The organism is Pseudomonas sp. FSL W7-0098, from assembly GCF_005930585.1.
GTDB classification, from domain to species: Bacteria; Pseudomonadota; Gammaproteobacteria; order Pseudomonadales; family Pseudomonadaceae; genus Aquipseudomonas; species Aquipseudomonas bubulae.
In genome coordinates this window covers 394,974-452,644 of the sequence record NZ_RXHW01000003.1, presented here as the reverse complement: position 1 = coordinate 452,644, position 57,671 = coordinate 394,974, and the positions used below count along the sequence as shown (strand labels likewise).

The 57,671-nt window shown below is 55.3% G+C and carries 42 protein-coding genes, 1 tRNA gene and 4 pseudogenes (1 of these 47 only partly in view); 26 read left to right on the top strand and 21 right to left on the bottom strand.

Going from position 1 to position 57,671, the window contains the following annotated elements:
- Positions 1 to 125 precede the first annotated feature (125 nt).
- Positions 126 to 359: pseudogene (locus FHL07_RS07840) on the bottom strand (LysR family transcriptional regulator); the annotation flags it as partial.
- Positions 360 to 577: 218 nt separating this feature from the next.
- Complete coding sequence (locus FHL07_RS07835; RefSeq protein ID WP_138738327.1) at positions 578 to 1,666, bottom strand: hypothetical protein; 1,089 nt, start codon at positions 1,664 to 1,666, stop codon at positions 578 to 580.
- A 101-nt stretch (positions 1,667 to 1,767) separates the two neighbouring features.
- Between FHL07_RS07835 and FHL07_RS07830 the strand changes: the two genes are divergently transcribed.
- Positions 1,768 to 2,262 (top strand): hypothetical protein, encoded by a 495-nt coding sequence (locus FHL07_RS07830; protein WP_138738326.1) that lies wholly within the window; start codon positions 1,768 to 1,770, stop codon positions 2,260 to 2,262.
- Between the two features lie 293 nt (positions 2,263 to 2,555).
- Here FHL07_RS07830 and FHL07_RS07825 read toward each other — a convergent pair whose 3' ends face one another.
- From FHL07_RS07825 to FHL07_RS07760, 13 genes and pseudogenes are all read right to left on the bottom strand, one after another.
- Positions 2,556 to 4,538 carry a UvrD-helicase domain-containing protein gene (locus FHL07_RS07825; RefSeq protein WP_138738325.1) on the bottom strand — a complete coding sequence of 661 codons (1,983 nt, stop codon included), beginning with the start codon at positions 4,536 to 4,538 and terminating at the stop codon, positions 2,556 to 2,558.
- A complete protein-coding gene (locus FHL07_RS07820) occupies positions 4,535 to 6,604 on the bottom strand; it encodes an ATP-dependent nuclease (RefSeq protein WP_138738324.1) in 2,070 nt (689 codons plus the stop codon). Before FHL07_RS07820 ends, FHL07_RS07825 begins: the two co-directional genes overlap by 4 nt.
- Positions 6,605 to 7,008: 404 nt before the next feature.
- On the bottom strand, positions 7,009 to 7,854 hold the full coding sequence (locus FHL07_RS07815; protein ID WP_238705520.1) for an IS3 family transposase: 846 nt from the start codon (positions 7,852 to 7,854) through the stop codon (positions 7,009 to 7,011).
- The gene (locus tag FHL07_RS23825; RefSeq protein ID WP_238705519.1) at positions 7,851 to 8,153 is read right to left on the bottom strand and encodes a transposase; all 303 of its coding nucleotides are present in this window, start codon (positions 8,151 to 8,153) and stop codon (positions 7,851 to 7,853) included. Before FHL07_RS23825 ends, FHL07_RS07815 begins: the two co-directional genes overlap by 4 nt.
- Before the next feature lie 683 nt (positions 8,154 to 8,836).
- Positions 8,837 to 9,355 (bottom strand): GNAT family N-acetyltransferase, encoded by a 519-nt coding sequence (locus FHL07_RS07800; RefSeq protein WP_138738323.1) that lies wholly within the window; start codon positions 9,353 to 9,355, stop codon positions 8,837 to 8,839.
- A gap of 78 nt (positions 9,356 to 9,433) precedes the next feature.
- Positions 9,434 to 10,432 (bottom strand): annotated as a pseudogene (gene tnpC / locus FHL07_RS07795) (IS66 family transposase); the annotation flags it as partial.
- Positions 10,433 to 10,672: 240 nt separating this feature from the next.
- A complete protein-coding gene (locus FHL07_RS07790) occupies positions 10,673 to 11,626 on the bottom strand; it encodes a plasmid partitioning protein RepB C-terminal domain-containing protein (RefSeq protein WP_138738322.1) in 954 nt (317 codons plus the stop codon).
- 10 nt (positions 11,627 to 11,636) lie between these two features.
- Positions 11,637 to 12,530 carry a plasmid partitioning protein RepB C-terminal domain-containing protein gene (locus FHL07_RS07785; protein WP_138738321.1) on the bottom strand — a complete coding sequence of 298 codons (894 nt, stop codon included), beginning with the start codon at positions 12,528 to 12,530 and terminating at the stop codon, positions 11,637 to 11,639.
- Positions 12,527 to 14,098: a recombinase family protein gene (locus FHL07_RS07780; protein ID WP_274595695.1), complete on the bottom strand. Its 1,572-nt coding sequence runs from the start codon at positions 14,096 to 14,098 to the stop codon at positions 12,527 to 12,529. Before FHL07_RS07780 ends, FHL07_RS07785 begins: the two co-directional genes overlap by 4 nt.
- 838 nt (positions 14,099 to 14,936) lie before the next feature.
- Positions 14,937 to 15,350: a hypothetical protein gene (locus FHL07_RS07775; RefSeq protein WP_178084378.1), complete on the bottom strand. Its 414-nt coding sequence runs from the start codon at positions 15,348 to 15,350 to the stop codon at positions 14,937 to 14,939.
- Positions 15,351 to 15,353: 3 nt separating this feature from the next.
- Complete coding sequence (locus FHL07_RS07770; protein WP_138738319.1) at positions 15,354 to 15,758, bottom strand: DUF6957 family protein; 405 nt, start codon at positions 15,756 to 15,758, stop codon at positions 15,354 to 15,356.
- A gap of 112 nt (positions 15,759 to 15,870) precedes the next feature.
- Complete coding sequence (locus FHL07_RS07765) at positions 15,871 to 16,599, bottom strand: metallophosphoesterase family protein (RefSeq protein ID WP_138738318.1); 729 nt, start codon at positions 16,597 to 16,599, stop codon at positions 15,871 to 15,873.
- Positions 16,596 to 17,105 (bottom strand): hypothetical protein, encoded by a 510-nt coding sequence (locus tag FHL07_RS07760; protein WP_138738317.1) that lies wholly within the window; start codon positions 17,103 to 17,105, stop codon positions 16,596 to 16,598. The genes FHL07_RS07765 and FHL07_RS07760 overlap by 4 nt, the downstream gene beginning before the upstream one ends.
- Positions 17,106 to 17,354: 249 nt before the next feature.
- Between FHL07_RS07760 and FHL07_RS07755 the strand changes: the two genes are divergently transcribed.
- The 3 genes and pseudogenes from FHL07_RS07755 to FHL07_RS07745 all read left to right on the top strand — a co-directional run bounded on the left by FHL07_RS07755 (position 17,355) and on the right by FHL07_RS07745 (position 20,421).
- The gene (locus FHL07_RS07755) at positions 17,355 to 17,849 is read left to right on the top strand and encodes a helix-turn-helix domain-containing protein (RefSeq protein WP_238705518.1); all 495 of its coding nucleotides are present in this window, start codon (positions 17,355 to 17,357) and stop codon (positions 17,847 to 17,849) included.
- 243 nt (positions 17,850 to 18,092) lie between these two features.
- Positions 18,093 to 18,703: pseudogene (locus FHL07_RS07750) on the top strand (IS3 family transposase); the annotation flags it as partial.
- 1,466 nt (positions 18,704 to 20,169) lie between these two features.
- Positions 20,170 to 20,421 (top strand): hypothetical protein, encoded by a 252-nt coding sequence (locus tag FHL07_RS07745; RefSeq protein WP_138738316.1) that lies wholly within the window; start codon positions 20,170 to 20,172, stop codon positions 20,419 to 20,421.
- Positions 20,422 to 20,486: 65 nt separating this feature from the next.
- Here the strand turns inward: FHL07_RS07745 and FHL07_RS07740 are convergent, their stop codons facing one another.
- From FHL07_RS07740 to FHL07_RS07730, 3 genes are all read right to left on the bottom strand, one after another.
- Positions 20,487 to 21,566 (bottom strand): relaxase/mobilization nuclease domain-containing protein, encoded by a 1,080-nt coding sequence (locus tag FHL07_RS07740; protein WP_238705517.1) that lies wholly within the window; start codon positions 21,564 to 21,566, stop codon positions 20,487 to 20,489.
- Positions 21,567 to 21,661: 95 nt separating this feature from the next.
- On the bottom strand, positions 21,662 to 21,955 hold the full coding sequence (locus FHL07_RS07735) for a plasmid mobilization protein (protein ID WP_138738314.1): 294 nt from the start codon (positions 21,953 to 21,955) through the stop codon (positions 21,662 to 21,664).
- A gap of 421 nt (positions 21,956 to 22,376) precedes the next feature.
- Positions 22,377 to 23,750 (bottom strand): tyrosine-type recombinase/integrase, encoded by a 1,374-nt coding sequence (locus tag FHL07_RS07730; protein ID WP_138738313.1) that lies wholly within the window; start codon positions 23,748 to 23,750, stop codon positions 22,377 to 22,379.
- Between the two features lie 80 nt (positions 23,751 to 23,830).
- On the opposite strand from FHL07_RS07730, the gene FHL07_RS07725 reads away from it, so the two are divergent.
- A tRNA-Leu gene (locus FHL07_RS07725) sits at positions 23,831 to 23,915 on the top strand.
- 575 nt (positions 23,916 to 24,490) lie between these two features.
- Here FHL07_RS07725 and FHL07_RS07720 read toward each other — a convergent pair.
- Positions 24,491 to 24,919, bottom strand: coding sequence for a MarR family winged helix-turn-helix transcriptional regulator (locus FHL07_RS07720; protein WP_095020708.1), 429 nt, complete (start codon positions 24,917 to 24,919; stop codon positions 24,491 to 24,493).
- Positions 24,916 to 25,341 carry an SRPBCC family protein gene (locus FHL07_RS07715; protein ID WP_095018644.1) on the bottom strand — a complete coding sequence of 142 codons (426 nt, stop codon included), beginning with the start codon at positions 25,339 to 25,341 and terminating at the stop codon, positions 24,916 to 24,918. The genes FHL07_RS07720 and FHL07_RS07715 overlap by 4 nt, the downstream gene beginning before the upstream one ends.
- Before the next feature lie 2,068 nt (positions 25,342 to 27,409).
- Here FHL07_RS07715 and FHL07_RS23990 point away from each other — a divergent pair.
- The 10 genes and pseudogenes from FHL07_RS23990 to FHL07_RS07645 all read left to right on the top strand — a co-directional run.
- Positions 27,410 to 28,444: pseudogene (locus FHL07_RS23990) on the top strand (ESPR-type extended signal peptide-containing protein); the annotation flags it as partial.
- A gap of 254 nt (positions 28,445 to 28,698) precedes the next feature.
- Entirely contained in the window at positions 28,699 to 31,830 is a 3,132-nt protein-coding gene (locus FHL07_RS07685; protein WP_138738312.1) for a YadA family autotransporter adhesin, read from the top strand.
- A gap of 105 nt (positions 31,831 to 31,935) precedes the next feature.
- Positions 31,936 to 32,826 (top strand): hypothetical protein, encoded by an 891-nt coding sequence (locus tag FHL07_RS07680; protein WP_095002828.1) that lies wholly within the window; start codon positions 31,936 to 31,938, stop codon positions 32,824 to 32,826.
- 553 nt (positions 32,827 to 33,379) lie between these two features.
- Positions 33,380 to 34,243, top strand: coding sequence for a MurR/RpiR family transcriptional regulator (locus FHL07_RS07675; protein WP_095002830.1), 864 nt, complete (start codon positions 33,380 to 33,382; stop codon positions 34,241 to 34,243).
- 38 nt (positions 34,244 to 34,281) lie between these two features.
- Entirely contained in the window at positions 34,282 to 34,833 is a 552-nt protein-coding gene (ddpX, locus tag FHL07_RS07670; protein WP_095002831.1) for a D-alanyl-D-alanine dipeptidase, read from the top strand.
- Positions 34,834 to 34,983: 150 nt separating this feature from the next.
- The gene (locus FHL07_RS07665; RefSeq protein ID WP_095002832.1) at positions 34,984 to 36,564 is read left to right on the top strand and encodes an ABC transporter substrate-binding protein; all 1,581 of its coding nucleotides are present in this window, start codon (positions 34,984 to 34,986) and stop codon (positions 36,562 to 36,564) included.
- A 75-nt stretch (positions 36,565 to 36,639) separates the two neighbouring features.
- Positions 36,640 to 37,656: an ABC transporter permease gene (locus FHL07_RS07660; RefSeq protein WP_138738311.1), complete on the top strand. Its 1,017-nt coding sequence runs from the start codon at positions 36,640 to 36,642 to the stop codon at positions 37,654 to 37,656.
- Between the two features lies 1 nt (position 37,657).
- Entirely contained in the window at positions 37,658 to 38,539 is an 882-nt protein-coding gene (ddpC, locus tag FHL07_RS07655) for a D,D-dipeptide ABC transporter permease (RefSeq protein WP_095026689.1), read from the top strand.
- A gap of 2 nt (positions 38,540 to 38,541) precedes the next feature.
- Positions 38,542 to 39,534, top strand: a complete 993-nt coding sequence (locus tag FHL07_RS07650) for an ABC transporter ATP-binding protein (protein ID WP_095002835.1) — start codon at positions 38,542 to 38,544, stop codon at positions 39,532 to 39,534.
- Complete coding sequence (locus tag FHL07_RS07645) at positions 39,531 to 40,502, top strand: oligopeptide/dipeptide ABC transporter ATP-binding protein (protein WP_095018637.1); 972 nt, start codon at positions 39,531 to 39,533, stop codon at positions 40,500 to 40,502. The genes FHL07_RS07650 and FHL07_RS07645 overlap by 4 nt, the downstream gene beginning before the upstream one ends.
- Before the next feature lie 70 nt (positions 40,503 to 40,572).
- On the opposite strand, the gene FHL07_RS07640 is transcribed toward FHL07_RS07645, so the two are convergent.
- Positions 40,573 to 41,928: an MATE family efflux transporter gene (locus tag FHL07_RS07640; RefSeq protein ID WP_138738310.1), complete on the bottom strand. Its 1,356-nt coding sequence runs from the start codon at positions 41,926 to 41,928 to the stop codon at positions 40,573 to 40,575.
- A 210-nt stretch (positions 41,929 to 42,138) separates the two neighbouring features.
- On the opposite strand from FHL07_RS07640, the gene FHL07_RS07635 reads away from it, so the two are divergent.
- From FHL07_RS07635 to FHL07_RS07585, 11 genes are all read left to right on the top strand, one after another.
- The gene (locus tag FHL07_RS07635; RefSeq protein ID WP_016780653.1) at positions 42,139 to 42,822 is read left to right on the top strand and encodes a response regulator transcription factor; all 684 of its coding nucleotides are present in this window, start codon (positions 42,139 to 42,141) and stop codon (positions 42,820 to 42,822) included.
- Entirely contained in the window at positions 42,800 to 44,188 is a 1,389-nt protein-coding gene (locus FHL07_RS07630; protein WP_095002838.1) for a sensor histidine kinase, read from the top strand. The genes FHL07_RS07635 and FHL07_RS07630 overlap by 23 nt, the downstream gene beginning before the upstream one ends.
- Before the next feature lie 551 nt (positions 44,189 to 44,739).
- Positions 44,740 to 46,563 carry an ABC transporter ATP-binding protein gene (locus FHL07_RS07625; protein WP_095002839.1) on the top strand — a complete coding sequence of 608 codons (1,824 nt, stop codon included), beginning with the start codon at positions 44,740 to 44,742 and terminating at the stop codon, positions 46,561 to 46,563.
- Between the two features lie 669 nt (positions 46,564 to 47,232).
- The gene (locus tag FHL07_RS07620) at positions 47,233 to 48,042 is read left to right on the top strand and encodes an energy transducer TonB (RefSeq protein WP_095020717.1); all 810 of its coding nucleotides are present in this window, start codon (positions 47,233 to 47,235) and stop codon (positions 48,040 to 48,042) included.
- 53 nt (positions 48,043 to 48,095) lie between these two features.
- Positions 48,096 to 48,800 carry a MotA/TolQ/ExbB proton channel family protein gene (locus FHL07_RS07615; RefSeq protein ID WP_095002841.1) on the top strand — a complete coding sequence of 235 codons (705 nt, stop codon included), beginning with the start codon at positions 48,096 to 48,098 and terminating at the stop codon, positions 48,798 to 48,800.
- Positions 48,800 to 49,201 carry an ExbD/TolR family protein gene (locus FHL07_RS07610; RefSeq protein ID WP_016780647.1) on the top strand — a complete coding sequence of 134 codons (402 nt, stop codon included), beginning with the start codon at positions 48,800 to 48,802 and terminating at the stop codon, positions 49,199 to 49,201. Before FHL07_RS07615 ends, FHL07_RS07610 begins: the two co-directional genes overlap by 1 nt.
- A 220-nt stretch (positions 49,202 to 49,421) precedes the next feature.
- Positions 49,422 to 52,148, top strand: a complete 2,727-nt coding sequence (locus FHL07_RS07605; protein WP_138738309.1) for a TonB-dependent receptor — start codon at positions 49,422 to 49,424, stop codon at positions 52,146 to 52,148.
- A gap of 136 nt (positions 52,149 to 52,284) precedes the next feature.
- Positions 52,285 to 54,162, top strand: coding sequence for an extracellular solute-binding protein (locus FHL07_RS07600; RefSeq protein WP_133145037.1), 1,878 nt, complete (start codon positions 52,285 to 52,287; stop codon positions 54,160 to 54,162).
- A gap of 1 nt (position 54,163) precedes the next feature.
- A complete protein-coding gene (locus tag FHL07_RS07595) occupies positions 54,164 to 55,234 on the top strand; it encodes a microcin C ABC transporter permease YejB (RefSeq protein WP_138738308.1) in 1,071 nt (356 codons plus the stop codon).
- Positions 55,234 to 56,256, top strand: a complete 1,023-nt coding sequence (locus FHL07_RS07590) for an ABC transporter permease (protein WP_095002845.1) — start codon at positions 55,234 to 55,236, stop codon at positions 56,254 to 56,256. Before FHL07_RS07595 ends, FHL07_RS07590 begins: the two co-directional genes overlap by 1 nt.
- Before the next feature lie 8 nt (positions 56,257 to 56,264).
- Positions 56,265 to 57,671 carry the 5' portion of an ABC transporter ATP-binding protein gene (locus FHL07_RS07585; protein ID WP_138738307.1) on the top strand. The gene runs 201 nt beyond the window's last position, so only the first 1,407 of its 1,608 coding nucleotides appear in the window; its start codon is at positions 56,265 to 56,267; the stop codon falls past the right edge of the window.

The following is a 57,671-nucleotide window of genomic DNA, read 5'->3' as shown; positions in this document are numbered from 1 at the left end:
GCGCACATGATTCTAAGGTGAGTTGCTCAGAGCAAGCGTGGATGCGACGCTCAATCCAAGTTGGTCGTCCCAGAAGGTTCGCTCGTTCATCTGGGTGATGAATCGATCATTTCGGGCGCTGAGGATCAGTCAGCGTCGAGATGTTTCACCTTTTCGATCGCTTTTTGAAGGCAGTCCATCGCCGGGAATAAGATCTCAGCCATCCTATGAGATTTTGTCGTGGGTTGGCAGTTTGGCATTGAGAACAGCGCATCATCAAATTTGCTTCGCAGATTGGAGAGCGTGTTGCTAACTGCCGGCTGTCTGACGCCCAGAAGTTTGGAAGCCTTCATCACTCCCCTTTCTTGATAGATCAGAAGAAAAGTTAGAAGCCCCGTAAATCATGACCTGCAAATGTTTGTATTCTAGAACCAAGCATTGCTCAAAGCACCGTTATGTACTTATCCCTCGATGCTATTCCTCGCCATCATCTCTCGCTGTGCTCCGAGCGCCAGGGATTTCGTTTTTACGCGCCAGAAAGCAGGCCCGCCAATACGACCTATGCGACAACCAGCCGCAAAGTACCGCATCTTCGAATTCAACGCGGCCGTACTAGCGTCAACTGCTCATCAGATAGCCCTTCCATTAGATGCAACTCAGGAATGTTAGCCTGAGAGAGATCTTCCATCATCAGCGCAGATTTAGCCTGAGCGAACGCCTTGGGAATTGAGTGCCCGAACCCAATACCTGAGTAAAACTGCGAGGAGAAGACACGAGCAGCCTCGTCCCCGATTTCCCGGTTCATGCCGATAGCTGCGATTACCTTTTCAGCACAGCTTTGCGCTTGGTTGAACGAGAAGCAAGTGTTGAAGAACACAAGTTTTACGCTATCAGAGCCGACCGCGATCGCACTGACGATACCTTCCTTAGAAATATGCTTCGGACGCCTCTGGTCATCTTGAAGCACCAACGCGTCTTCTGAGGTTCCATGCCCACTGAAGTGAACAACAGTTGGCTGAAGCTCATTGATAGCCTGAAGGATATCCATCGGCCTGACGGCCCAGCGTGTCTGAAAATTCACCGCATCCCTGTGATCCGAAGCTCTAATCTTCTCGCCAATAGATCGGGCCTCTTCATCAAGTGCAAGCTTGTTTGTTCCGGGATCTGACGCCATGAACAATACGGTGATCTGTTCGGGTAATGCCTTTAGCATTTGGATTTGCAGAGCTGTCTCCACATGCATATCTTCGTGCCTTACAAGCCCGGCTCCTAGCTGCCGCATTTGCCGCTCGTGCGCCTGCTGCGTCCGAAGCTGTTCTACCTTTTTCTTTTTCAGGTCTGCTTCACCCTTTTTCTTAAAGGCATCCTGCTTTTTCTGTTCTTTCACAACCTCTTGGTCAAGCTTCTTCTGAGCAACCGCAAGCTTCTTTTGCTCATCGGCGATCTTGCGATCGACCTTGGCCATCTCGACCAATGCCTTGCTCTGATCAGACTCATGCCCTAGAGCCTCGCGCCCCTTCGCATTGATGACAGAAGCACTCTTCGAACGGCTCGCGACAGCAAGCGCATCCTGTTTTTTCTTCAAAGCAGCTACCGCTTTGAGAGAGAACCGTCCCTTGTCAGCTTGTAGCTTGGCAATATTGTTCTGACAAGTACTAACCTGTTTCCTGTAGGTGTCTAAGCTCATTGACCGCTCCCTGAGTGAAGCTTGATCATAGCAACTCCAGCAGATAGCCCTGCTTCATTTTCTGCGTGACTCTCACGGTTTTTAAACGGATACGTAATTGCATGGATGAGACCATCAGCTACCTGAAAGAGCGCTTCAAAGAAGAACAGGGTCGCTTCGATCATTTCGAAAACAAATGCGCAAAATTCTTAACTGCCGTCTCTATTGTGATTGCGGCAGTTAGCGCATTGGCAGGCCTAAAAAATGGTATTCTGTTCCAGGTGACCTCTCCATTAGGCGTGATGATTTTCCTATCATTCATCGCCGCCGCTATGTGCGTGACCTGCTCGTGGGGCCATGCATTTAGCGCCTTAAGAATCAGTGAATGCCCAAGCCTTCCTTCGAATCGTGGTACAGCTGAGTACCTACGAATTGTTGAACCAGAGCAGCAAAAAATCCACATCTACAACTGCTATATCGACACTCTAGAAGAGTTAAAAAAAGCCATCGACGCCAAATCAAAGCCTTTAGAATTGGCTTATAAGGAGCTGGTATGGGGCGCCGGTTTTTTCATGATACTCGCGATTCTCACAACCATCAGAGAGCTCACCGTATGACCGAAAAAAGAGTACAAAATAACGAAAATAAAACTCCCGCTCCGCCCCCTACCACGGAATATCAACGGAGATCCGAAGAGCCAGTCGTAAATCGGCAGACACCTCCAGACAAGCGTTGATCTGCACTTGCCAGCCTTGCTGCAGGGCTGGCATCAATTCACTATTGATTTCAACTACCTCCGTAGAAAAAACCTCGAGGAAATTTGAGCGACTCAAGAAAAAATGGAAATCCATCAGCGCTGATGTTGCAAACCAAAATGGCTAAACATGCGGCACAGTTTTTCAATCCGAGCCTATATCACGAGGATTGACCATCCGGCCTTCTCTAACGCAGCTCTTTTCTTCACCTCAGTAGTGCCCTCCCCCAATGAGCTTTTGCGCATAGCTATACATAGCATGTGTGTTGGCCGAGTCATCCCGACGTACATAAGCATCATGCTTTTTTTCGCGCTTTCGTTGGGACGCTTCGCTGCTACAGACTTACCCTCAAGCCATGGCAAAAGCTTGTTGACGAAGTGGGTGCGGTTGTAGGTTTCGAGTATCAGCGTGGCAGCATGGGTTTTACCCTTCTCGGCATGAATAGAGGACAATCGAATGTCAACGCTATCTAGGCCGTCTTCAAATCTGTACGTGTTGAGGAGCGCGCCTCCATTGTCGCCTGGATCTAGCGCAACGGGCGCCGGCGTCCATTGAAGATAAGGATGAGCATCTGCTGCAACCGATGCTAAATCAGCTCCCGTCATCTCCTTCACGAGCCTCAAAAGAGCAGGCGCCGCAGTCGACTCCCACACGACCTTCGTCAACTCAGCCGCATCGAATAGGAGGTGCTGGAGACATTCGCGGTAGTGAAAAGCTAGCTCTGTCCGCCCCATCATCAGTTGCTCTAACCACTGGTGATTGCGTGATCTCGCTGGAATCGACGTATTCGGAAATGCCAGTCGCACCAACGTCAGTAAGCAGGACGCAACCATCTCCACGCCGGATGCCGCCGTTGCATCTCGCTCTAGATATCGGCGCGCAATATGAACCCCTTCTGCGAACGTACGTGGCCTGAAGGACGCCTTGTTCACTCCAGACTGGTACAAGCGCCAATAATGCTCAACTGCCTTGGGGTAATGTTTAGGCTTGTCATCCACGAGACGATGAACCGCACCTAGAGCAAAGACATTGGCTTTACGGGCATGTTCTGGAAGATGCTCAATCAGTAAACGCCCATACGCATCAAGCACTTGGCTGACGTCGTTATCTGGAAACACGATGATTGTATTGGGGATAGGTTGGCTGTCGACGTCCCGACGCAGGCCAACCAATCCTCCCGTAATGGGCAGATAGGCGAAGGGGTTGGCAATCGACGCAATCGCCTGGCTGAACCTGAAGCTACTCGCAATTTCCATTAAAGACGTCAGATCAGGAAAAGGCTCTGGAAGCACGATCTTTTCTTCAAAGATTTCTTGGTTTGGATCTCCTACACGGATGACGCAGACATCTGGATCTGGGCGTGGAAACACTCTGCTGAGAATGCTGGCCTGGTCATGCCTTGTGTCCTGCATCTCATCGACCAGAATGCAGGGAAAGCGCACGCGCAACGCTTCTGCCACCGCTGGCTCCTCATCGAGCAACGCGTTGGCTAAGACAAAGACCTCATCGAAGCAAAAGTATCCCGTCTTTGCCGCATAGCTTAAAGCCTTGGACGCGCTTTTATAGGTTGCTGTGTGGGGTGCAAAGTGGAACTTCCGGCCGGCAAGGGGATTGTCAAAGTCGACAGTCTCAATGCGCAGCTTCTCTACGTTCAGATACGCAGATTCGAAGGCCTTCTTCATACCCCCATATGCCCAAGAATTTAGCGCTTTCCTGCGAGCCGTATGCGTGAGCTCATCATCAATCGCAGCTAGAGTAATGCCCTTCGATCGTAGCCATGGCGAAGCGAGGAATCGCCCTGTGAAGCCATGGATCGTATCTATGTAGTGCGGATAACGAAGCAGTCGCTGTCCAATTTCTGAACCACCCAGGCGAAGTTCAATTTCTTCCCTCGCCGCATTCGTGTGCGATAGAACGCAGATCCCCTGAGTTCGGCTTTTCCAGTGCCGGGCAAGTATCGCAAGCTTCGCGACGACAAGTGTGGTCTTCCCACTACCAGGACACGCAGAAACGTCGACTGTGCTCATGGACTTGAGAAAGTCTCGACGTGGCTCGTCTAGTGCTTTCAATTCCATAAGGTCAACGACCCATTCCACATCTTCATCAGTTATCGGATCGATAAGCTGGTTGAGGTTCATTCCTTGTCCTCCTCGACAGCAGTCGGCGAGTCAGGATCGGCCACAACACCGGAATTGATCGCAGGCGCGGCGCTTCCCACAGTGGATATCGCTCCCCCACAGGTCGCGTACTCGATAGCATGTATAACGTACTTGGGCAAAAGCCCACGCAGATTAGTAACATTTAAGGTACCGGCGATGAATCGTTCGTCGATAAGATCGATAAGATGCTGAGCAGCAATGGATTTCGAAGCTCTTTTGAACAACTTATAAATTGCGGAGCAACGAGCTTCCTTTGAAGAATGTGTAGTTTCAATGGCTTTTAATGCGTCATCCGCTGCGCTCAGGAGATCGGCTTTGGTCACTTTGCCCTTATCGATTTTCTCCTCGTTGATTGCGAAATATGCAGCAGCATGTACTTCGCGAGCGAAGCCCGAGTAGGCAAGGTCATACTCAAGAGTCCAATGATCCGCTACATAGGTTCGGACACATTGGCCATCGCTTTCTGTTCGCTTCTTCCTGTGTTCTTCCAGCCCATCCTCTTGGTCAGTAGCAGTGGCTCCGAAATCACAGGTAGCTTTCCAGCGCCTGTCTGTGTTTTTCCATTTAGGATCCGCCGACCCTGTAACTAATCCAAGTATTTCTGGAGCACAATCTGGCATAACATCCATATCGGTGATACACGCCGTTGGAATAGTGATCTCGCCTTTTGAAATGTCTCGGCGCTGCATGATTTTCGAGTAGCGCCTTAGCCCTACTCCCCCAACGTTGATAACAGAAACACCGTGCTTTGTGAGATCCTTTCCAAGCCAATGGGCGAGCGCCGGAAGAAGTATCGCCTCAGCATCACCCTCTACCACGAGGAGCCCTTTCGCAAAGAACAAACCGGCTTTAGTGACGTCAAGGAAGCGGCTCAAAAATCTATAGTCGTCGGCGCCAAGGCAGGTCTGATCTTCCGCGAGAGAAAATGCCTGTCCCCGGTGCATCATCACCAGATTCTGAATCGGAATTTTTGAGCTCAAATTGGGACTATGCGTTGTCAAAATCACTTGGACGGGCCTAAGTCCTTCACCCGGCTTGGCTGCTTTTTCAAGGAAATCCATTAATTGCAATTGTCGCTGCGGATGTAGGTGTGCTTCCGGCTCCTCAACCAGAAGCAGCGGTAAACCATCCGGCTCCTTCCCGAGGAGCAACAGTTCACAGGCCATGAACAACACGTTGTTGGAGCCCAGGCCGTAAACGCCTCGAGACTCTCCTGATGCATGGTCTAACAACCCAAGCTCAAGGCGCTCAAGAACCTGTTTAAGTCGAGCTGACGCAGTACCACCCTCACCGAAACTGATACGGCTTGTCAGTGGCTGTCCAGCGAGTGACAGAGGTGCAAGGTAGTTAACATTGATCGCCTGCTCGGCACTGATGATAGCGCCGTGCTTATTCACCAGGTGCCGCATATAATCTCCCATACCCGCAATGCTGAGTGCTTCTGCATCCGAAGTAGTGGCTGGTGGAGAAACTGTGTCGAAGTCATTGCCTGCATCAATAGTTGGGAAACTACTCAACACTTGCGATAAACGGGAATTTCGCCCTGGTGACATTTCACGCTCAGCGTCCCTCAATGGCTTTAGGTAAGCAGTGGCGAGCAATTGGCGAACGCCTGCGTCCAAAGACGGGCCTTCTCCTTTCCCCCCTGATCGGACACTGATGTCCGCCCATCTGCGCGTGAGATTGGAGCCGTGCACGCGCTTGGCTGACCAATGAATATGCAAACGTCCAATTTTGCTTTTGTAAGTCACATACTCTGCAAAAGCACCTAACTCAGCTTTATTCAAGTCATCCAACGTGCAGACCAATGTGATCGTGTCAGCCTGGACACCGGAATCATTTATATGGAAATCCTCGAGCTGCAGCTTCATATACTCGGCATCACGGGTTTGGAGCACATAACGGATTGCGTCGATGACGGCTGTCTTGCCAGCATCGTTTTCCCCTACCAGCGCTGTCACACCTTTGTTAAAGCTCATTTGCAAGCTATGCCCAGCTTGGCCAAACTGTCGGAAATTTTCGATTTTTAAGGCAGATAGGTACACAGCGTCACTCCCTGATACACATGTCAAGACAGGGATTGGCGTACTGGATATTCACGCCATTAAAAGTCTCATCCCTGAAGATTGATAGCTATATGACATGGTATTACCCAGGAAACCAGCCCTATAAAGATAACCGCCTGTATGGTTAATAACTCCCAGAGAAGGAAGTAAACGCAGGGGCATTGGGGGGAGACTGAAACAATCATTTGTTACATCATGGTCTTGAGAGATCCAAAAGCGTCTTCTACGGTCATTAGCTCCCCTTCCGATTGGAGCACCGCAAATGTCACAGGGCGTCTTCTACGTGAAATTCGAATCCAACATTCACGATTTTGGGGACGGTTTAGTCTTCATCAAGGATGGTGAATGAATTGGTCAAGTAATCTTGGACACCGATTAAGGTTTCACGCCACCAGCTTCTCCCTGGCGACTGGTGATCGATAGTCGTTGTAGCTATGTGGCCTAGTGATGTTGTAGCGCGATATATAGCGCTGCACATCCACCCGGGCCTCATGTTCCGACCCGTAGCCTACTTCTGGCACCCACTCTGATTTCAAACTTCCAAAGAAACGCTCCATCGGAGCATTGTCCCAGCATTCGCCTTTACGGCTCATGCTCTGCCGGAGTCCATGTTTCAGCAGTTCATTTCTGAATTTATGGCTGGTGTACTGGCAACCTTGGTCGAAGTGAAACAGCACGTCTTTTGGGCGACCGCGTAGTTCAATCGCCATCCTCAGGGCTTCGCAGGTCAGCGTGGCATCGGAGATCATCGAAAATGACCAGCCCACGATCCGGCGAGCGAACAAGTCCAGAACTGCCGCGAAATACAACCAGCGCTTGCCGACTTTGATATACGTCACGTCCCCACACCACACCTGATTGACCGCCGTAACATCAAACTCGCGTTTGAGCACATGCGGTGCCACCAAAGCTTCCACGCCGGGTGACTTGTACTTATGGCGCCGGCGTTGACGACTGACAATTCCAGCTTCTCGCATCAAACTGCGGGCCAGGTATCGACCGACGCGATGACCGTTCTCTTGCAACTGCTTCGCCAAAGTTCTTGCCCCCGCAGACGCCCTTGATGCCCTTGATGCCCTGTGATGCTTGACCAGTAAGACTTTGAGCTTCTCCCACGCGGGATTCACTTTGCCTTGGCGCTGGCGCCAGGCGTAAAAGCTGCTGCAATTAACTCCGAACGCACGACAGCAATTGATAACGCCGTACTGCTCGTCCAGCTCATCGATCAACGAGAATGATCTTTGGCGTCCAAAAGCAGGAGAGCACTGGCCTTTTTTAGGATTTCGATATCCAGGTCTTTTTGCCTGAGCAAGGCTTTAAGTTGCTGGATCTCCCGCTGATCCGCGGTAATCGCCTTAGCGCCCACAGGGGTTGAGCCCAAGCGCTCTATACGAACTTGATCGACCCAGCGGCGCAAAGCCGTAGGGCCGATATCCAGACTGGCACAGACCTCGGGAACCGACTGACCCTCGTCCAGCACCATGCTGGCAGCCTTGAGTTTGAACTCACTTGAATAAGATTTACGCATATCCAAACACCTCATATTTGGGCGCCATCATAGCGCCCGATTGAGGTGTCCAAAATCATTAGGCCAGTTCAGAACGTGCTGGACAGCCACATGCCATCGACGCTCTTTGCACTTGTCAGAACTCGCCGACACAAAGAGCACCCCGAGTGAGGAAAACACATAAGGAATTTCGGAATATATCCCAATATGTGAGGCGCTCGTAACACCCAATCCTTTGATGATCGTGGGCAACCAAAAAGTGAAGGTGTAGTTGGCACAGGCAGTGGTGAAGTAAATGAAAGCGAGTAACTAAACCCGAGAGCCGCTCAAGAAACTTTCGAAACGAAGCTCGAGCTTCGACAAGCGACTGACCATATCGCAGAGGATCGAGCTGCGGTAAAACGTTTTGGATGAAGAAATCACTGTGCTCCTCGTCCGAATAAGTATCCGTCAGTTCAACATAGAATTCGTCGCCTGACTCCGACGCCAGCGCTAGGGATATCAGTTTCGATATCCTGATTTAGCTGGGTAAATTCGCAATCTAGGTATATCTTCAACAACCTAATCCTTTACAACGATTGTTAGCGTGGCCTGTCATTGGAGCCCGTGCTCGGCCCAATATTTACAGTATCGATGGATTTTCGTAAGCGTCCGGCTGACACACCTTCCTTTCCTATACGCGTAGAGGTCTGACAGTTTTGTAATTAAGTCACTGGCCATGCCATGGCACACCGACTTTCCGGAGCGAATCCATGTCTGTACTCCTCGCTCAATATCCCCGCCAGCCTCTGATCCAGATCTGTGGTTGCTTTAGTCTGAAAGCCTACGCGGGAGTAAAATGGTGCATTCCATGGCACATTTGTGAATGTCGTAAGCGTTATAAAACTAAGTCTGCTTGAGCGCGCATAGCCCTTCGCAGCCTCAATCAGACGCCGCCCTGTACCTTTTCCTTGCATCGATTGCATCACTGATAATTCATAGATGTGAAGATCACTGCCGTACCGCTCGCTGCTGAGAAATCCTTGTGGCTGATTTTCGGCATCAAGTGCAACCCAACATGTCGATAGCGCAATGAGTTGGCTATGACGTTCGATGGACATCGGAGGCGAATCAGCCAGCCAACTCAACTCATTAATCATGCGAAATGCTTGAGCAGCGGAGATTTCAATGGCGGGCAGCAGTTGTGCATCTTCAGGTAAAGCAAGGCGGATAATCGCAGGCATGTGTTGGTCTTGGTGATGTGATTGAGATAGCGGTCAAACTACAAAAGCCAGCTTTGGATAGTCGTAGATATTATGCGCTTAGACGACCAAGTATAAGCGGCCAGCGAACACCACTTGTCCAGATGAGGCAGGCACCCACTGATGTGGCCGCAGTTGATTGAACCCGCTGGCTCGCTGCGTCGGAAGCCGCTGCAGCACATCCTTGAGATAAGCATACGGATAATGCCCATTGATGCGAGCCGACTGGATCAGACTCATGATCGCCGCTGCCCGCTGCATAGCGACCCAGAAAACAGCCAGTTCGACCGTCCAAGCGCCCATGGCCGGATCAAGTTCTCGATCTGGTTATTGTCGATGGGTACGGCACCATCTTCCAGGTAGCGCGTCGGCGCTACCCAGCGTTTAAGGCTGTGATCCAAGGCCTTTGCCGTAGCCAAGCCCTCGGGCACTAGCTCGCGCTGGGCCAGTATCTATACATACAGTTGCTCCGCAATGGGCACAGCCGTTTCCTGGCGTAATCGCCAACGGTCTTCGCCGCTCATTTCTTTGGCGTGTAGCTCGACTTCGTATAGCCCGCCAATCGAATGGAGTGCCGGCTCCACCAATTGGTTCTATTGGCTACATGCAGATTGAAGAACTTGCTGCGCGCATGGGCCATGTAGCCATTTCGGTGATGCCCAGCTCGAAGCTGGCCTAATAGCCAGCAAAGTCGTCACAGGCCAGCTTGGCGTTTTAGGCGCCCAGGAAGTTATGCGCATATTCGCCTGCACGGCCAGGGCTGAAGTCGTAGACCACGGCCTTGAATACCGAGAACGGCGTGCTGCTATAAGCCCAGACGTAAGCACGGTGGGTTTTCTTCTATCCTAGCGACGGCATTTGTACTGGCGTTTCATCGACATGGACTACGCGCGGGCCCAGCACCGCTTCGCGTAGCGCATCTGTCAGAGGCTGAAGTTGCATGCCGGATTGCTCCTCCCACTGCGCCAGTGTCGAACACGGGATGGCCAGGCCGGCACGACCGAAGATCTTTTCCTGTCGATAGAGAGGCAGGTGGTCGGCGAACTTGGAAACTTGGATTTAATGACCTGGCCTTTCAGTCGAGCGGGATGATGCATTTCACCGAAGCTTCGTGTCCATAGGTAGCTGATATGGCCAGACTCTGACCCAATAAAAATGATGAGCGGACTCATCGCGGAAAAAAATATTGTGGCCTAGTGCCTGCTTAGACATTTAAATATGGAAAGAAAATCTGGCAAGCCAAGATGATCAACTAAATTTGACCTTACAGTCACGACCGCAAATTGGGTCACTGTCAGGTCAAGTCTGAGCTTCTTCATCTGATTCCTCGGTTCCCCACGGCAGCTCCGTCAGCTCCGCGATGGATTGGAACTCTTTAAGGTACTCAGGTTGATGCTTGGCCAGCCATCGGACAACGGTAGCGTTGGCAAGAAGCTTGGTTAGGTAACCTTTGATGACAGTTAGATGCAGTACGTCTGGGCCATAATCGTCTTCCACTATTTTGATCTGCATCTGCAAGGCGGCAAGTTCACGTTCCAAGCGAGCGATTGATTCAGCAGAGACTTGTTGCTCTGGTTGGGTTTTTCTTTGAATAGCGAGTTGATCGGACGGTGTGGCGGCCAAAAGTGCCTTGGCGAGCATGACTGAGAAATTTTTGTTTCCTGCCATCAATTCAGCAGCTTCGATCTGTCTCAGGGGTTTCATTTGTCTTAAAAGGTTGAATACATTGGCTGGGCAACTTGTATCGCGCAAAAGGGCAATAGCCTCCTCGCAGACGCCATTGAGCAGACGAAATTTTTGTTTAATCGTCTGCGGTGATAATCCAAGGGCTTTACCTAGACGTTCCGCCGAGACACCACTTTCCATAGCTCGAACAATCATTTTGTTACTCTGGACAGCAGAAAGCCTATTGGTACGCTTGTTATAGGAGTACGTGTCATCGTCAGTCGCCACTAAGCAATCTACGTCTAATTCTCCCAGATCTTTCAACGCCTCAACCCGCAGATGGCCATCCAGCAAAAAGTAATGCCCGTCGCGCCCGGGGACAGGCGTAACAGCAGGCGGTTCTACCAAACCCACATCCTGGATCGAAGCAAGTATTTGTTGATATTTAAGACTTTCTTTTACTGATGGCCGTGAGACTTTAAGAGGAAGAATATTGGCCACTCTTATTCGAACGCACTCACTCAAAAAAGCACTTTTAGGCACAGTAGCTGGATGATGGCTGGTAGGTTCGGGTGGCTGATTTGACATCGTCGTCCCCTTATTGCTTTAGTCGAACTTGTATAAGTTTCGGCAATGAGTCTAGGCACGCGGTAGAGAGCAGTTGTGCGAAATCCCTGATGGACAACAGTTCTTTGATAGCTTGCGTGGCGAACACCACTCGATCATGAGTGAAGGCTGCTTTTTTCACCATCAGACGCTGGCGTTCGGCCTCTCGTTCAAAAAGACGTCTCAGGTCTACAGGGGTCATTCGTTTCTTCTTACTTTGGCTACCTCCTAACGGGTTTCCACGGACAAGCTTGCCCTTTTTGGCCCGTAACTCTAGAAGATGTCTCAGTTTTGTAATTTTCTTCCCCCTTATTCCTCGTTCGTAAGCGTCAGTGAGTACGTTTTGTATTTCACTCTCCGAACTGCGGGCGATATCCGTGGCCATGCTTAGAGGAATCAAGCCCGTTTCAACTGCAGATAGAAGCTTTTCTTCGCCGCGCTCCAGCAGCCCCGTAATCATGTTTACCCATGAGGACGTGGTGCCAATTATTTGTGAGATTTCCGTGTCTGTTTTACCACGCTCCTTTAGGCGCCCAACTTCGTTCATCAGGTCTATAGGACGATGCTGTCTTCGAGCAACGTTCTCTACCAGGCTCATGACCAGACAATCTTCCTCTACCGCATCGATGACAAACGCCGGAATCTCTGTAGCTTCTAACGAAAGGAACGCTTCAAGGCGACCTTGTCCGCAAACGAGGTCGTAACTGAGCACTCCTTGCAGCACAGTCCTTCGACTGACGGTAATTGGACGTTTAAGGCCTACCGTCTTGATATTCTCGATAAGCTCACAATGAATTTTCTTGTTTCTCGAGCGAGGGTTCAGGATGTGGATTTGCGCGATAGGAATGAGCGTGACGCGATCACGTGATGCAGATGGTACTGTCATTGAAAAGCCTCCTTTAGGGAGCAACGCGCTGCCAGCCCATCAAGTACGTCCAGCGTTGCGAAACAGTAGCTGTCTATCAAGGGGCTGTTTTCTTCGGTCATTTTTTGTGGCCATGTCCCCATGTCTATGCAGGGAACGAGGTAATAGTCCCTCACTTGAAGATTCGCTTCTTCCATACGCACAGCGATAGTGATGTCGGGCGTTAGGCTATTGTCGAATCTAAGTTTCCAGCGAAGAGTTCCAGCAGGTGTAGCCTGGCAACGGGCAATGACTACGGATGCTGTCCATTCATCGTTAACGGTCAGTAGGTCATTTTGATTGTTCAGTTCGACTCCCGCTCCAACGCGCTCGAAATGCTTCACTACGTCTTCAAGAACCTGGGGATGCAATTGTCTAAGTGACCGATTAATTTCAAGGTATCGATAGTCTCGGTCTGGTGTGTAGCCGATGAGAGTATAGGCACGCAAAAGCCCGCCGAAGCGGCTTACATAGGTCGTGCTGGAAGGCATGTTGTCCTGCTCGTCGATGAGCATCCCAGAGAGCGTGCCTGCGCGCTTTAACAGGGTGCGAAGCATCTCTAGGAGCTGTGCGTCGTCTAGGCGCTGTGAGCGCTGCAAGATGATTTCACGTACATCAGCAAATACGCCCAGTGAGACAATGCCCTGAAACGCCCCATCGCAGCGAATCCACTTGTCTGGTTCGTTACGAGTGATGCGTTTACGTAATTTCGAGGATGTCTTGTTATAGACGTTGTTGCCGATGTATTTCTCGTTAGTCAGCACCTGATGCACGCTACCTCGATTCCAAGGGCGCTCAAAATCGGTAAGTACACCTTCAGCGTTCAGCGCATTGGCAATCTCACATTCGTTCATCTGCTCATGTACGAATTGATAGTAGATGCGTTGAATGATCTCAATTTCGGTTTTCGGGCCGGGAATTAATATGACTCTATCAGTCTGGATGCTCTTCTGTTGACCCCGCGATAGCTCTGCTTTGAACTCGTTTCTCTCATCGATCAGAGCACGACGCAGTCCATACCCAGCAGGCCCTCCTTGGTGAAAACCCTTCTCGACTAGACGGCATTGGCCTGCGAAAACTTTTTGGGACAACTCACGGCTGTACTCGCCGGCCATGGATCTCTTGATGCCTTTATATATAGTTGCCAGTGGCGAACCGTCGTTTTCGAAGGGCTCCGCGCAATACACCACATTGATGCCGGAACTGGTACAAAGGTACTCGTAGTGAGCACTCTCATCTGTATTTTGAAAACGTCCCCAACGACTGACGTCATAGACCAGAATGACTTGGAATTGAGTCTTCCCGGCCTGTACATCATCAAGCAGTGTGCGCAATGCATCGCGACCGCCTATATCCAGGCCGCTTTTCCCTTCATCACGATAGGTGGTAACGATTTCCATGCCATGACTCATGGCATAAGCATGGATGGTCGCCGACTGGTTTTCGGTGGAGTAGCGTTGATGATCTGTGGACATGCGAACGTATTCCGCAGCCGGTACCAGGCTATCGGAGGAGTTTTCTGTTGTTGTCCGCGTACGTGGAGAGGGCAAGCAAGCCTCCTCTAGGTCAGGAAAATCCTGGCCTATTTGATTTAGCTTGGGGTTGATTTATGACCTGATGGTGACAAGGAACGACCGTTAGTCAGCCGTCGACGAGAGACTCCGACCGTGACTACCTAATTTTGAGCATTGTCCAACGGAGGCGTGAGTTTTAGCAGAAACTGCTGAACGAGTTCGGTTAATGAGTTTCACCGGCCAGCTGCAATTTGAAGCGCTCCGCACGTCTAACTCTGAGCGATGCAGATCAAAACCGTAATAGCCATCCAGCGCTCATCAACGGCCATGCACTCAAACCGCCACTACGCCAGAGATCAAGTTTTCAATCTTCCGATTTGAGACGTTCATATGATTGAAGCAACTCAAGGAAACTACGTCTCCCACCGCCGCGCTTGAAGCTACCAACGAGATAGTTTCCCTCCCCAGCTTCCAAAATCCAGAAACGCCCTTCTTTCCATATCCTTTGAATTTTTGTCGTGCAAATAATTCCTCCATTGGCTGTTCGATACGCCTCGTCTTCCAGCTGAAGGCTACATCCATGGCCTTGTGGACGCTGGGCATCTGTCGACGATAGCTACCGACCGTGACTACCTAATTTTGAGCATCGTCCATCGGAGGCGTGAGTTTTTGCAGAAACTGCTGAACGACTTTGGCTATTAAACCAAGGCGAGCTATGAATCCATCCGAGGGGAAAATGAGTTTCATTGGATAGCGGCAATTAGAAGCGCTCCGCACGTTGAACTCGGAGCGCTGCTGATCAAAACCGTAATAGCCATCCAGCGCTCATCAGCTGCCATGCAGTCATACCGCCACTACGCCAGAGATCAAGCATTCAATCTTCTGATTCGAGACGATCACACGATCGAAGCAACTCAAGAAAACTACGTCGCCCACCGCCGCGCTTGAAGCTACCAACGAGGTAATTCCCCTCCCCCGTCTCCAAAAGCCAGAAACGCCCTTCTTTCCATGCCTTTTTAATTTTCGTCGTGCAAATTATTCCGCCATTGGCTGTTCGATATGTCCCGTCTTCCTGAAGGTGATCGAAGAACACGCCAAGGCACTTGTCTTCTATGATCACCACATCGCTGATAAAAGCTGTAATGGCTACGGTGTATTTTCGAAGACTTGCCTGTACAAGACGACTCAGTTGAAAGTCACTGAGATACTTACTATGAAATTCGACTTCGATGATTTCTGGCATCCGGCCAAAGCTCCAAAATGACTCAACTGTATTTGCGGCAGTCATTACTTAACCGGCTTTCATAGAGAAAGCGGCACCTATACTGGCCTCTTTTCTAAGCCCCCCCCCACAAAGGAGGTAGACTGTACTCTTGGTTTCAAACATGCAGCCTTCAGTGAAGGATTTGCCGAAGTTACTGCGTACCCACATGCCAGATTGAAAACGACCTTTACTGTCCAGCACGACTTCGTGAGCGAAAAGCGTCGCGGGAAGTAGACCGAGGCTCGTAAGCTTTTCCCTTTCAACCGGCGTCACGGTGAGGTCGATCAAGATCCACTGTTTCACCACACAGAATGCTTTGCCTGGGAATGTCTTTGCAGCCAAAGAGATCAGTTCTTCTTCAGAGTCCTGCCAGCCAGGCGATTCATCTCCAGCTCCGTATAATAACTGCGAGATTTCATTCAAAGTGACCATTCAAAAACCTTAGCTTCACACTAAATATCAACCGTTCGAGCAAACTCACACCCGCTAGTTTTGATCTATCAACTCCGAGCTCATGGAGGACACTGACGAGATCTATTCACCATCAAACCACCACCAAGCACTCAGGATCGAAGCCTGTCCTTTGACCCGGATAACCGCGTGGATTGGAAACGACTCGGCACCCATTCTTGAAGAAGTCTGCTGCAAAATGCGTGTGCCCATGTATCCAAAGATCAGCCTTACTAAGTAACTCTGACCAATCGTTCGCATAGGCTGCAGCCAGATGTCCAGGGTGATCGTCACCCAGGTGATCCAACACTGGTGCATGGTGTGTGACCACCACTGTTTTGCCGTCGAAAGGTCTATTAAGCTCTTGGGTTAGCCATAGGTTAGCTCTCATTGACTTAGCGACTAGGTCGTCTGGACGCAAGCGCCTGTAATCCAAGTCGGCTCGAATCACCAAAAAATCGTTCATCGAATCCCAAGCAATTCTCTTTGCCGCAACCACATCACCCGTAGACGAATAATCCGTCCAGGCAGTTGTGACCAAAAAGCGCGCGCCATCGAGAATGAGCATCTCGTTTTCGAGCACATGCACATGGGGCAATGCAGCTTCTTTCATCTTTCGCAATGTGTGACCTATGTGCCCGCCGTAATATTCGTGATTGCCACACACATAGATCACAGGGCACTGGAATGTGTCGTTCGCCCATGAGACTCCACGCGATTTGATATCAATGTCACCAGCGAGAATGACTACGTCCGCATCGCTTGGACTGGGGTCGAACCGAGCGAATTCGAGGTGCAGATCTGAATAGATTTGGATCTTCATGGATAACCTGCTGCCGTTGTAGTGGCAGAGCGATTTGGGGTCTGACAGCTGGTGTAATGAAAATGCTTCCCGGCGGCAGTCATGGCGTCGTAGATCGTTCGAGTATTTCTGAGCAAGCCTGCGTCGATTTCGCCGGGAGAGCTGCTGTAAACTGCTCCGCTATCGACTTTATGAAGCAGTACGCACTCACCGGTTCTGTCGTAGCCCACGATCGCACTGATCAACTTTTCCATACGCTCTAAAGAACTCCCATTCATGCAAGGGGGAGTCACAATCTGAACCACCTCAATCTTGTGCTCTGGGCTCCGCTGCGAGAGTAGGTGTGTCAGCATCGAAGGGTCTGATGGCATCATTTTTTTGAACCGAGGCCTTGCTCCTTCACAAATGCGAAAGCGCACGTGATACCAGAAATCCTCGGGGTCTCGCTCGATCATCCGCCAAGCCGTGCGGCCAGGCCCAGGGAAGCCCGGTAAGCCGACCATACAAGACTCATCTGAAATAAACATGATGCTGATTTCCTCGTTTGCGGTGCTGTAACTCGAAAGGCGGCGCCCAAGTTCGCAAGCAACCAACCTCAGCGATAATTCCTTTAAATTGACAAATCTGGACTAAACCGCTGCTGACGACGGAGCCCAACCATCGGCGCCAGTGCAGTGCGGTGGTAGCTACTCGCCTTAAATTCACAATTGCGCACTATATTGCATGGATAGGAATTGTTCAATGTGGCCTTATCCTTCCCTTTACGGGAAGCACCCATGCCTTCGCGATCAACGCTGGCGGCGATCCTTCGCTCGATCAGAACCGCTCGAGGTCTGTCTCAAGAGCAACTAGGTGGCGCAGTGGAAGCGCGGCATTTGCACAATGTCGAGCACGCCAAGACCAACATCACACTCGACATGCTCGAGCGCATCAGCGCGCGACTGGAAGTCGACCCCATTGCTTTATTGGCGATGGCATCCATTTACGAGCGTCAAGAATCTCTCACTTCGTTCAATGCCCGTCTGCTGGCAGAGATGAAAAAGCTTGAAGCGCTAGGGGTTCTCTCTGGTTTACCGAGCCATTTCGAAGGCGGTGGTTTAGTAACAGGCAAAGCCGGCAAGCGACCGATGCCGGTAGAGAGAATTCAGGCTGTGCTTGCCTGCAAAGCTGAAGGAATGACGCAGAAGCAGACATCTTTAAAGTTAGGGATGGCTGCTTCAACCGTTCATAAAATTTGGCATTCAGATTCTGGATCCGCCGCCAGTCAATGAGTCTAAGTACCTCGCGGCCTAGCTCTAGCGGTGGCTTCCACAGCCGGCCACTCTTGGGCAGCACTGTTGGGTTCTACTCGATGAGGTCTCACGCATGCTCACCAAGGGGCATCTGTCGGGATGCGACATCCCATCCCCCAAGCCTCCCGCCGCGCATGCACGGAAAACTAGTAACACTGTGCCCAAGGGCGGCTGCCACTTTCGCACCTCCGCGTGTGAATCAGAACCGGCTATCGCTCACTGCTTATGCGTCTTGAAGGGCTGCGTTCTTAGACAGGGTATCGACGTAGTCCTGGAAAGTACGGCGGTAAGCCAGCGGTCGCCGCACCCAATTTGCTGAGGCGCCAGTTCGATGCCAGAGAACCCAACAAAGTTTGGGTCACCGACATCCGTACGTATGAGGGCTGGCTGTATTTGGCTGTGGTGCTGGATCTGTTTTCTCGTCAGGTCGTTGGCTGGTGAATGAAGTCGCAGATGACCGGTGATTTGGCAATTGATGCGTTATTGATGGCGATTTGGAGGCGTAAACCGAAACACGGGGTGATGGTTCACTCCATCCAAGGCAGCCAGTACAGCAGCTCGGATTGGCGCAGTTTTTTAAAAGCGAACAATTTGGTTGCCAGCATGAGTCGCCGAGGCAACTGTCATGACAACGCCGTGGCCGAGAGCTTTTTCCAGCTTCTAAAGCGGGAACGGATCAAGCGGAAAATCTACACCACGCGGGAAGATGCACGTAGTGATATGTTCGATTACATCGAGATGTCTACAACGTAAAACGCCTCCATGGTTTCAACAACCAGCTGTCACCGGTAGAGTTTGAAAAGCGTTACGCAATGAACTTGCAGGGGGTCTAAAGAACCCGGGGCGATTCAAACCGTCAAGATGAGTGCTGATTCAACCCCAGACATAGTCAACCTCATAACTTAATCATGGCGAGTTATCAAAAAGCATTCCGGCAGCGCTTACCCGGGGGTTAAGATTGTGCGCGACATCCTCCACTCGCCATGCATAAATTGAATACTCACGGGGGAGCACGATACCGCTGGCTCTCCTTGCCTGAAATAGAAATACAGGATTCTTCGTCAAAAACCCTATCATTGCATCATGCCTTAATCCTCATTAAGGACTTCATATCAAATCAATATCATGCGAAACGCACCCTGTTACAATTCAATAATCAGCCAATATCACATCTACTGCTCGGTAGATCACTAAAAATCCACAATACTGTCAAATTAGAATTAGAATTATATCATTTTGAGGTCTTGACAACTTTTTTAGCTGTTCTTAAAATACTTAAAAAACAAACCATCCTCTCTCTGAACGTACTTCAATATAAAACTGCATAAATTATAGAAAATCAACTTTCATCTTCATTGTGCTTCTCCTAAAACTTGTACGTGGCCTGGACTTCAGAGAATCGCTTATTCGGCCGCAGGCCGGCTAGCTTATCTTTTGATCTCAAATCAAAGCGGTAATTTTTGGGATAATTACGTCTAGATATTGGTAATCGGCACACCATCAAAATGCCTGGTTTGAGAACAGCCTCACTGGCGAACCTATGTTGAACAGATGTAGCGGTGCCCTCTGCCCCGGGACAATCGATTAGCGTATCAGCTGGTTGCTCCACTCTGCTCTACTGCACGTCAGTTTCAGGCTGAGTTTCAATATCGTTCTCACGGCCATCGGGTCAGCTAGTCCAGTACATCCTGCCATCCATTCCAGATTCAGCCGGACACACTTAATGAAGGCCGCAGTTCAGGATTGATTCGCCACCATCGACCGTTTTTTTCGTCACCGCCTCCTCAGCCTCCCCTCATGATCTGCGGCAAAAACTGGCCTAAATAGCGTCAATCAAATACCCAGACTCTACCACCCTAAACGCTGGGACTAGGAAGGTGACCTGTCTAGACGTTCACGGACAGCGCTGTACCCATAAACATTAGCGCGACCAAAATTGTTGAGGCCGCGGGCACTTGGACGATCGAGCTAGATTTTCGTCGGGAGGCTACGTCGCGGAAAGCGGGCGAAAGCGATCATGAGCTTGTCCAATAAGCGCTTGAATGGGCATGATCCTTGCTTGGGTAGCCTACGCAAAGTGACGATAAAAAGGCTGTATCAAAATAAGCCATGCCAACTCACAGAGCCATGATCAAATCAAGGCAGCTAAAGGTGGCCAGATAAAAGCCGAAGCCCCGAAACGGGTGAAATGGAGCGTAGGTGGTGTCGAGCAACTCTACTGGCCTGCTCAAAAAGTCGAAAAAATCAGTTTACTGCTGTCGACATCAGCGCGCCAACTAACGGTGCTGGCCGGCTCACCATGATCCAAGACATTTTTTTTGAGAGTTTCTACGCTGCGGGATCTGCGGCTCAATGGAAGAAATCGTCTTTCGAACCAGTCGATGTCACGCACTACGACATGATCGAAGCCCCTGCAATCCTGACACCTAGCATCGTCGTACTTAAAGTCGGCGGTCTGGTGCGTGCTGCCAGCTTTGTCTTCAACAAAAAGCTCACCAACGCTTTCCTAGATCTTGGATTGGTTGCGTTTGGATGTAGTCATCGCCGTTAGGCATGCTGAAGACGTATCCAGCGATGCATAGGCCAGGTACGCCATCAATGACCACGAAGCTCGCGTTATGCAGGCTGTGGATCAAACTCATACTCCTGTTGTTTTCGGGCTGGTAGAACCAGGGGTTGGCCGGGGGTGAATTCAATGTAGTACTTTGATGGCCTATTGTTGGCGCCTTTGAAGGTCAGATCGATGCCAAGCAAGGCCTCCAAGGCTTCCAGGATCAATCGGGTGTCCCGGTCGAGGCGCCAGTTTGCGCTTTTGACTTTGATTGGGATTCTTCGCGCGCCGGCCTGGAATACGAGGTAGAAATACCGGAGTCGCTCAGATCTTTGGTGTTCATCTTGATCTCTTCGAGAAATTTCTTCCTGAAGCTCGTGAATGGTTTCGGGATCATAACTGATACCTTCTTGTTTCGTGATTTTCTGCCAAGTCAATCTGGAACGCTTTAGTTGGCGGCCACTGATGTGTTTGCCGTCGTATTCGTATGAGATGCCTTTAGGTTGGCCTTCGTCGTTGAGCGTCAGGTGTATGTAGACCTTCTGCTTTCTCAGCGCAGCTACGAGGTCGAACATGTCGCCATCGATGAGCTTGATGTGCTCGATAGCTCCGGCGATTTTGGCAATCATCCTGTGCTTGATCGGTAGTTCACCGTCACGGATTGATGCTTTGACCTCTGCGTGAGTGAGTGCAGCTCCCCAGGTTTCCGATGGTCTTGGCGCTTTGCGTAGCCCTAAGCGGTCTTCAATCTCTGACACAGAGTCCATGCTGATCGAGCGCTCGTCGCTGTCCTTCACCATCGGAAACCCTTCAGCTAGCGAGATGCGGTTTGCGACGATGTGGACGTGCTCATGATCTTTATCACGGTGCATCACCGCGACGTACTTGCAGGCCTCTGTGAAGTCCAGGTCGGATATGTACTTTCGTACTGCAGTGCGCCACTGTGCAGGTGTTAGGGATTCACCAGGGCGGAGTGACATCATCGCGTGAAAGACGGGCTTGATAGGTCTGTCGGAGTCGATAGACATGCGGCGTAGGATCTCAACCTGGTCGAACTCTCTCACCATTTCCAAGATGGCATCTTCACTCCCTGCTAACAGCGAGGGGAGTGGGTCGGACGAAATGCAGTTGGAGTCGATAGTCATGATTCCGTCGATCTGGTGGTCGTGCTTAGTGCAACCGAAAATGTACCGAATCCTTTTTTTGAAAGAGCCCGAGGACTTAGGAAAGATTTTGCCAATCATGCAACACCCCCAACATTGATATTGGCGATGTGCTTAACCTTTTCTATGAGTTCGATGTTAGTGCGCTCATCGTTTATCATGGATGCTAAGTTCATCAGCTCGCGGGCGATCTGAACCACGTCAGCGCTAACTTTTGGTTTGGTATTGTTATTGACCACGAAGTCGCGAATGAATGCTCCTGCGGACTTATAACCAGCATCGACCATTTTGCTATAAAGGGACTCCAACTCAGACTTGCTGAACCGGATCGTGATCCTAGCGTCTTTCTTTTGCTTCTCAATAACTTTCATCTCGGCTTACCTGTCATTGTTTTTATTGGTTAGCTTTTATCAACGCAACCCCCGAAGTGGAGTGAGTAGTCTGTACTTGTCTGACATAGACACAACTGGCTATCTACTGATACAAGACTACTGTGCCGGTGGAGTTATAGTAGGTGGAAGTATTTTCGAAAATATAGTGATGTATTTTCGGCTGCATGAATGTTCGCTATGGGTGAATGTGAAATCGCAGTATGGTAGTGCGAGTATTGGCTACCTCGCACTATATAAGAGTGATTTCGCTGTAGGTGAGTGCGGATTCACAGTATGGCAGAGCGATTTAGCAACTGAGCGCGCGGAACAATCCAGCGTGTGACTAAGTTGGTCTAGATGGTCTAGATGGTCTAGATGGTCTAGATGGTCTAGATGGTCTAGATGGTCTAGATGGTCATCTTTAGGAGTGTACTACCAGCTGATTCATTGCTTTTTGATCGAGCGGGGCCAAAGTTTCCAGCAATCCTCGGCAAACAACATCTTTTCCAATTTTAGACATTGTATGAATATCGCTTTCCACAAGTGTAATTGCGCTCCTGATTTCCGAGAGATAATCGGTTTTATACCCATCCGTCACATCCACGGATCGTCCCTTACCCCCATGGTTAGATAGAACCTTAGTATAATACTGACCAATACGAGCTTTTTGAGCTGTCGAAATAAAACTAGCCCGCATAATTTTCCGTGGTAGGCTTGTGCCAACCTTTTCCTGAACTCTAATCAGAAAATCCCTGACGCTAGATTCGCTGATTTTTTCTTGAGAAACTCCGGAGAAGACGTATTCGCTGATTGAGTGCTTCATTGCATAAAGGAGTTGGCAATACGCACTGTCACTTAGTACCAAGTGAAATTCCTCTCCGTTTTTTAGGGAGTCAATTTCGTTGAGTTTTGTCCGCGCCGAAAAGATGATTGATCTAGTCTGGTGGTGTATATCCGTCTTGCGAATTTTTGCAATCTCCCCTGGCCGCACTCCGCTAAAAAGCATAAAGAGGACAGCGGCTGAAACGGTTTTAAAAGATGTTGGCACATCTCGCATCGGCTGCTGATCAGCAAGAGCTAGGCACTCTGCAATAAACCTCCCAAGCTCACTAGGATTTATGCGTATCTTTGATCGCTTATTTTCGTGCCAGATTTTTAGCGTAGTCATGATGTCAACTGGGTTGTATTCAACCAGCCTTTTTGAGCCGTTATCGTAAAAGGCTATGGCAAACGAAAAGATCGAGCCGAGCAGGGATAATGTCTTGTTAGCCGTCCGCTCCCGTGGCGCGCCAAGTGTCCCATCCTTTTTTGGCACCGGTTTAGTCACCTTTGCGTGCAGGGCGGTCACATCTTTAGCGGCTATTGTGCGCAAAGGCCTGCCGGACAGATTTGGAGCAATGTGATTTTTAAAAGTCTTGCGATAGTCGTCAATGGTGCATTCAGTGAGCTTCGCTTTTGCGATCAGCATGTCTTCGAATGCGCTCTCGACAGTCACTTCGTCTTGCAAGTCTTTCGTGGTTTTTTCCTCCAGCATCGCCTCCAGGTTCGTGTACACCGACAGGGCTTCGTCGCGAATCATCGGAATTTTTGTAGTGCGTTTGTCAAAAGCACCCAGCTTAATCCTGTGGTCTCGCCCCTTGATTTTGCGCACCACAAAAAAAGTTTTACCGCCTGCTTTGGTGAGCCTGATCGCCAGACCTTTGATTTCCGTGTCGTACACCAAAATGTCGGATTTGCCTTGCGGGCACGTCAGGTCGTCCAGCGCAGACTTAGTAAAATTAATTTTCAAGGCCATAACACGTCGTTTCCCTGGTTAAGTGATTGATTTTGACTTTGTTTTGGGGTTAAATCGTCTCCTGCTTTACCGCCACATCAGCCCCGATGGTGAAATTGGTAGACACACCGGACTTAAAATCCGTCGCAGAAATGTGTGCCGGTTCGACTCCGGCTCGGGGCACCATCTAGCTTCATTTCGCTCAATAAAAAACACCCCTATTTGTCCCCAGCGTCTACCGAGACCTTGGTGTTTTTTGCTATCTGCGATTTGGTATCCAGCACCTTAAAATTGGTAGCCGGCTTGGGAGCTATTTGGGAGCTGGCTTGGGAGCTTTGCTGGTAGCTTTCGCCATTCCAGGCCTGCCCAGCTCAGCTCTCACCCGCTCTTCAATGCAGCCAAGAATGTCCGTAAGTTACTGTTTTAACAAGTTTTAAAGCCTATAAGTACGGGCAAAAGCCGGCCTCGGCGCTCAACTGCTTTTATATGCTGACGACGGGTAAGATGACTTAAAATCCCCCGTTCGTAAGGACGTGCCGGTTCGATTCCGGCTTCGGGCACCAAACAAATCAAGGGCTTGCATGAGATTCTTCGTGCAGGCCCTTTGTTTTTGCTCTGCAAAAATTCAGACCGCTCCGCAATTCTGTTTTTTACCCCTTCTCTGCCTTCCTGCCAAAACGGGCGTCATTCTCCTGCGCAAACACAAAGCCCAGCACTAGGCCGGGCTCGGGGGTTATCACACCTGATTTCCAGACAGGTAATCAGGTGTTGCGCGTTAGAAAGAACTCTCTGTCGAAGCCTTCAACAATCGGCATAGCAGCACGCAATCGTCGGTGGCCCTCTTCGCTAAGTGACACCAGATTTGCGCGATGATCTTGCGGGTTCACTTGCTTTTCAATAAGCCCGTCCTTACCCAGGCGGGATATGATTTGCGAAATATGCATGCGATCCATACCGGTAAAACTGGCGATTCCATGCTGAGTCACCTGCTCGCCCTCTCTAGTCAGCCAACCACTTACAGCCAGGATAGCGAACTGTGGCTGGGTAAGCCCCAAGGGCTTCAAGCGGACATTAAGTTGACGCTGCCAGTCCAAAAAGTCGCGCCAGAGTCTGAATCCAGGGCTGTCGCTTGGCCCCGCGAAGGCAGAACCACTCCAGTTCTCCTCGACGCCGTCCTTGCTCACACTCATAGGGAGCTTGCCCGGGCTTCACTGGACTTCTTAAGCCCCTGCATCGTATTGGGTAACGCTGCCTGGATGGATCTACCTATCAGGTATCGAAACAGAAAGCTCAATGGCCCGGAGAATTCAACCCAGTGAGTTGCGACAGTGCCCCCCTCTTTTTCCGTGAGCAGGTGCCCGAATTCCATGCGACATAACGGCAAACGGCTTTGCGCTGAAAACGACTTTTCTTCGGTCATCTCAACAATCTGAATGCCAGCCTTGGGCCCTACCCTGGGTTTAAGCCAACCTTTGGCTCCCAACTTGAGACCGCCAGGCAAGCTGGCACTACTCACTTCTGGGTCCCAGTCAGCCCACCGTCCCGCATCCCTATACAAGCGGAACACTTGCGCGGGGGTCGATCTGATTTCAATAGACTCTTTGATTTCCATGGCCTTTGCCTTGCGTCTGTAGGGTCAAAATAATTGTAAATGCATTTACAATATAAAACCACACACCAGCAACGGCTGGTAAAAATCGCTACAAACACGATCCTCTTAGGACTCAGCTCCAGAGTTGGACTCCCTGCTCATCACCGGTCAGCACCAACGGCAATACAATAAGCACACCGCCGAGATACGACTCAGGCTCAGTGGCCAGCTGGGGCATACAACGGTCGTGATGACCGAGATTTACATCCGTCAAAGGGGCGGCAAAAAGGCAACCCAACCAAATGATTTTTGACGGGCATTCTTCACAGCAATTATTTTTGATCACGTAGAAGCAATGGCCTTCAGGGTCCTGGCACCGTCTCGCTGCGAAACATACACAGACACAGATCTAACCTACTGTTTTTAAAAAATAAATTTTTTGAATTAAAATCCCCCGTTCATAATGACGGGCCGGTTCGATTCCGGCTTCGGGCACCAAACAAATCAAGGGCTTGCATGAGACTCCTCGTGCAGGCCCTTTGTTTTGTTCGCTGCGATTTTTTCGGGTTATGCCATCGTTCATTGTTTCGAGTGGTTGGCGAGGTCTTCGCTTGACTGCCACCAATCGAGAACTGCTTGGTGTCGGGTCATGTTCAACGTCACTCCCTCAGCGAGCCAAACCCCCAGCACAGCAACAACCATTCCACTCCACGCCACGCCATGCCAACCCTGGCATGACCTCATCGAGCAATTAGTTCGCCATTACCGATGCCAATAGCGGCACCATGAAGAACAACGCCGACACCCGCGCTGCCTGATGAGAGCGGGCCATAGTCAATAGACTGAAAGTGCTGTCAGCCGATATTGCGCAATGAACTACAGCATCCAGGCGAAACATTTCTCCGCCGTTGAATGCACTGACGCTACTCACGACCCCCCACATATGCTCTTCGTCAGTAAACATCGAAAAGAAGGCAACTACCCTTGCAGCAGGGACTTCAACACAAGCGCATGAGCAACCTGTACAGAACCTATCCCCCGCTCGTTCAGACACAGGCTACACCAGCAAAAACATCGTGACCGGGCAGCGCCCTCTGGTTCTTTTCGCCATGCCATATTTATTATATTACTACTGACCGCCATAACAACAATGCAAATTAAAATCATAAAATTAAAGATCACCCATATTAAAACCGACATACAAAAACCACCCCACACCTCGCCTCATCACCTGAGACCCCACACTACAAGGCCGAGCAATTGCATTACCAGGACTGCACATGCGCGACCACTCAAACTGCAACAAGGCGCCACTAGCCTGCCACCAGCCACGCAGAAACACATCAGATTAAACAAACCATATAACAACTATCGTCAACACCGACCTGCTGCGCTGACTCATACCTAAAACCTCATAACATTAAGATCGAATTGATATTTCACCGTCTTCTACTACAAACGCCCCTTCACAACGACAGCCAAGTGGTCTGGACTTTACATTAAGAGACATAACGTGCGCCCACCGAAAACCATTAAAAATAAGACAAAAATGATCATTTTCAATATCTTGAGCAGCCATACAACCACTCAAAACTTACCCAACCGCAATCATGCCAGCGCAGGACGCCCCCCCTTTTAATTACACATATACTTTTTAAAAACAATCAGCCCACCTCATTACTCGCACGAAAAACATCCGAACACTAGTTACACAACTTGAAATAACCTACAGCCGTACTACTTTAAAAATATGAGCCATCAAGACTACCTACTCACTGCTGGGCTGCCATGGTTTCGTGCGCGACTTATAGCTTAAATATCAGCAACGCGCTCGCACTGTTAAAACCGGATCCAATAACACTGTTTGATAGCAACATCTACCTCCCCTCAAGAGGCCTCGGACAACATGCACACCCCTTATTGTGCCGGAGCAACTAGCATTTGGCTTGCGCACAACAAAGCCCCGCCCGCTCGTCACAAGCGCCCTGGTCTTTAACCAACACTCAGATACCGCATGCAAAGGCGGTAGTTTCTGATGCACATCATATTCTTTCATCAGAGGTTGGCGTACATCCCGCCATAAACAATCATGAACAAGATTTTTTCTGTGGTATGGAATTACTCCTTGGGCAGTTGGGTAGTCACTAGTGAGTTTGCGCACAAGAAAAATAAAAGCGGACCTTGCAAGGGCATAAGAACATTAGTGATTGTTACTGTTGGACTGTCATTAGGGCTGCTACCCACATTTGCCTTTTCCAGCACGGCAATATCGGGAGGCGTGATCAGTAACAGTTCGGCAACAGGTAATGGTGGTGCGCCGGCGACCGTAGACTTCTATTCCGTAGCCATTAGCGCCGCCTCTGGCTCCACTGCCAGGAACAGAAGTGTTGCGATCGGTGAGGCTTCCGTTGCAACAGGCGACAGCTCTGAGTCATTCGGGCGACTTGCCGTCGCTACCGGCACTTCCTCTGTTGCTATCGGATTATCTAGTAATGCTTCTGGCACTAACTCTGTCGCATTGGGCGAAACCAGCAATGCCTCAGACTTGGGAGCCTCCGCCCTGGGTGCTGAAAGCGTTGCCAACAGCCAAAATTCGACAGCTGTGGGTACTTCCAGTCAAGCTTTAGCCATAAACGCTACCGCGCTTGGTTTCAATAGCAGGGCCTCTGGTGCAAGCTCTATGGCCTTAGGCGTCAGCAGCACTGCTTCAGGTATAGCCTCCGTAGCCCTGGGAGCTAGCACGATAGCGTCTGGCCAAGACGGCATTGCTATCGGCAGCACTTCACAGGCAACCGCTGCCAGCTCCCTGGCTATCGGCTCGAACGCAAGAGCTACCGCAACCGGGGCAATCTCCATGGGTAGCGGCTCTCTGGCTAACTCGAACGATAGCGTCGCAATCGGTACCTCGGCGCAAGCCACTGGCGGCAAAGCCGTATCCATTGGCGCAGGCAACACAGCCACCGGCAACGGCGCTGTCGCCATCGGTGACCCTAACACGGCAACCGGCACCGGCGCAGTCGCCATGGGCGCCGACAATACCGCCAACGGCCAGGGCAGCGTGGCCCTGGGCAATGCCAATACGGCAACAGGCCAAGGTTCCGTGGCGCTGGGTAATAGCTCCCAGGCCAACAGCGCCGGTTCCATTGCCCTGGGCGATGCAGCCACTGTGGTCAACGCCGCTACCCAAGGGTTGGCACTGGGCTCAGGGGCAACATCCAACAACATCGGGGCCGTTGCACTCGGCGCCAACAGCACCACGGCGGCGGCAGTCGCCACCACGGGGGCAACCATCGGCGGTGTCGCTTATACCTTTGCCGGGGCAACACCCGCCAGCGTGGTCAGTGTCGGCAGCTTGGCGCAGAACGGCAAATCTCCAATGTGTCTGCTGGCCAGATCAGCGGCATCAGTACCGATGCCATCAACGGCAGCCAACTGTTCGCCACCAATCAACAGGTCACCACCAACACCACCAATATCGCCGGCAATACAACCGCAATCAACACCCTCAATAGCGGTGGAGGCATCAAGTACTTCCACACCAACTCAACACTGGCCGACTCCTCAGCGACAGGTGTGGATGCCACAGCGACGGGAGCAAATGCCCAGGCCCTCAATGCCTCGGATATCGCGCTTGGTGCCAACACTACAGCCAGCGGCGGCAACTCTCTGGCGGCCGGTTCGGGGGCAAGTGCCACCGCAGCCGGAGCGGTGTCCCTGGGTAACGGTGCCACATCCAGTAACGCCGGTGCCGTTGCACTCGGCGCCAACAGCACCACGGCGGCGGCAGTCGCCACCACGGGGGCAACCATCGGCGGCGTCGCTTACACCTTTGCCGGGGCAGCACCCGCCAGCGTGGTCAGTGTCGGCAGCGTTGGCGCAGAACGGCAAATCACCAATGTGGCTGCTGGCCAGATCAGCGGCACCAGTACCGATGCCATCAACGGCAGCCAACTGTTCGCCACCAATCAACAGGTCACCGCCAACACCACCAATATCGCCAACAATACAACCGCAATCAACACTCTCAACAGCGGTGGAGGTATCAAGTACTTCCACACCAACTCAACACTGGCCGACTCGTCGGCGACAGGTTCGGATGCCACAGCGGCAGGAGCAAATGCCCAGGCCCTCAATGCCTCGGATATCGCCCTCGGTGCCAACACCACCGCCAGCGGCGGCAACTCCCTGGCAGCCGGTTCGGGGGCAAGTGCCAGCGCAGCCGGTTCTGTGTCGCTGGGTAACGGCTCGCTAGCCAACTCTGCAGATGCAGTAGCCATCGGCACCTCGGCACAGGCTACAGGGGGCAAAGCCGTGTCCATCGGCGCAGGCAATATCGCAACCGGTAACGGCGCCGTGGCCATCGGTGATCCCAACACTGCAACAGGTACCGGCGCAGTCGCCATGGGCGCCGACAACACCGCCAATGGTCAAGGCAGCGTGGCCCTGGGTAATCTCTCCCAGGCCAACGAGGCAGGTTCCATTGCCCTGGGTGATGCGGCCACAGTGGCTGTAGGCGCAACACAAGGGCTGGCTCTGGGCTCCGGCGCAACATCCAGTAACGCCGGTGCCGTTGCTCTCGGCGCCAACAGCACTACTGCCGCAGCAGTCGGCACCAGCGGGGCAACCATCGGCGGTGTCACTTACACTTTTGCCGGTGCCACACCGGGCAGCGTGGTCAGCGTCGGCAGTGTCGGGGCAGAACGGCAAATCACCAATGTGGCTGCTGGTCAGATCAGCGGCACCAGTACCGATGCCATCAACGGCAGCCAACTGTTCGCCACCAATCAACAGGTCACCACAAACACCACTAATATCGCCGGCAATACAACCGCGATCAACAGTTTCAATAGCGGCGCAGGCATCAAGTACTTCCACACCAGTTCAACCCTTGCTGACAGCGCGGCCACAGGCCTGGACAGCATCGCTATCGGTCCTCAAGCACAGGCCAGTGCTGCTCAATCCTTCGCCGCCGGTGCCGGAGCTCTGGCAAGCTCTACGGGTAGCGTGGCACTGGGTAATCTGGCCAGCGTATCGGTAAACGGAGGGGTTGCATTGGGGCAGGGATCGGTATCGGACCGTGCCATCGCACCGGCAAGCGGCGCCATCCCGGCAGGCAGCAGCACCTTAGCCTACGACACGACGGATGCAACATTGTTGGGTGCGCTCTCGCTGGGTTCAGCCGGTCAATATCGTCAACTGATCAATCTGGCGGACGGGACCAGTGCCCAGGATGCCGTGACCCTGCGTCAATTGGGCGGAGCCGTCGGCTCACTCAGTTCCACCGGCAGCATGTTCTTCCACGCCAATTCTGTTAACCCGCAGGACTCATTGGCTATAGGCCAGAACGCCATCGCCGTAGGGCCTGCAACTGTCGTCAATGCTGACAACGGTATAGGGATGGGTAACAACGCCGTGGTCAGCCAGGCGGCAACTGGCGGGATTGCATTGGGCGGTAACAGCCAGGTGTTGATGGCTTCCGGGGTTGCCATCGGTACCCAGGCCCAGGCCCAAGGTGAACAGTCAGTAGCGCTGGGAGCCGGGGCTGTAGCCAGTCATGCATCAAGCGTTGCCCTGGGCTCGGGTTCGATCACTACCGTCGGCGCACAGGCGGGATACACCGCTACGGGCCTGACTACATTGCAAACATCCGTGGGGGAAGTCGGGGTAGGTACTGCGCAGGGCAGTCGCCAGATTACCGGTGTAGCAGCAGGTTCTGCACCCAACGATGCAGTCAATGTCAGCCAGCTTGGCGGTGCCATAACACAGGCCAATCAGTACACCGATACGGCGGTCAACAACATAGGCGGGAATGTCTCACAGGTCCTTAACGACGTCACTAATATCAAGAACGGAACGGAAGGCATGTTCCAGGTCAATAACACCAGTGCATTGCCCACGCCTGCGGCCACAGGTACCGATGCGGTGGCGGGCGGTGCCGGCTCGCAAGCTTCCGGCAACAAAAGCACGGCCATTGGTACCAGTGCCAAGTCCGGCGGGGAGCAAGCAGTCGCGGTGGGCAACGGAGCAACAGCTACAGCTACAGCTACAAACAGCGTCGCACTGGGTGCTAACTCGACAGCCACTCGCGACAACAGCGTTTCGGTAGGGGCAGCAGGCAGCGAACGGCAGATCACCCATGTCGCGGCAGCAACCCAGGGCACCGATGCGGTGAATTTCGATCAACTCAACAGCATTTCGGCGAACACCACCAACAATGCCAACAACTACACCGACCAACGTTTCTCGCAGCTCAATAGCGACCTGAAGAAACAGGACCGTGTCTTGAGCGCAGGGATCGCCGGGGCCATGGCCATGGCCAGCCTGCCACAGCCTTACGTTGCTGGCGCCAGCATGACAGCTTTGGGCGCTGCCACCTATCGTGGGCAAGGAGCGCTGTCGTTCGGCGTGTCGAGAGTCTCCGATAACGGCCACTGGGTGGCCAAGCTCCAGGCCAGTACCACTACCCAGGGCAATTTTGGGGTCGGTGTCGGTGTGGGCTACCAGTGGTGAGCATGAACTGAAGCAGTTACCAACGACGGTCAACACCCGTCACTGCCGCCCCGGCACGGCTCCATTGGTGCCGGGGCGTTAATCCAAAAAAACAGGGCGAATACCATGTCATTGCTCAAAACAACCGGATGGGTTATCTCATTGGCGCTGATGGCAGGCTGCGACGGCGCTCCACAAATTTTCGCCAACAGGGAGCCGCATGGCGTAATGCTCCCGGCACTGCCAATAATCCAGAGGGCAGTCATGGGGATGGTTCCCATGGTCGAAGGGCAGCGTAACGATGTGATGATGCACCATGTCTGCGCAATGGCTCGCGGTGAAAGTACCGCGCATCAAGTTGCTGAAACCTTGAAAAAACAGGGTGTCGATCTGAGCATAACGCCAGCAAAGGGCGATCCATTATCATTGCTGGTGGATCCGGACATGTCTCACCGGGCGACCGCATGCGCAGCCTACATTGCAACTTCGCCAATGGTGCTGCCAAGAACCAGCGATTTCATGGTTGAAACGGTTAACGAACAAACGCGGGAAAGACACCCGAGAACGATGCATATAGACCCACAAAAACTGAACACCTACCTACGGGTACAATTGGCAATCGCCAAGTCCGATGCAGACGTATTTGCCCTTATTGCAAGTCAATTGGCACAGACCCCAGGCTTGACCCTGGATCAATACAACCAGCGTGCCAAAAGCCTGTTTACAATCATTGCCCCCGGGTACTTGCAGCGGGTCAAGGAGTTATATACCAACGCCAAGAATGATCAGTATACGTTGAAGGAATACTCTGACACCGGTTTCAAGTTTACCTCCAGCAGCGGACATTCATTTGAGTACGACTACAACGGTTTGAACCTGAGCTACAACCATATTCCCTGGTATGGAGCTGGCCAGTTGCTGGGTAAAACCTACTGGCTGGACGTGGCGTACTTTGATCCGGCATTGGTAGCAACGTTAAAAACGTTGCCGGGCACAACCACAGCAGTCAAACCTTGAGCGCATCTGCAACCTTAGTCCTCTGTGGGAGCAAAGTAGCTCCCACAGTTCAGACTAACAACATTACGCCTGTTAGTGCCTGGCCATTTCCTGCAACAGACGACCATCTCCGGCGAAAAACCCCCGTCATTTGCAACCCCACCCGCATCCCCCTCACCTGGCAGGCTGGCAGGCTGATCGCTGGCAAATCTGTGAGGTTCCAGCCGTGGTGTGACTGAGTACCGCGGGCGCACAACGATGTCCTTCTCACCCACCCACACCTCGCGAACATCAATCGCCATGGCGGTGCTCGGCACGCCGGGCAAAGCCAGCAAGTCAAAACCTTTGAACAAGCTCGCCATCTTGGCCACATGGCCTGGCATGAAAGGGGCATCGCGCTCTGACTGCCAGGCGAGCCCCGAGGGTGCTCGTTGCAACCGTTAAAAACACGCCATTGCTGAAAAAACGCAACCCGCAGAAAAGACATTGTGTTGTTTCGAAAACAAATGTTATGTTGCTAACAGAAGGCGAGAAAATGACACGCCGATAACAATCACATGCTTGGCGTGCTCCTATGTCCCCGGAAAAGAACAGTTTTCTTCAGTTGCTGGAACATGAGTTCTCCAACCTGACCCCCACCGGTAAGCGCATCGCCAGTTATTTGCTGGGCAATCCGCAGCAGTTGCCGTTCGAGTCTGCCGACAGCATTGCCCAGCAGGCCAGCACCAGCGGCATTTCCGTAGGCCGGTTCTTGCGCTCGCTGGGTTATCAGAACCTCGATGAGGTCAAGCAGAGCCTGCGCGGTGACGCACCCGGCTCCTGGCTGATCACCGACCGCATCGGCGCCTTTCGCGCCGAAAACACCAACGACGATGCCCTCGAACGCTCCATGCACCGCGAAGTCGAGGCCATCCAGCAGGTTTACGGCCTGGCCCGCAGCGACGCTTTTGCCGGTATCGTGCAGCGCATTCATCAAGCCGATGCGGTGTTTATCCTCGGCATCCAGTCCACCCGCGGGATTCTCACCGCGTTTCACAGCCACCTCGAATACATCCGCCCCAAGGTCTATTACGTTGACGGCCTTTCCGGCATCTATGCCGAAACCCTGAACTCCGGCTTTGCCAACCCCTACGCGATCATTGCCGATTTTCGCGCCTATTCCAGCGTCACCCAGACCTTCTGTGACGCCGCCATCGACAACGATTTACCACTGGCCCTGATCACCGATCTGCAGTGCCCATGGGCCCGGGACTACCCGACCCTGGATCTGTTGCAGATCAAGACCGATGTTGGCCAGTTCTGGGATTCACCGGCCCCCCTGGCGTGCCTGCTTAACCTGTTGGTGTCGGCCGTCGCGGAAAAATACGGCGAGCATCTGGATGCACGCCTGGCCAAAAACCGTCAGTTGCAAAAAGCTTTCGGCCAGTTCGAAGGCTGAGCCCCTCGCCCAAAACAAAACAGCACTGGAGTGTTTGTGTGAACCAAAGCGTTGCAAGCCCGAGCCCGCTCGTTGATATCGATGCCGAGCAGTACCAGGTGCAGATCGAGATGATCTATGCCACCGCCGACAACCTGGCCGGCAAAGTGATCTACCCCAACGCCCGCTGCCAGCTGCATCGCGATGCCGCCCAGTGCTTGCGCAAGGCCGTCGAGCTGGCCAGCCTGGCGGGTTTTACCCTGCGTATCTATGACGCCTACCGACCGCCCTATGCACAGTTTTTGTTATGGGAAGCCCTGCCCAATGGCGACTACGTGCGCGACCCGCACCTGGGCTCCCATCACAGCCGCGGCGTCGCCGTGGACCTGACCCTGGTGGACAGCGACGGCCAGCCGCTGGACATGGGCACCGCCTTTGACGCGATGCAAGACCAGTCCCATCAGTTCTACCCCGACCTGCCGGTCAACGTGCAGCGCAATCGCCTGCTGCTGCTGGGCATCATGCTGATCGCCGGGTTCCACGCAATTGCCACTGAGTGGTGGCATTACGAGTTGCCCAACGCCGACGACTACCCCCTGATCAACGAATGATACGGCCCACGAAACCACAGAGTTTCGAGGCCAGCGCCACTGTTTGAAGACAACAAGAAAACGCTGCACACCTGCTTGACCTGCTACTGCCCGGTTATAGATTCCAAAAATAAACCTACTTCCAGACATCAAATGTTGAAGGAAACCGGCATGACCCTCACTGATACCGTGACCCGCACCACCGCTTCACGTACCCGCTCACTGCTGCCTGGCCTGCTCTGCGCCGCCCTGAGCCTAGGGGCCTGGCAAGCCGCAACCGCGGCCACCGCCCAGGACACGCTGATTATCGGCAAGCCTGCCGACCCGCAGACCCTGGACCCGGCCGTGACCTTCGACAACAACGACTGGACCATCACCTACCCGTCGTACCAGCGACTGGTGGGCTACAAGACCGACGGCGAAAAAAGCAGCACCGAAGTCCAGGGTGACCTGGCCGAAAGCTGGACTGTGTCGCCGGACAACCTGGTCTGGGAGTTCAAGCTCAAAACCGGCAACAAGTTCGATGACGGCACCGAAGTCGACGCCAACGCCGTCAAGTTTTCCTTCGATCGCCTGATGACCCTCAAGCAAGGGCCGTCGGGTGCATTCCCGGAAGACATGGTGGTCGCAGTAGTTGATCCGCAAACCGTCCGCTTTACCCTCAAAACCCCGTTCGCACCGTTCCTGTTTACCCTGGCCCACAATGGCGCGTCCATCGTCAACCCGCTGGTGGCCAACAAGGGCGCTGAAGCCAACGCCTGGCTCTCCAGCCATACCGCAGGCTCGGGCCCATACCGCCTGGCCAGCTGGCAGAAAGGCCAGTCCCTGACCATGGAACCCAACCCCCACTACGCCGGGGCCAAGCCGGCGTTGAAAACCGTGGTACTGAAAATCATCGCCGAGCCTTCGGTACGCCGCCTGCAACTGGAGCGCGGTGACCTGGACATCATCGAAGACATGCCTGAAGACCAGCTCGGCTCACTGGCCAGCAAGCCAGGCGTGGTGGTCAAGGAATACCCGTCGCTACGGGTCACCTACCTGTACCTGAACAACAAGCAGGGCCCGTTGACCAACGTCGATGCGCGCCGGGCCATCACCGAGGCCGTGGACTACAACGGTATCGTCAAGGGTATTCTCAAGGGCAAGGCCGAATTGCTCAACGGGCCGATCCCGGACGGCATGTGGGCCTACGACAGCTCGCTGCCCGCCATGAAACAGGACATGCAGGCCGCCGCCGAGAGCCTGGCCAAAGTGCCGAAGAAAATCACCAACCTGAGCTACATGTACTCGGACAAGGACGCCAACTGGGAACCGATCGGCCTGACCCTGCAAGCCGCGCTGATGCCCCTGGGCATCAACCTCAAGCTGGAAAAGACCGCCAACGCCACCCTGCGCGAACGTGTTGGCCAGGCCGACTATGACATCGCCGTCGGCACCTGGAGCCCGGACTTCGCCGACCCCTACATGTTCATGAACTTCTGGTTCGACTCAAAAATGCAGGGTCTGCAGGGCAACCGCTCGTTCTACAGCAACCCCCAGGTCGACACCCTTATCCGTGAAGCGGCAACCACCAGCGACACGAGCAAGCGCACCGAGCTGTACCAGCAGGCGCAAAAACAAGTGCTCGCCGACAGCGCTTACGTTTACCTCTTTCAAAAGAGCTACACCCTGCCAATGCGTGATTCAGTCAAAGGCTATGTGTTCAATCCCATGCTTGAGCAAGTGTTCAACCTGGGCAGCATGAGCAAGTAAAGCTGCTGCTGCGTGCGCGCCGGCAATGGCGCGCACGGTTGTGGATTTCTGTCGTTAGAGTGACTGAGGTGCCCTATGGCCTTCCTGACGTTGTTGCGCAAGCGCCTGCTTGGCCTGTTACTGGTCGTGTTCGGTGTCTCGCTGATTACCTTTACCATTTCCCACCTGATTCCCGGCGACCCTGCCCGGCTGATCGCCGGTGACCGGGCCAGCGATGCGCTGGTGGCCGGCATCCGTCATCAACTGGGCCTGGATTTGCCGCTGTACCAGCAATACGGCCGTTACGTGCTCGACCTGGTGCAGGGCGACCTGGGCACCTCGATCCGCACCAATCGTCCGGTGCTGGAAGACTTGCAGGCGTTCTTCCCGGCCACCCTGGAACTGGCACTGGTGGCGCTGTTTCTGGCCATCCTGGTCGGCGTGCCGCTGGGTGTGCTGTCGGCGGTCTATCACAATCGTGCCATTGACCAGATCGCCCGCACACTGGCCGTGACCGGCATCTCGACCCCGGCGTTCTGGCTGGGCCTGGGCGCCATCGTGCTGTTTTACGGCCACCTCGGCTGGCTGCCTGGCGGCGGGCGTTTGTCCGAAGGTCTGACGCCACCGTCGACAATTACCGGCTTCTACCTGATTGACGCATTACTGGCGGGTAACTTCAGCCTGTTTGTCGATGCACTCAAGCACCTGATCCTGCCCACAGCCACCCTGGGCTTTGTGACCCTTGGGGTTATCTCGAGGCAAATTCGTTCTGCCATGCTCGACCAGCTGGGCGAGGACTATATCCGCACCGCCCGCGCCTATGGCTTGTCGAAATGGACCGTGATCCTGCGCCACGCCTTGCCCAACGCACTGATCCCTTCTGTCACGGTGCTCGGGCTGACCCTCGGCGACCTGCTCTACGGTGCAGTCCTGACCGAAACCGTATTCGCCTGGCCGGGCATGGGTGCCTATGTGGTCAAGTCGATCCAGTCCCTGGATTTCCCGGCGGTGATGGGCTTCGCCATTCTGGTGTCGTTTATCTATGTACTGCTGAACATGGCCATCGATCTGCTGTACCGCGTGATCGACCCGCGCATCGGCGAGGTGAATTGAAATGTCCGTGCCTTTGACCGCAATACCGCGCCCGCAATGGCGTGAAAAGCTCACTTACCTGACCTGGCAGATCCGCCGCAGCCCGCTGACCATGGCAGGCCTGCTGATCACCCTGATGGTGGTGATGTGCATGATTTTCGCCCCCTGGCTGGCCAGCCATGACCCCAATGCCCTGAACCTTGCCGAGCGCCTGGCGCCGCCTTCCGCCGAGCACTGGTTCGGCACTGATGAAGTGGGCCGCGACCTGTTCAGCCGGGTACTGTACGGCAGCCAGCAATCGGTGGGTGTCGGTCTGTTCGTGGCCTTTGCCTCATGCTTTATCGGCGGCCTGCTGGGCTGTTTTTCCGGTGTAATAGGCGGACGCTTCGATGCCCTTACCATGCGCCTGATGGACATCATGCTGTCGGTGCCGTCGCTGGTGTTGATCATGGCCCTTGCCGCCGCACTGGGCGCCAGCCTGTTCAACGCCATGCTGGCCATCACCCTGGTGCGGATTCCGTCCTATGTGCGCCTGGCCCGCGGCCAGGCCCTTGGCATTCGCCAGATGGGCTACGTGAAAGCCGCCGAAACCTTCGGTGCCCAACGCTGGCACATGGTCCACTGGCATGTGGCGCGCAACGCCATGCCACCCTTGCTGGTGCAACTGAGCCTGGACATCGGCAGCGCCATTCTCATGGCTTCGGCCCTGGGCTTTATCGGCCTGGGCGCGCAACAGCCCACGGCGGAATGGGGCGCGATGGTCGCCACGGGGCGCAATTACATCCTCGACAACTGGTGGTACTCGACCTTTCCGGGGCTGGCGATCCTGATCACCGCCACCGGTTTCAACTTGCTGGGCGATGGCGTGCGCGATCTGCTCGACCCGCGGCAACAGGGGAAATGACCATGACTCACTCGCAACCGGTACTGGCCATCGACAACCTGAGCCTTGAGTTCCCGGCCTACAAGAGCAGCGTCAAGGCGTTGAACGGCGTGTCGCTGCACGTCAACCCCGGCGAGATTGTCGGTGTGGTCGGCGAGTCCGGCTCGGGCAAATCGGTGACCGCCATGCTGAGCATGCGCCTGCTGCCCGAACGCAGCTATCGCATCACCTCCGGCAGCCTGAGCATGCTCAACCGCGACATGCTCAGCGCCCCTGAAAAGGACCTGCTGAAAATTCGTGGCCGCGATGCGGCGATGATCTTCCAGGAGCCCATGACCGCCCTGAACCCGACCCGCCGCATCGGCCGACAAATGCTCGATGTCATCATCCACCACCAGAAAATCAGTGCTGCCGCGGCCCATGCCAAGGCTGTCGCCCTGCTGCGCGACATGCATATCGCCAGCCCCGAGCAGGTGCTGGAAAGCTACCCCTTCGAGCTGTCGGGGGGCATGCGCCAGCGGGTGATGATTGCCCTGGCTTTCTCTTGTGAGCCACAACTGCTGATCGCCGACGAACCCACCACTGCGCTGGATGTGACCGTGCAACGCCAGGTGCTGCTGTTGCTGCGCGAAAAGGCCCGACAAAAAGGCACCGCCATTCTCCTGATTACCCATGACATGGCGCTGGTGTCACAGTTCTGCGACCGGGTCTACGTGATGTACACCGGCGCGGTGGTGGAACAGGGGCTCACCGCCGATGTCATGAGCCACCCGCAACACCCTTACACCCGTGGCCTGCTCAGCGGCCTGCCGGAGATGGTCGAGCCGGGGCAACCGCTGCTGACCATCCCCGGGCAAGTACCCAACCTGGCACGCCTGCCCACCGGCTGCACGTTCGCCGAACGCTGCGTGCATGCCATGCCGGTGTGCGGTGAACGCCCGGTGCTGACCGCCATCAACCGTGACGAACAACGCAAAACCGCGTGCTGGTTGCCGCAACAGGAGCTTTCGCAATGAACAGCGCACTGATCTACCCCGTCAAGCAGAGCGGCCCCGAGATTCTGAAACTTGCCGACGTGCGCGTGCGCTTCCCTGTCAGCAACGACTGGCTGGGACGTCCCCGGGGCTATGCCCACGCACTCAATGGCATCGACTTGCAGGTACGGGCCGGTGAAACCCTGGGCATCGTCGGCGAGTCGGGTTGCGGTAAAAGCACCCTGGCACAATTGCTCATGGGCCTGCTCAAACCCAGCAGCGGCGAACTGAGCTGGGCCAACGGCAGCAAGGGCGAAGGCAGCAGCAACGTGCAGATCGTGTTCCAGGACCCGCAATCGTCGCTCAACCCGCGCCTGCCGATCTGGCGCATCATCACCGAACCGCTGTACGCCCGCGGCATGCGCTCGCGCGAACAAATGCGCAGCATTGCCGCCAAAGTGGCGGCCCAAGTGGGCATTCGTCCGGAATATCTGGACCGTTTCGCCCACCAGTTTTCCGGCGGGCAACGTCAGCGCATCGCAATTGCCCGGGCGCTGTCATCAGACCCGGACATCATCGTTCTCGATGAGCCAACATCTGCACTGGATATCTCGGTGCAGGCGCAAATCCTCAACCTGCTGGCCGAACTGCAGCAGGCGCGCAACCTCACCTACATACTGATTTCCCATAACGTATCAGTGGTACGCCATATGGCCGACCGCGTGGCGGTGATGTATCTGGGGCAAATCGTCGAACTGGGCAACGCCGCCCAGGTGCTCGATCAACCGCGCCATCCCTATACGCGCCTGTTGTTTGAAGCGGTACCGCGCCTGGGTGTGCCCTTGCTGGCCGAGCAGGTAGCGGCGCCCACCGAACTGCCGGGCAACCGCAAACTGCCCGAAGGCTGTTTCTTTCTCGAGCGTTGCAGCGCCAGCCGTGAAGGCTGCAAGCAAGCACAGGTAATGCGCGGCGGCGAGCACCAGCGGGTGCGGTGTCACGTTATTGGCTGAAACCGCTTTGCGAACCGGCATGGATGCCGGTAGCGCCGGATATAGACCCGGTATCCGGCTTGGCCACAACTCAAACCAGCCGTTGTATCTGCTTATGCCGCCACACGAGTCGGTAATAAGCCGTCTGTAGCACCAGCATGACCACATAGGTCACCGGGAACGCCATCCATACGCCTTGCAGGCCAAAGTGCGCATCCAGCATATAAGCCGCTGGCAGCTCGATGCACAGCACGCAAAAAATCGTGATCGCCATCGGCACCAGCACCACGCCACTGGCCCGCATGATCCCGCCGATCACTGCCTGGAAGCCAAACACCAGCACGCTCCACAGCATGATATGCAGCAAGTGCTCAGCCCGTACCCGCGCCTCGACATCGGTGATGAACAGGCCCAGCAACCAGTGCGACAGCACATAACCGAGCACCACCAGGGCACCGGTCAGGCACAGATTGATCAGCAAACCGGTGCGCAGGATCGGCCCGATACGCTCGATGCGTCCGGCACCAATGGCCTGGGCCCCGAGGATCGAGGCGGTAATGGCAATCGACAGCGCCGGAAACTGCACATAATTGACGATCTGGGTCACTGCGCCATAGGCCGCCGTAGCCTGGGAACCGTGACTGTTGACCAGCGCCAGAATCACCAGTTCGGACAGCGACAGCACCACCATCTGCACCCCGGTTGGCAAGCCGATGCGCAGCACCTTGCCCAGGATCTCGCGGTTCAGGCGCAGCGCGGCCCACAGTTCACGGTCAGGCGCCATCACATGTTTTTTATGACGCAAGCGCAGGACCAAAAACAGCATGGCCAGTACGTTACCCACCAGCCCTGCATAGGCCGCACTTTGAATGCCCAAAGTTGGCAAACCGCCCCAGCCCAGGATCAGCGCAGGGGTCAGCAGCAACCCCACCACCGTGGAGACCATCAGCGCCAGCAACGGCGAAACCGTATCGCTGACCCCACGCAAAATCTGGGTAAAGAGGATAAAGACCAGCAACAACGGCATGATCAGCATCATCACCCGGGCATAGCCGACGGCCTCTTCCAGCACATCAACCGGGGTGCCCAACGCCAGCAGGGCCGGGCGCGCCAGCAGGCTGCCCAGCACCGCGGCAACCAGGCCGATCACCGCGCCAAGGGTCAGGGTTGCCCCGGTGATCTGCTTGACCAGTGCGGTTTCCCGCGCGCCCCAGGCCTGTCCGATCAGCACCGAGGCACCGGCGCCCAGACCGATGACCAGGGCGATAAAGAAAAACACGATGGGAAACATCCCCGACACCGCAGCCAAGGCCTGGGTGCCCAGCAACTGGCCAACGTAAATCCCGTTGAGGGTGCCGGAAAAGCTCTGCAGGAAATTGGACAGGACCATCGGCGCCAGGAAGATCAGGTAGATCTGCCATAGCGGCCGTTGTGAAGGGGTATGCATGGAAAGTGAGTCCCGGAAAATAACGACGTGGGGTTATACCGCATATGTAACTTATTATTGAAGCCAATCCGCCCTCCTCCAAAGCCCCGGGCAATGGCCTTAGATCTGACTTTTCTAACAGCTGGCTGAACATGAAGAAATATTAAGAAACGTTTCAGCTTTTTCGAGGCAAAATGTGCTCACCGATAAAAAAGACCATCAGGTGGCGGTATGACCCGTATTTTGACCATTGAAGACGATGCCGTAACGGCGAAAGAAATCGTGGCGGAACTGACCAGCCACGGCCTGGAGGTCGATTGGGTCGCCAATGGCCGGGAAGGTCTGGTGCGCGCAGTCAGTGGCGACTACGACCTGATCACCCTCGACCGCATGCTTCCCGAACTGGACGGCCTGGCGATTGTCACCACCTTGCGCACCATTGGCGTGAGCACACCGATCCTGATGATCAGCGCCCTCTCCGATGTCGATGAGCGCGTGCGCGGCCTGCGGGCCGGGGGCGATGACTACCTGACCAAACCCTTTGCCAGCGATGAGATGGCGGCCCGCGTGGAAGTACTGCTGCGGCGCAAAAGCCCGGCCGACAAATACGAAACCTCGCTGCGCGTCTCCGACCTGGAGCTCAACCTGATTACCCGCGAAGCCAGCCGCAGCGAACAACAGCTGAGCCTGCTGCCCACCGAGTACAAGTTGCTGGAATTCCTGATGCGCAACACCGGGCAGATCCTCTCGCGCATGATGATTTTCGAGGAAGTCTGGGGCTATCACTTCGACCCGGGCACCAACCTGATCGATGTGCACATCGGTCGCCTGCGCAAAAAAATCGATCCGCCGGGCCAGGTGCCTCTGATTCGCACTGTTCGAGGCTCGGGTTATGTCATTGCCGAACCCCTCTAAGGGCTGGCGTTCTTCCAGCAGCCGGCTGCTGGCGCTGTACAGTTTTCTGTTTGTGGCCTGGAGCTGCATCCTGATGGGAGTGCTGTATTACGAAGTCTCGGACTACCTGGGCAACCTGGCCAGACACTCGCTGATGCAGCGCCAACACCTGTTTGCTCGCTTTGAGGGTGAGCAACTCGACGAAGCGCTGGCCACCAGCATGACGTTCGATTTGCGTACAGTGGATGCCTATGGCCTGTTCGATGCGCAACACAGGCCGTTAAGCGGCCCGATCCAGACCATCCCTGCCGGGCTGCCTCTGGACGGGCAGATCCATGCCTTGAGCACCTGCATTGACTCCGACGACCCCAATCTACCGCAAGACAGCTGCGATGCCGTAGCCACGCACACCAATGACGGGCGCTGGCTGGTGCTGGTGCGCGATAACGGCTCATTGTTTGCCGTAACGCGGATTATTCTGCATGCGCTGTTCTGGGGTGTGTCGCTGACCATAATCCCCGGTATTGCCGGCTGGCATTTGTTGCGCCGCCGTCCGCTGCAGCGCATCCGGTCGATTCAGGCCAGTGCCGAAGCAATTGTCGCCGGCGACCTGACCTACCGTCTGCCGCTGTCCAACCGCCGTGACGAACTGGACATGCTGGCCGCCATCGTCAACGCCATGCTCGATCGCATCGAACTGTTGATGCACGAGGTCAAGGGTGTGTGCGACAACATTGCCCACGATTTGCGCACCCCGCTCACCCGCTTGCGCGCCCAGCTGTACCGGATGCGCCAGCAAGCCGTCGAGGGCTCGGCCGAGGCGTTGCAACTGGACGAAGTGATCGGCGAAACCGACACCCTGATGGCACGCTTTCGCGGTTTGTTGCGCATCTCGGAACTGGAAGATCATCAGCGTCGTTCCGGTTTCCTGCAACTCGACCCGTTGCCTCTGTTGCAGGAGCTGTACGATTTTTACCTGCCGCTGGCTGAAGAGGGTCAGGTGACGTTGACGCTCGAAACGCCAGCGGCCTTGCCCGGCCTCACGGGCGATCGGGCCTTGTTGTTCGAAGCCCTGTCCAACCTGCTGAGCAATTCGATCAAGTTCACCCCGCCCGGCGGTGAGGTGATCCTGCGGGCGACCGACGACAATGGCAGCCCGCTCATCGAAGTGCTCGATACCGGCCCCGGCATCCCCGAGGCCGAACGGGTGGCGGTGTTCCAGCGCTTTTACCGGGTTGATGACAAGCACAGCGGCTTTGGCCTTGGCCTGTCCATCGTCGCCGCCATCGTCAACCTGCACGGCTTCAGCCTGGAGGTGAACAACCGCGAGAGCGGCGGCGCCCGGCTGACCCTGCATTGTCGCCAGAGCCTGATCAATCCCGGCTGACCGCGTTGCCTTTAATCGCGAGCAAGCCCGCTCCCACATGGACGATGCACATCCTGTGGGAGCGGGCTTGCCCGCGATTGGGGGGCACCACGGTGCTCCCGCAAAAAAACAATCCTCTGGCTCGATAGACACAACTTGGCACACTTTTTTCTTGTTATTTGCCGTTCGCAGTTTTTTCTCTGGAATCACAGCTTCCAGGGGGTGTAACCGCACCAGTTGCGAACAAGGGCGGTATAGCCGTCCATATTCAGTGCAAAGACCGACCAAAAGTCGCGTCAATGACCCGCTGTCATAAGGAATAACAACGATGTCTGATGTGTGCACGCCAACCCTCTCCCTGCATTCCCCCTATTTTTGTGCCTTGCGCCTGCGCGGCCAGAACGCCTGTCCAGGCACTGACACTTAGTCTGCCCAGCCTCTGAAGCCCCGCCTTGTGCGTACGGGCGACGGATAGCCACCTCCTGTTTTTCTGCGTACCCCCTGCTTGGCCGCCCTTTAAGCAAGTGCGGCAGAAGCGGCTCTTTTGGCATTGTTTACAAGACAGGTATGTCATGTCCGAATTTGACGCTATAACCGTTCCTCCCAATCGGCCGTGGGCCCTGGTATGGCATTACATCCGCCTATATCCGCGCTGGTATTGGGGTATTACGCTACTGCAAGTCGGCGCGGCGATGGCTGCCACGTTGATGCCCTACGCCATTGGCCGCATCACCGGCGCGGTCAGTGAAGGCGCCTGGCAACAAGGCGACCTGTTGCAGGCCAGCCTGCCCGCCCTGGGCCTGCTGTTCGCCCTGGCAGTGGTGCAATTGCTCTGTGCCAGGGGTGCCACGCTGTGCATGATCATGGTCAGGCCCCTGCAGAAAATTCGTATCGTGCGCGACATGTTTGCCTATCTGCAGCGTCACTCGGCCCGTTATTTCGGTGAACACTTTGCCGGTAGCCTGGCCCACCGGATCAATGAAGGCACCATCGGCCTGCTGGAAATCACCTGGCTGCTGATCGTGGAAATGCTGCCGATTGTCGCGGTGCTGGTCACCAGCCTGGTCATGCTGACCCTGGCTTCGCCCTGGTTGGGCCTGGGCCTGCTGGTCTGGGTAGCGGCGTACACCTGGCTGGCGTATCGGTTGTCGCTCAAGGCACAAAAACTCGCCGCCAGGCATGCCAGCGCGCGCAGCCTGACCACCGGCAAGATTGTCGATGCGGTGGGCAACCTCAACAGCATCCGTCTGTTCGCCCGCCAGGATTACGAACTCAACTACCTGAACCGCTACCAGATCGAGGAAAAACAGGCCGGACAACGCTCCTTCTTCTATCAGGAAAAGGTCCGCATGCTGCAGGACAGCCTGGCCATTGTGTTGCGGGTGGGGCTGGTGGCCCTGGCGCTGTACTTGTGGCATCTGGGCAAGATCGATGTGGGCCAGTTTGTCATGGTGGCCACCCTGGGCCTGATGATCGTGGCGCAATGCAGCTTTTTGAGCATGCAGTTCATGCATTTTTTCGAGTGCATCGGCAATATCGAGAGCAGTATCGATACCCTGCTGCAACCCCATGAAATGCCCGATCAGCACAGCGCCCAACCCGTCAATATCGAGAAAGGCGCCATCCGCTTTCGCGATGTCAACTTCGGCTATAGCCCCGACAGGCCGATCTTCAAGCACTTCAACCTGGATATTCGGGCCGGGCAACGGGTGGGTATTGTCGGTTTGTCCGGCTCGGGCAAATCAACGTTGCTAAGTTTGCTGTTGCGTTCGTACGATCCCCAGGGTGGCAAAATTGAAGTGGACGGCATCGATATACAGGCCATGACCCAGCAGTCGCTGCACACCCATATCGGCTTGATCCCCCAGGAGCCCGGACTGTTTCATCGATCCTTGCGCGAGAATATCGGCTATGGCGATGTGCATGCCGGTGACGCGCAAATTATCCTGGCCGCCAAGCGCGCCCATGCCCATGAGTTCATTCTGCAAATGCCCGAAGGGTATGACGCCCTGGTCGGTGAGCGCGGGGTCAAGTTGTCCGGTGGTCAGCGCCAGCGTATCGCTATTGCCCGGGCACTGTTAAAGAACGCGCCCATCCTGATACTGGACGAAGCCACCGCCAGTCTTGATTCAGAAACCGAAAGTCTGATTCAGAACAGCCTCGATGATATCATGTCGGACAAAACCGTACTGGTAGTAGCTCATCGCCTTTCAACTATCGCCCATCTCGATCGCATTGTTGTATTGGACAAAGGCCACATTGCCGAAGATGGCACTCACCACCAACTACTGGAACGTAAAGGCCTGTACTACCGACTTTGGCAACATCAGTCCGATGGATTGTTGAGTGAACAAGATGAACTGAAAGATGACTTGCCAGTCACGGAAAAAGCGTAACAGCCCCTCCCCCCATATTATTCAGTTGCTTTTCCGCAACACTAACTGCCTGGTACGTTTTACGTTATTACTTGATGATAGTTGCCTATAAGCACCTGCCCACCGACATTCGGCTGGCCGGTGCTTTTTTATTTGCCATCGGTAACATCGAGGGGGTGCGCTCCCTGATGGCACACGCTTCCCAGCCTGCCAGCCATAGGACCCGACAACTGCACTGTTAGTTGGCAGTCACTGTTCACGTTGGTGCACTCTTTTATTACACCCGCCTGCGATTGCCTGATTGTCGGACAATAGTGCCGTATCATTCATTCAACTAAGCCCCTTACTTTGTGCGACGCCTTAGTTCATGCCCCGTCATTATCCCTTGCACTATTACTCTGGATGAAACCTGTCACACCCTTATTAAATAAACCGCCATCACCCTACATTTCCTGCGCTGTTGGCATAGCTGTTGCTTTACCTAACTTAACGGAACTTTACAAACCTCCAGACACCGTACCTCTTGATTCAACACAAGGAATACACATGACATTCTTGCCCTCCCGCTTTTGACACACCGTAATAAGTGTTTTCCTGCACTTATTACACAACCGTTAAACAAACAGTTCTCGTCCCTGCGTGCAAGGGCGAACGGAGCCTTATTGCCCTTCATTTAGTCGAGGGACTTTTATGAGTGACGAGGTAAAGAATAAAACGCGTTCTGCCCCGCTGCTCGACGCCGAACGAGTACAGCAGTGGACCCATATTCCCCATGTAGCCAACACCTCGACACCCGCAGGCCTGGTTACATCGCGGGCGTTGTTGCTGGTGGGCCTGGTTGCCCTGCTGCACGCAGGCGCCTGGTGGGTCATGCAGCAGGCCAAGGCCGAGCCCGTGGTCACGCCGCCCGAAATTCCGGAAATGACCGTCGAACTGACCAGCCCGGCACCACCGGCGCCACCCGTGGAAGAGCCGCCACCGCCACCGCCGCCGCCAGAACCCGAAGCTCCACCCGAGGACGAAGATGCGGTGAAGGAGCCGCCAAAACCGGTGGAAAAACCCAAGCCCATAGAAAAACCCAAACCGGTGGTCAAGCCCAAGCCGGTGCAAAAACCGCAGCCGGTCAAGCCCGCCCCACCGGCACCTGCTGCCCCGGCGGCACCGACTGCGCCAGCAGCACCCGCGGCGCCTGCCGCAGCACCGGGTCCGGTCAAGGAAACCGCGGCGGTATCGGGGCTCGCCAGCCTTGGCAACCCGCCGCCCGAGTACCCATCCCTGGCCTTGCGACGCAGTTGGGAAGGCACTGTGGTGCTGCGAATCAAGGTACTGCCCAACGGGCGCGCCGGGACGGTGGAGGTCACCAAATCCAGCGGTAAACAGGCACTCGATGACGCGGCTGTAGAAGCCGTACGCAACTGGAAGTTTGTCCCGGCCAAACGAGGGGATACCCCCATCGAAGGATTTGCCACCCAGACCATCTCTTTCAAATTGCCGGAATAACCCAGCCGGGTGCCGACACTAACTTTTATTTAGCCGCCGTGTGAGGTGTAACCATGAACGAGTCTATGTCTTCCATGATTGTCCCCGGGGTGCTCTGGGCACTGGTGCTGTTTTCGGTGGTGAGCTGGGCCTTGCTGCTCATCAAGTCATCGCAATACCTGCGCCAGAAAGCGCAAAACTCGCAATTCAGCAAAGCCTTCTGGGCAGCCCCGGACCTGCTGACGGCGGCCGAACACGCCAGCCAGTACCCCGGTGCCCTGGCCCGCATCGCCAACAGTGGTTTTGAAGCCATGATTGTTGATGACAGCCCGCGCACCACCCAGCAACTGGCCCACACCATCAACCGCTCCGATCGTCTGGAGCGCAACCTGCGCCAGCAGATCCAAAAAGAGCGCCGCGCCCTGGAAAGCGGTCAGGCGATACTTGCCAGTATCGGCAGCACCGCGCCCTTTATCGGTCTGTTCGGCACCGTGTGGGGAATCATGGAAGCGCTGCAAACCATCGGCGCAACCGGCTCCGCCAGCCTGGAGACCGTGGCCGGGCCCATCGGTCATGCCCTGATCGCCACCGGCGTGGGGATCGCGGTCGCGGTACCGGCAGTGCTGATTTACAACTTCTTCCTGCGTCGCCTCAAGCTGGCCTCGGCCAACATGGACGACTTTGCACATGACTTCGACGCCCTCGCCCAGCGCAGCGCCTTTGCCATCGACCGTCAGGCCATTTCCAACAAGCGCACCCCAGTGCGGGAGGCAAGCTGATGTCTTTCTCAACCCAGGACAGTGACGAAGTACTCAGCGAAATGAACGTCACCCCGCTGGTCGACGTGATGCTGGTACTGCTGGTGGTGTTTATCGTGACCACGCCGATGATGACCAACGCGATCAAGATCAACCTGCCCAAGACCGACGCCGTGGCCTCGGCGCAAAAAAAGGACCCGGTGGTGGTCAGCGTTGACCAGGACGGCAAGTTCTACCTGGCCAAGAACGAAGTGGCCCCCGAACTGCTGGAAAAAAGCCTGCAGGACGTGAAGGCCCAGGACCCGGAAGTGCGCGTGCAGTTGCAGGCGGACGAAGGTGTCAACTACGGCCAGGTGGCCAAGGCCATGGCCTCCATTGAACGCTCGGGCATTACCAAGATATCGGTGATGACCGCCAGATGAAGCCCTCACCCCAACCCTCTCCCATAGGGAGAAGGCCAGGGTGAGGGGCTTTTGATCCTGATGTAACCACGCACCACCCACGCCGCGCAGGGGCTTTTGGCCCCTGCAGGGGAGCGGCTTGCTTGAAAAAAGTGTTTTGCCCGGGTCGACACAACCCAACTGGAGTCATGAGGGCTCACAAGGCCATTCCAATAAACGTCTGAATAAGCCGGAAATAACCATGCAGATGAAGAGTTCAGGTTTTACCCTCAAGCCGCTCGTTGCAAGCTTGCAGCGACACCGTTTTGTGCCGTTGTATCTGGTCGCTCTGGGGATGAGCGCGGGCCAGTTGCAGGCAGCCGAAGTGAGCACCACGGATGATTCGTCCGCTGCCGTCAGTGCGGCCACGGTCAGCACCGACAGCGCCGCAGCGCCGGCCACCACGCAACTGGACCGGGTCGAAGTGACCGGTTCGGCGATTCGCCGGGTGGATGCCGAAACCGCCGTGCCGATCACCATCCTGCGCGCCGAGCAGTTGCGCAACGAAGGCGTGACCACCACGGCCGAAATCATGCAGCGCGTGACGGGCAACCAGTCACTTCGCAACTCGGCCAGCTCCGTGGGTTCCGGTACCGGGGGGTCGACCTTTGCCGACATGCGCGGTATCGGTGCCAACAAGACCCTGGTGCTGCTCAACGGCCGCCGTTTGGGCAATAACGCCATTGACGGTTCCGCGGTAGACCTGAACACCATCCCGTTTGCCGCCATTGACCGCGTCGAGGTATTGCGCGACGGCGCATCGGCCTTGTACGGCACTGACGCGATTGGCGGCGTGATCAACTTCATCACCAAAAAATCCATGACCGACGGCACCCTGTCACTGGGCGGCGAAGGTGCAGATGCCAGTGGTGGTGGCGACAGCCACGATATCAGCGGTAGCTGGGGCTACGGCGATCTGGAAAAAGACCGTTTCAACGTCATGGCCGTTGCCGGCTATAACAAGCAAAACGCCTTGCATGCCAAGGACCGCACGTTCGCCAGTAACTACGAACCGGGCCGCGGTCTGGATCAGACTTCCGGCACGTCCAACCCCGCCAACTGGAGCCAGGGCAATATCAATACCAACCCGCTGGCGGCCAATGGTTGCAACGGGGCAAACCTGGTCCTGCGCCAGGGGCTATGCCGCTATGACACGCGCAACTATATCGACCTGCTGCCTGAAACCGAGAAGACCTCCTTTTTCGGCAAGGCGACCGGCAAGATCACCGATGACGACAACGTCAACCTGGAGTATTTCTGGGCCCGTAACAACAATGCCGTGGGTGTTGCCCCCGCACCACTGATTGGCGCCAGCATGGACCCGAGTTCGCCTTACTACCCGGGCAACGGCATAACCCCGGGCACCAGCGATCCGTCCTTCGACCCCTCGCAACCGATCGGCCTGAACTGGCGTGAAACCGCTGCCGGTGGCCGCCAGAGCAAAGACCAGAATACCAGCCAGCGCCTGGTATTGAGCTTCGATGGTGTGGCCAAGGGCTGGGATTACAATGTCGGTGCCTCGTACAACCAGAATCAGGTGAACTCCAGTGTGACTGGCGGTTACGCCAGCGACGCGGCCATGCTCAACGGCATTGCTGATGGCATCATCAACCCGTTTGGCCCGCAAACACCTGCCGGGCAGGCCTATATCGACGATCACCAATACCATGGCCAGTACATGTCCTCGGTGGGCCGGGTCACCGGTATCGACGGGCGCATGAGCCGTGAGATCGGCGACTGGTTCGGCGCAGGCCCGTCGGGCCTGGCGATCGGCGGTGAATATCGTCAGGAGAAGTTCCACCAGACCTTCGATGGTTTTGTCGCGGATATTTCCAGCCTCGGGGCCGACCCCGACGCCAGTGTCTCGGGTGACCGTAACGTCAAGGCGGTGTACACCGAGCTGAACCTGCCCGTACTCGACAGCCTCGAACTGTCAGCCGCCGTGCGTCACGACAAGTACAGCGACTTTGGCAGCACCACCAACCCGAAATACTCGTTCCGTTACCAGCCGGTCAAGGAGCTGGTGGTTCGCGGTGCCTACAGTGAGGGCTTCCGCGCACCGTCGCTGTACGAGCTGTACAACCCGCAGTACACCACTTACACCCAGGGCTACTACAACGATCCGCGCCTGTGCACCGGTGGCGTGGTGCAACCGGGGGGCAACGCCGGGCGCGATTGCGGCCAGCAGTTCCATAACCGCACCGGCGGCAACACTGAACTGTCCCCTGAAAAAGCCCGCAACGTGACCGTCGGTTTTGTCTACCAACCGGTGCGCAATCTGTCGATGGGCCTGGATTTCTGGTGGATCCACATCGCCAACCAGATTGCCGAGTTCCCGGAATCCACCGTCTTTGACGATCCGAACGCCTATGCCGACCGCTATGTGCGCAATGCCGACGGTTCGCTCAACTATGTACAGACCGGCCTCGCCAACCTGGGTGCTGTCAAGACCAGCGGTGTTGACGTGTCGCTGGACTACAAGTTCCCCAACACTCCCTACGGCCAGTTCGGCCTTGGCCTGCAAGGCACCTATGTGTCGCGCTATGACTACCAGACCACCATTGGCGGCAGCTACACCGACAAAGTGGGCGCGTTCAAGGATGACGGCATGGTCGCGCGCTGGAAACACGTGTTGAGCGGCACCTGGAACCTGGGCGCCTACCGGGCCTCGCTGGTCAACCGCTTCACCAGCGGCTATGACGACGCCGATCCGGACACCCACTCCCGTGTAGCGTCTTATACCTTGTGGGATATCTCCGGTGGCTACACTTTCAATAAGACCGTGGACCTGGATGCGGGGATCAAGAACATGTTCGACCGTAACCCGCCGTTCTCCAACCAGGCCTACAACTTCCAGAATGGCTTCGATCCGCGTTATGCCGATCCGATGGGCCGTACGTTCTTCGCCCGTGCCACCTATCACTTCTGAGCAACCACCGCTGCCGGCTCACTCCGGCTGGTAGCGGGTTAACTGCGAAATCGCGACCCCGCCGCATTTTAACGCGCAATGCGGCGGGGATTTTTCCAGGCAGTCGATGGTTCAACACGCGGTACAAGGAAGCCCAATGATGTCTGCATTTTTCCTGCCCCTGCTCCGTTCGCTGCTGGTGCCCGTGCTGTCCTGCGTGTGCCTGAGCGTCAACGCCGCGCCCGGCCATGCCCTGACGGTGTATGGCGAAGCGCCCAAATACCCGGCCGACTTCCAGCACTTCGATTTTGTAAACCCGAACGCGCCCAAGGGCGGTTCGCTCAGTCGAACATCGATGGAAATCGGTCAGTTCACCTACCTGTCGCCCTATATCGACCAGGGCACCGGTGTCGCCCAGGTCGATCAATGGGTGAATGCCCCCCTGGCCTTCCGCTCGCTGGACGAGCCCTATACGGTTTACGGGCTTGTCGCGCAGAAGATCGAGCGCGACCCCGACGGCCTGTGGGTGCGTTTCTACCTGAACCCCAAGGCCCGTTTCGCTGACGACACGCCGATCACCGCCCAAGACGTGGCCTTTACCTACGACACGCTGATGACCAAAGGCAGCCTGAGCTATCGCATGCTCTACGGCGAGGTCAAGGACAGGGTCATCGAAGGCCCGCTGCAGATTCGTTTCGACTTCAAGAACAACCAGAACCGCACCCTGGCGCTGGATCTGGCCAGTCTGCATATCCTCCCGGAACACTGGTGGAAGACCCGCGACTTTACCGCCGGTGGCGGCTACGAGCCACCGCTGGGCAGCGGTCCGTATTCGGTCTCCGGGGTTGACCCGGGGCGCAGTGTCACCTTTGCGCGCAACAAAAACTGGTGGGCCAAAGACTTGCCCGTCAGCAAGGGCCTGTACAACTTCGATAGCTTGAAAGTGATGTTTTACAGTGACATCGACGTGGCCCGCGAGATGCTCAAGGCCGGGGCATTCGATTACAACCGCGAGTTCTCCGCCACCGGTTTCAGCATCGGCTACGCCAGCCCGGTGCTCAGCGACGGCCGCTTGCAAAAAGGCGTGTTCGCCAAGGAAAAACCCAGTGCCGCCCAGGGGTTTACCTTCAACCTGCAAAACCCGTTTTTCCAGGATCGCCGGGTACGCGAGGCGCTGAGCCTGCTGTGGGATTTTGAATGGACCAACAAGCAGATGATGCGCAACTTCTATGTCCGCGCGCAGAGCTACTTCCCGAAAAGCGAAATGTCCGCCACGGCACTGCCCGACGCCCGTGAACTGGAGATTCTCGAACCCTTGCGCGGGCAGATCCCCGATGAAGTGTTCACCCAGGTGTACCAGGCGCCGAAAACCGATGGCAGCGGTTATATCCGCGACAAACAACTGCAAGCCCTGGCGCTGCTCAAGGAAGCCGGCTGGACACCCAAAGACAACCTGCTGGTCAACGCCAAGGGCGAACCGCTGCGCTTCACCTTTCTCGACAGCCCCAGCGGCTTCGATCGCATGGTTTTGCCCTGGAAACGTACGCTGGCGCAGATCGGTATCACCATGGACATTCGCAAGGTCGACTCGGCGCAGTACATCAACCGCACCAATGCCCGTGACTACGACATGATGGTCGGCCAGTTCCCCCGCAGCGGCCAGCCGATCGTCTCGCCCGGCCGTGAGTTGTACGACATGTTTGGCTCACGCAGCGCCACCCAGGCGGGTGCTTCCAACAACATGGTGCTGCGCAACCCGGCCGTCGACAAGCTGATTGACGGGGTAGTCCAGGCCAACAGCCGCGAAGAGATGGTGCATTACACCCGCGCCCTCGACCGCGTATTGCTGTGGAACTACTACATGATCCCTCACTACTACTCGGTCGGCACCCCGACGGTGTACCTGAACCGCTTCGGCCAGCCCGCCAGGGAGGCCAAATTCGACGAAGGCCTGGACACCTGGTGGGAAGTCAGCAAAACCCCATTAACCAATGCTGCGTATGGCCAGGCCAACGCACAGCCGGAGGGTCATTGAGATGCTGCATTACATCAGCCGTCGCCTGTTACTCATCATCCCCACCCTGCTGTGCATTCTGGTGGTCAACTTTATGATCGTGCAGGCCGCCCCCGGTGGTCCGGTGGATCAGGCCATTGCCCGCCTGCAGGGCTTCGGTGGCGCTGCGGTCGGCGGCGGCGGTGGCGAAATGGCCGCGGCCGCCGGCGGGGCCAGCCGTAGCAGTCGCGGCCTTGACCCGGCCTTGATTGAAGAAATCACCAAGCATTACGGCTTCGACAAACCCATGCACGAGCGTCTCTGGCTGATGCTCAAGAACTACGCGCAACTGGACTTCGGCAGCAGTTTCTTTCGCGGGGCCAAGGTCACTGACCTGATCGTGGAGAAGCTGCCGGTATCCATCTCGCTGGGCCTGTGGGCGACGCTGATCACCTACCTGATTTCCATTCCGCTGGGCATCCGCAAGGCCATACACAATGGCAGCGCCTTCGATGTATGGACCAGCACGGCGATCATCATCGGCTACGCCATGCCCGCCTTTCTGTTCGCCATTCTGTTGATCGTGGTGTTTGCCGGCGGCAGTTATGTCAGCTGGTTCCCGGTGCAGGGCATCGTCTCGGACAACTTCGACAGCCTGAATTTCTTCGGCAAGATCGGCGATTATCTGTGGCATATGGTACTGCCCGTGTCGGCGCTGGTGATCGGCGGTTTTGCCACCTTGACCATCCTCACCAAAAACAGCTTTCTCAACGAAATCAGCCGACAGTATGTGGTTACCGCGCGGGCCAAAGGCCTGACCGAGCGCCGCGTGCTTTACGGCCATGTGATGCGCAACGCCATGCTGCTGGTGGTAGCCGGGATTCCCCAGGCGTTGATCGAGGTGTTCTTTGCTGGCTCCCTGCTGATTGAAACCATCTTCAACCTCGACGGCATCGGCCGCATGAGCTACGAAGCGGCGGTATCACGGGACTACCCGGTGGTGTTTGGCACCCTGTTTCTGTTCACCCTGTTCGGCCTGCTGATCAAGCTGATCGGCGACCTGTGCTACACCCTGCTCGATCCCCGTATTGATTTCTCGGCGAGGACTGCCTGATGTTCAACCTCTCTCCTCTTGGCCGTCGCCGCCTCAAACATTTCAAGGCCAACCGCCGTGGCTGGTGGTCACTGTGGATTTTTATCGGGCTGTTCGTGGTATGTCTGGGCGGTGAACTGATTGCCAACGACAAGCCCCTGGCGATTCACTACAAGGACAGCTGGTACTTTCCGATTGTCAGCAGTCACCTCGAAACCGATTTCGGCGGCGAGTTGCCCTTTGAACCCGACTACCGCAGCGACTACGTACGCAAGCTGATTGCCGATCAGGGCGGCTGGATGCTCTTCGCGCCGATTCCGTTCAGCTACGACACCGTCAACTACGACCTCCAGGAGCCCTCACCCAGCCCACCGAGCGCCACCAACTGGCTGGGCACTGACGATCAGGCCCGGGATGTACTGGCCCGCGTGATCTTCGGCGCACGGATTTCCATCCTCTTTGCCTTGATCCTGACCGCCATCAGCACCGTGGTGGGCATTACCGCCGGTGCCCTGCAAGGCTTCTACGGAGGCCTGGTCGACCTGCTTGGCCAGCGCGTGCAGGAAATCTGGGCCGGGTTACCGGTGCTGTACCTGCTGATCATTTTGTCCGGCTTTGTCGCTCCGAGTTTCTGGTGGTTGCTGGGCATCATGGCGCTGTTCAGCTGGCTGGCCCTGGTGGATGTGGTGCGCGCCGAGTTCTTGCGCGGGCGCAGCCTGGAGTACGTCAAGGCTGCGCGGGCCCTGGGCCTGACTGACGGCGCACTGATGCGCCGGCATATCCTGCCCAACGCCATGACCTCCACCCTGACCTACCTGCCGTTTATCCTGACCGGTGCCATTGCCACCCTCACCGCCCTGGACTTTCTCGGCTTTGGCATGCCCCCGGGCAGCGCATCGCTGGGCGAACTGATCGGCCAGGCCAAACACAATCTGCAGGCGCCGTGGCTGGGCCTGACCGCGTTCTGTGCGCTGGCGCTGATCCTGTCGCTACTGGTGTTTATCGGCGAAGCCTGCCGCGACGCCTTCGATCCCCGGACCTGAGAATTGACATGACCAACACACTGATAGAAATCCGCGACTTGCGCGTGAGCTTTGCCGGGGCAGAAGTAGTTCACGGCATCAACCTCGATATCCGCCGTGGCGAGTGTATGGCGCTGGTGGGCGAGTCGGGCTCGGGCAAATCGGTGACCGCGCATTCGATCCTGCGCCTGCTGCCCGGCAAGGCTGTCGAGACCCAAGGCAGTATCCGCTACGACGGCGTCGATCTGGTGCATGCCAGCGAAGCCCAGTTGCGCAGCTTGCGCGGCAACCGCATTGCGATGATTTTCCAGGAGCCGATGACCTCGCTCAATCCGCTGCACACCGTGCAAAAACAGATCAGTGAAATCCTTATCACCCACAAGGGCCTGAAAACCCGCGCTGCGCGGCAACGCACCCTGGAGCTGCTGGAACTGGTGGGCATCCGCGAACCGGCCAAGCGCCTCAATGCCTATCCGCACCAACTGTCTGGCGGGCAGCGCCAGCGGGTGATGATCGCCATGGCCCTGGCCAATGAGCCGGAACTGCTGATCGCCGATGAGCCGACCACGGCGCTGGATGTGACGGTGCAGCAAAAAATCCTCGAACTGCTGATCGACCTGCAACAGCGCCTGGGCATGTCGTTGTTGCTGATCAGCCACGACCTCAATCTGGTGCGCAAGATTGCCCAGCGCGTGTGCGTGATGCGCGGTGGCGAGATTGTCGAGCAGGCCAGTTGCGAGGCCCTGTTCAACGAGCCGAAGCACCCCTACAGCCGCATGCTGATCGAGGCCGAGCCCAGTGGCCGACCGGTACCGGGAGAGCACCGTCACAACCTGCTGCAAGTGGACAACCTGAAAGTCTGGTTCCCCCTGCCCAAACCGCTGTTCAGTCGCGAGCGACACTTTATCAAGGCGGTGGATGGGGTCAGTTTTGAACTGAAAAAAGGCCGCACCCTGGGCATCGTCGGCGAGTCCGGCTCGGGCAAATCGACCCTTGGCCAGGCTATTTTGCGGCTGGTGGACTCAGAGGGCGAAATCCGCTTCGGTAATAAACAACTGAACATCCTCAGCCAGAACCTGTTGCGCCCGTTGCGCCGGCAAATGCAGGTGGTGTTCCAGGACCCGTTTGGCAGCCTGAGCCCGCGCATGTCGGTGCAGCAGATCATCAGCGAAGGCTTGCTGGCCCATGACATTGGCACTGAGCAAGAACGCGAGGCGGCGGTGATCCGGGTCTTGCAGGAAGTGGGCCTGGACCCGCAAAGCCGTCATCGCTACCCCCATGAGTTCTCGGGCGGGCAGCGCCAGCGCATCTCCATTGCCAGGGCGCTGGTCATGGAACCGGAGCTGATACTGCTCGACGAACCCACCTCGGCCCTGGACCGCACGGTGCAAAAACAGGTGGTCGACCTGCTGCGCGACCTGCAGGCCCGGCATGGC

Excerpts from the sequence above, each read along its gene's own strand:
- FHL07_RS07835 (WP_138738327.1), bottom strand. The coding sequence starts at position 1,666 with ATGAGCTTAGACACCTACAGGAAACAGGTTAGTACTTGTCAGAACAAT.
- FHL07_RS07830 (WP_138738326.1), top strand. The coding sequence starts at position 1,768 with ATGGATGAGACCATCAGCTACCTGAAAGAGCGCTTCAAAGAAGAACAG.
- FHL07_RS07825 (WP_138738325.1), bottom strand. The coding sequence starts at position 4,538 with ATGAACCTCAACCAGCTTATCGATCCGATAACTGATGAAGATGTGGAA.
- FHL07_RS23825 (WP_238705519.1), bottom strand. The coding sequence starts at position 8,153 with ATGCGTAAATCTTATTCAAGTGAGTTCAAACTCAAGGCTGCCAGCATG.
- FHL07_RS07800 (WP_138738323.1), bottom strand. The coding sequence starts at position 9,355 with ATGCCTGCGATTATCCGCCTTGCTTTACCTGAAGATGCACAACTGCTG.
- FHL07_RS07790 (WP_138738322.1), bottom strand. The coding sequence starts at position 11,626 with ATGTCAAATCAGCCACCCGAACCTACCAGCCATCATCCAGCTACTGTG.
- FHL07_RS07785 (WP_138738321.1), bottom strand. The coding sequence starts at position 12,530 with ATGACAGTACCATCTGCATCACGTGATCGCGTCACGCTCATTCCTATC.
- FHL07_RS07775 (WP_178084378.1), bottom strand. The coding sequence starts at position 15,350 with ATGACTGCCGCAAATACAGTTGAGTCATTTTGGAGCTTTGGCCGGATG.
- FHL07_RS07770 (WP_138738319.1), bottom strand. The coding sequence starts at position 15,758 with ATGGTCACTTTGAATGAAATCTCGCAGTTATTATACGGAGCTGGAGAT.
- FHL07_RS07765 (WP_138738318.1), bottom strand. The coding sequence starts at position 16,599 with ATGAAGATCCAAATCTATTCAGATCTGCACCTCGAATTCGCTCGGTTC.
- FHL07_RS07760 (WP_138738317.1), bottom strand. The coding sequence starts at position 17,105 with ATGTTTATTTCAGATGAGTCTTGTATGGTCGGCTTACCGGGCTTCCCT.
- FHL07_RS07755 (WP_238705518.1), top strand. The coding sequence starts at position 17,355 with ATGCCTTCGCGATCAACGCTGGCGGCGATCCTTCGCTCGATCAGAACC.
- FHL07_RS07745 (WP_138738316.1), top strand. The coding sequence starts at position 20,170 with ATGATCCAAGACATTTTTTTTGAGAGTTTCTACGCTGCGGGATCTGCG.
- FHL07_RS07740 (WP_238705517.1), bottom strand. The coding sequence starts at position 21,566 with ATGACTATCGACTCCAACTGCATTTCGTCCGACCCACTCCCCTCGCTG.
- FHL07_RS07735 (WP_138738314.1), bottom strand. The coding sequence starts at position 21,955 with ATGAAAGTTATTGAGAAGCAAAAGAAAGACGCTAGGATCACGATCCGG.
- FHL07_RS07730 (WP_138738313.1), bottom strand. The coding sequence starts at position 23,750 with ATGGCCTTGAAAATTAATTTTACTAAGTCTGCGCTGGACGACCTGACG.
- FHL07_RS07720 (WP_095020708.1), bottom strand. The coding sequence starts at position 24,919 with ATGAGTGTGAGCAAGGACGGCGTCGAGGAGAACTGGAGTGGTTCTGCC.
- FHL07_RS07715 (WP_095018644.1), bottom strand. The coding sequence starts at position 25,341 with ATGGAAATCAAAGAGTCTATTGAAATCAGATCGACCCCCGCGCAAGTG.
- FHL07_RS07680 (WP_095002828.1), top strand. The coding sequence starts at position 31,936 with ATGTCATTGCTCAAAACAACCGGATGGGTTATCTCATTGGCGCTGATG.
- FHL07_RS07675 (WP_095002830.1), top strand. The coding sequence starts at position 33,380 with ATGTCCCCGGAAAAGAACAGTTTTCTTCAGTTGCTGGAACATGAGTTC.
- FHL07_RS07665 (WP_095002832.1), top strand. The coding sequence starts at position 34,984 with ATGACCCTCACTGATACCGTGACCCGCACCACCGCTTCACGTACCCGC.
- FHL07_RS07660 (WP_138738311.1), top strand. The coding sequence starts at position 36,640 with ATGGCCTTCCTGACGTTGTTGCGCAAGCGCCTGCTTGGCCTGTTACTG.
- ddpC (WP_095026689.1), top strand. The coding sequence starts at position 37,658 with ATGTCCGTGCCTTTGACCGCAATACCGCGCCCGCAATGGCGTGAAAAG.
- FHL07_RS07650 (WP_095002835.1), top strand. The coding sequence starts at position 38,542 with ATGACTCACTCGCAACCGGTACTGGCCATCGACAACCTGAGCCTTGAG.
- FHL07_RS07645 (WP_095018637.1), top strand. The coding sequence starts at position 39,531 with ATGAACAGCGCACTGATCTACCCCGTCAAGCAGAGCGGCCCCGAGATT.
- FHL07_RS07640 (WP_138738310.1), bottom strand. The coding sequence starts at position 41,928 with ATGCATACCCCTTCACAACGGCCGCTATGGCAGATCTACCTGATCTTC.
- FHL07_RS07635 (WP_016780653.1), top strand. The coding sequence starts at position 42,139 with ATGACCCGTATTTTGACCATTGAAGACGATGCCGTAACGGCGAAAGAA.
- FHL07_RS07630 (WP_095002838.1), top strand. The coding sequence starts at position 42,800 with ATGTCATTGCCGAACCCCTCTAAGGGCTGGCGTTCTTCCAGCAGCCGG.
- FHL07_RS07625 (WP_095002839.1), top strand. The coding sequence starts at position 44,740 with ATGTCCGAATTTGACGCTATAACCGTTCCTCCCAATCGGCCGTGGGCC.
- FHL07_RS07620 (WP_095020717.1), top strand. The coding sequence starts at position 47,233 with ATGAGTGACGAGGTAAAGAATAAAACGCGTTCTGCCCCGCTGCTCGAC.
- FHL07_RS07615 (WP_095002841.1), top strand. The coding sequence starts at position 48,096 with ATGAACGAGTCTATGTCTTCCATGATTGTCCCCGGGGTGCTCTGGGCA.
- FHL07_RS07610 (WP_016780647.1), top strand. The coding sequence starts at position 48,800 with ATGTCTTTCTCAACCCAGGACAGTGACGAAGTACTCAGCGAAATGAAC.
- FHL07_RS07605 (WP_138738309.1), top strand. The coding sequence starts at position 49,422 with ATGCAGATGAAGAGTTCAGGTTTTACCCTCAAGCCGCTCGTTGCAAGC.
- FHL07_RS07600 (WP_133145037.1), top strand. The coding sequence starts at position 52,285 with ATGATGTCTGCATTTTTCCTGCCCCTGCTCCGTTCGCTGCTGGTGCCC.
- FHL07_RS07595 (WP_138738308.1), top strand. The coding sequence starts at position 54,164 with ATGCTGCATTACATCAGCCGTCGCCTGTTACTCATCATCCCCACCCTG.
- FHL07_RS07590 (WP_095002845.1), top strand. The coding sequence starts at position 55,234 with ATGTTCAACCTCTCTCCTCTTGGCCGTCGCCGCCTCAAACATTTCAAG.